The 47,808-nt window shown below is 74.0% G+C and carries 41 protein-coding genes; 15 read left to right on the forward strand and 26 right to left on the reverse strand.

Annotated features, from left to right (window positions below; all coding sequences use genetic code 11):
* A partial coding sequence (locus ACFU7Z_RS02410) for a hypothetical protein (RefSeq protein ID WP_380775438.1) occupies positions 1-189 on the reverse strand: 189 nt, incomplete at its 3' end.
* A gap of 263 nt (positions 190-452) precedes the next feature.
* Between ACFU7Z_RS02410 and ACFU7Z_RS02415 the strand changes: the two genes are divergently transcribed.
* On the forward strand, positions 453-1,685 hold the full coding sequence (locus ACFU7Z_RS02415; RefSeq protein ID WP_380775440.1) for an alpha/beta hydrolase family protein: 1,233 nt from the start codon (positions 453-455) through the stop codon (positions 1,683-1,685).
* 320 nt (positions 1,686-2,005) lie between these two features.
* Here the strand turns inward: ACFU7Z_RS02415 and ACFU7Z_RS02420 are convergent, their stop codons facing one another.
* Positions 2,006-2,476: a DUF3291 domain-containing protein gene (locus ACFU7Z_RS02420; RefSeq protein WP_380775442.1), complete on the reverse strand. Its 471-nt coding sequence runs from the start codon at positions 2,474-2,476 to the stop codon at positions 2,006-2,008.
* Positions 2,477-2,508: 32 nt separating this feature from the next.
* The gene (locus tag ACFU7Z_RS02425) at positions 2,509-3,162 is read right to left on the reverse strand and encodes a helix-turn-helix transcriptional regulator (protein ID WP_380739912.1); all 654 of its coding nucleotides are present in this window, start codon (positions 3,160-3,162) and stop codon (positions 2,509-2,511) included.
* Between the two features lie 401 nt (positions 3,163-3,563).
* Between ACFU7Z_RS02425 and ACFU7Z_RS02430 the strand changes: the two genes are divergently transcribed.
* From ACFU7Z_RS02430 to ACFU7Z_RS02450, 5 genes are all read left to right on the forward strand, one after another.
* The gene (locus ACFU7Z_RS02430; protein WP_380775444.1) at positions 3,564-3,983 is read left to right on the forward strand and encodes a DoxX family protein; all 420 of its coding nucleotides are present in this window, start codon (positions 3,564-3,566) and stop codon (positions 3,981-3,983) included.
* A gap of 1,414 nt (positions 3,984-5,397) precedes the next feature.
* Positions 5,398-5,829, forward strand: coding sequence for a hypothetical protein (locus ACFU7Z_RS02435; protein WP_380775446.1), 432 nt, complete (start codon positions 5,398-5,400; stop codon positions 5,827-5,829).
* A gap of 128 nt (positions 5,830-5,957) precedes the next feature.
* Positions 5,958-6,596, forward strand: a complete 639-nt coding sequence (locus ACFU7Z_RS02440) for an ATP-dependent Clp protease proteolytic subunit (RefSeq protein WP_049649240.1) — start codon at positions 5,958-5,960, stop codon at positions 6,594-6,596.
* Position 6,597: 1 nt separating this feature from the next.
* Positions 6,598-7,200, forward strand: coding sequence for a ClpP family protease (locus tag ACFU7Z_RS02445; RefSeq protein WP_375876111.1), 603 nt, complete (start codon positions 6,598-6,600; stop codon positions 7,198-7,200).
* Between the two features lie 383 nt (positions 7,201-7,583).
* Positions 7,584-7,793: a hypothetical protein gene (locus tag ACFU7Z_RS02450; protein WP_159028308.1), complete on the forward strand. Its 210-nt coding sequence runs from the start codon at positions 7,584-7,586 to the stop codon at positions 7,791-7,793.
* Positions 7,794-7,946: 153 nt separating this feature from the next.
* Here the strand turns inward: ACFU7Z_RS02450 and ACFU7Z_RS02455 are convergent, their stop codons facing one another.
* From ACFU7Z_RS02455 to ACFU7Z_RS02485, 7 genes are all read right to left on the reverse strand, one after another.
* Complete coding sequence (locus ACFU7Z_RS02455; protein WP_380775448.1) at positions 7,947-8,894, reverse strand: phosphotransferase family protein; 948 nt, start codon at positions 8,892-8,894, stop codon at positions 7,947-7,949.
* Positions 8,891-9,628: an HAD family hydrolase gene (locus ACFU7Z_RS02460; RefSeq protein WP_049649243.1), complete on the reverse strand. Its 738-nt coding sequence runs from the start codon at positions 9,626-9,628 to the stop codon at positions 8,891-8,893. The genes ACFU7Z_RS02455 and ACFU7Z_RS02460 overlap by 4 nt, the downstream gene beginning before the upstream one ends.
* Positions 9,625-10,743 (reverse strand): hypothetical protein, encoded by a 1,119-nt coding sequence (locus tag ACFU7Z_RS02465; protein ID WP_380775450.1) that lies wholly within the window; start codon positions 10,741-10,743, stop codon positions 9,625-9,627. The genes ACFU7Z_RS02460 and ACFU7Z_RS02465 overlap by 4 nt, the downstream gene beginning before the upstream one ends.
* A 21-nt stretch (positions 10,744-10,764) precedes the next feature.
* The gene (locus ACFU7Z_RS02470) at positions 10,765-12,102 is read right to left on the reverse strand and encodes an MFS transporter (protein ID WP_380775495.1); all 1,338 of its coding nucleotides are present in this window, start codon (positions 12,100-12,102) and stop codon (positions 10,765-10,767) included.
* Entirely contained in the window at positions 12,006-14,684 is a 2,679-nt protein-coding gene (locus tag ACFU7Z_RS02475; protein ID WP_049649246.1) for a lantibiotic dehydratase, read from the reverse strand. The genes ACFU7Z_RS02470 and ACFU7Z_RS02475 overlap by 97 nt, the downstream gene beginning before the upstream one ends.
* A gap of 167 nt (positions 14,685-14,851) precedes the next feature.
* Positions 14,852-17,392, reverse strand: a complete 2,541-nt coding sequence (locus tag ACFU7Z_RS02480) for a lantibiotic dehydratase (RefSeq protein WP_380775452.1) — start codon at positions 17,390-17,392, stop codon at positions 14,852-14,854.
* Between the two features lie 1,469 nt (positions 17,393-18,861).
* A complete protein-coding gene (locus tag ACFU7Z_RS02485; RefSeq protein WP_380775454.1) occupies positions 18,862-19,932 on the reverse strand; it encodes a terpene synthase in 1,071 nt (356 codons plus the stop codon).
* A 293-nt stretch (positions 19,933-20,225) separates the two neighbouring features.
* On the opposite strand from ACFU7Z_RS02485, the gene ACFU7Z_RS02490 reads away from it, so the two are divergent.
* Positions 20,226-20,519, forward strand: a complete 294-nt coding sequence (locus tag ACFU7Z_RS02490) for a hypothetical protein (RefSeq protein ID WP_380775456.1) — start codon at positions 20,226-20,228, stop codon at positions 20,517-20,519.
* A gap of 49 nt (positions 20,520-20,568) precedes the next feature.
* Here ACFU7Z_RS02490 and ACFU7Z_RS02495 read toward each other — a convergent pair whose 3' ends face one another.
* Together ACFU7Z_RS02495 and ACFU7Z_RS02500 are read right to left on the reverse strand one after the other, a co-directional pair.
* A complete protein-coding gene (locus ACFU7Z_RS02495) occupies positions 20,569-21,162 on the reverse strand; it encodes an RICIN domain-containing protein (protein ID WP_380775458.1) in 594 nt (197 codons plus the stop codon).
* A 32-nt stretch (positions 21,163-21,194) separates the two neighbouring features.
* The gene (locus ACFU7Z_RS02500) at positions 21,195-21,848 is read right to left on the reverse strand and encodes a hypothetical protein (protein ID WP_380775460.1); all 654 of its coding nucleotides are present in this window, start codon (positions 21,846-21,848) and stop codon (positions 21,195-21,197) included.
* A 323-nt stretch (positions 21,849-22,171) separates the two neighbouring features.
* Between ACFU7Z_RS02500 and ACFU7Z_RS02505 the strand changes: the two genes are divergently transcribed.
* Entirely contained in the window at positions 22,172-25,123 is a 2,952-nt protein-coding gene (locus ACFU7Z_RS02505) for a BTAD domain-containing putative transcriptional regulator (protein ID WP_380775461.1), read from the forward strand.
* A gap of 73 nt (positions 25,124-25,196) precedes the next feature.
* On the opposite strand, the gene ACFU7Z_RS02510 is transcribed toward ACFU7Z_RS02505, so the two are convergent.
* The 4 genes from ACFU7Z_RS02510 to ACFU7Z_RS02525 form a co-directional block, all read right to left on the reverse strand.
* Positions 25,197-25,646, reverse strand: coding sequence for a hypothetical protein (locus ACFU7Z_RS02510; RefSeq protein WP_380775463.1), 450 nt, complete (start codon positions 25,644-25,646; stop codon positions 25,197-25,199).
* A gap of 230 nt (positions 25,647-25,876) precedes the next feature.
* Positions 25,877-26,386 (reverse strand): hypothetical protein, encoded by a 510-nt coding sequence (locus tag ACFU7Z_RS02515; protein WP_049649255.1) that lies wholly within the window; start codon positions 26,384-26,386, stop codon positions 25,877-25,879.
* 394 nt (positions 26,387-26,780) lie between these two features.
* Positions 26,781-27,644, reverse strand: coding sequence for a serine hydrolase (locus tag ACFU7Z_RS02520; RefSeq protein WP_380775497.1), 864 nt, complete (start codon positions 27,642-27,644; stop codon positions 26,781-26,783).
* Positions 27,645-27,778: 134 nt separating this feature from the next.
* Positions 27,779-28,729 (reverse strand): LysR family transcriptional regulator, encoded by a 951-nt coding sequence (locus ACFU7Z_RS02525; protein ID WP_380775465.1) that lies wholly within the window; start codon positions 28,727-28,729, stop codon positions 27,779-27,781.
* 165 nt (positions 28,730-28,894) lie between these two features.
* Between ACFU7Z_RS02525 and bla the strand changes: the two genes are divergently transcribed.
* From bla to ACFU7Z_RS02540, 3 genes are all read left to right on the forward strand, one after another.
* Complete coding sequence (bla, locus tag ACFU7Z_RS02530; RefSeq protein ID WP_380775467.1) at positions 28,895-29,860, forward strand: class A beta-lactamase; 966 nt, start codon at positions 28,895-28,897, stop codon at positions 29,858-29,860.
* 82 nt (positions 29,861-29,942) lie between these two features.
* Positions 29,943-31,010 (forward strand): MBL fold metallo-hydrolase, encoded by a 1,068-nt coding sequence (locus tag ACFU7Z_RS02535; RefSeq protein WP_380775469.1) that lies wholly within the window; start codon positions 29,943-29,945, stop codon positions 31,008-31,010.
* 182 nt (positions 31,011-31,192) lie between these two features.
* Positions 31,193-31,687, forward strand: a complete 495-nt coding sequence (locus ACFU7Z_RS02540) for an HAD domain-containing protein (protein WP_380775471.1) — start codon at positions 31,193-31,195, stop codon at positions 31,685-31,687.
* A gap of 224 nt (positions 31,688-31,911) precedes the next feature.
* Here ACFU7Z_RS02540 and ACFU7Z_RS02545 read toward each other — a convergent pair whose 3' ends face one another.
* From ACFU7Z_RS02545 to ACFU7Z_RS02555, 3 genes are all read right to left on the reverse strand, one after another.
* Positions 31,912-32,400: a protease inhibitor I42 family protein gene (locus tag ACFU7Z_RS02545; protein ID WP_380775473.1), complete on the reverse strand. Its 489-nt coding sequence runs from the start codon at positions 32,398-32,400 to the stop codon at positions 31,912-31,914.
* Positions 32,397-32,681, reverse strand: coding sequence for a hypothetical protein (locus ACFU7Z_RS02550; protein ID WP_380775475.1), 285 nt, complete (start codon positions 32,679-32,681; stop codon positions 32,397-32,399). Before ACFU7Z_RS02550 ends, ACFU7Z_RS02545 begins: the two co-directional genes overlap by 4 nt.
* A gap of 206 nt (positions 32,682-32,887) precedes the next feature.
* The gene (locus ACFU7Z_RS02555; RefSeq protein ID WP_380775477.1) at positions 32,888-34,042 is read right to left on the reverse strand and encodes a DUF6183 family protein; all 1,155 of its coding nucleotides are present in this window, start codon (positions 34,040-34,042) and stop codon (positions 32,888-32,890) included.
* Positions 34,043-34,372: 330 nt separating this feature from the next.
* Between ACFU7Z_RS02555 and ACFU7Z_RS02560 the strand changes: the two genes are divergently transcribed.
* The 4 genes from ACFU7Z_RS02560 to ACFU7Z_RS02575 are packed head-to-tail and all read left to right on the forward strand — an operon-like array spanning position 34,373 to position 40,212.
* Positions 34,373-35,356 (forward strand): ABC transporter permease, encoded by a 984-nt coding sequence (locus ACFU7Z_RS02560; protein ID WP_049649271.1) that lies wholly within the window; start codon positions 34,373-34,375, stop codon positions 35,354-35,356.
* A gap of 1 nt (position 35,357) precedes the next feature.
* Positions 35,358-36,323 (forward strand): ABC transporter permease, encoded by a 966-nt coding sequence (locus ACFU7Z_RS02565; RefSeq protein WP_380775479.1) that lies wholly within the window; start codon positions 35,358-35,360, stop codon positions 36,321-36,323.
* Complete coding sequence (locus ACFU7Z_RS02570; protein WP_380775481.1) at positions 36,320-38,464, forward strand: dipeptide ABC transporter ATP-binding protein; 2,145 nt, start codon at positions 36,320-36,322, stop codon at positions 38,462-38,464. The genes ACFU7Z_RS02565 and ACFU7Z_RS02570 overlap by 4 nt, the downstream gene beginning before the upstream one ends.
* Before the next feature lie 50 nt (positions 38,465-38,514).
* On the forward strand, positions 38,515-40,212 hold the full coding sequence (locus tag ACFU7Z_RS02575) for an ABC transporter family substrate-binding protein (RefSeq protein ID WP_380775483.1): 1,698 nt from the start codon (positions 38,515-38,517) through the stop codon (positions 40,210-40,212).
* Between the two features lie 93 nt (positions 40,213-40,305).
* Here the strand turns inward: ACFU7Z_RS02575 and ACFU7Z_RS02580 are convergent, their stop codons facing one another.
* From ACFU7Z_RS02580 to ACFU7Z_RS02610, 7 genes are all read right to left on the reverse strand, one after another.
* The gene (locus ACFU7Z_RS02580) at positions 40,306-42,639 is read right to left on the reverse strand and encodes a Helicase associated domain protein (protein WP_380775485.1); all 2,334 of its coding nucleotides are present in this window, start codon (positions 42,637-42,639) and stop codon (positions 40,306-40,308) included.
* A gap of 45 nt (positions 42,640-42,684) precedes the next feature.
* The gene (locus ACFU7Z_RS02585) at positions 42,685-42,981 is read right to left on the reverse strand and encodes a hypothetical protein (RefSeq protein WP_049649263.1); all 297 of its coding nucleotides are present in this window, start codon (positions 42,979-42,981) and stop codon (positions 42,685-42,687) included.
* Positions 42,978-43,685: a helix-turn-helix domain containing protein gene (locus ACFU7Z_RS02590; RefSeq protein ID WP_380775487.1), complete on the reverse strand. Its 708-nt coding sequence runs from the start codon at positions 43,683-43,685 to the stop codon at positions 42,978-42,980. The genes ACFU7Z_RS02585 and ACFU7Z_RS02590 overlap by 4 nt, the downstream gene beginning before the upstream one ends.
* Positions 43,682-45,841, reverse strand: coding sequence for a hypothetical protein (locus tag ACFU7Z_RS02595; protein ID WP_380775489.1), 2,160 nt, complete (start codon positions 45,839-45,841; stop codon positions 43,682-43,684). The genes ACFU7Z_RS02590 and ACFU7Z_RS02595 overlap by 4 nt, the downstream gene beginning before the upstream one ends.
* The gene (locus ACFU7Z_RS02600) at positions 45,841-46,317 is read right to left on the reverse strand and encodes a hypothetical protein (protein ID WP_074005426.1); all 477 of its coding nucleotides are present in this window, start codon (positions 46,315-46,317) and stop codon (positions 45,841-45,843) included. The genes ACFU7Z_RS02595 and ACFU7Z_RS02600 overlap by 1 nt, the downstream gene beginning before the upstream one ends.
* Before the next feature lie 208 nt (positions 46,318-46,525).
* Positions 46,526-47,125, reverse strand: coding sequence for a hypothetical protein (locus tag ACFU7Z_RS02605; RefSeq protein ID WP_380775491.1), 600 nt, complete (start codon positions 47,123-47,125; stop codon positions 46,526-46,528).
* 314 nt (positions 47,126-47,439) lie between these two features.
* Positions 47,440-47,808, reverse strand: a 369-nt coding sequence (locus ACFU7Z_RS02610) for a hypothetical protein (protein ID WP_380775493.1), incomplete at its 5' end; no start/stop codon positions are given.

Here is a 47,808-nt window from a genome sequence, read left to right on the forward strand (position 1 = left end):
CCACACCAACGGCAGCACCAGGGCGGTCTGCAGCGCGAAGTCCGTACCGTTCGCCACCCGCCCCGGCCCGAGTGTCACCAGGAACAGGGCCGCCGCGAGCGCGGCGTCCGCCACCAGGGGCGGCACCCGCCCCGGCAGCCGGGCGAGGGCTCCCGGCGGGCCCGTCCGTACCGCGCCGGTCTCGGTCATCGTGTCCGTCCTCGCGTCCGCGTCGTCCGGCGTCCTCGCCGGAGCCCCACGGTAGGGCCCTCGCACCCGCGAAGGCGTCCGCCCGCCGGCGGACACCGAGGGAGACCCCGGGACACCGGGGGCTCCTCCGCGCGGAGGAGCGAACGCGCGCCGGGGCGACCCGTGCCCACCGGCGGGATCGTCCCCCGGCAGGGCGCCCCGCACCCCCGGCGGCGGAACCCTGGTGACGACCCCGCAGCCGCACCGCCCGAGGAGTACGCGCCATGCCCCCGACCATGCCCCCGACCCGCCGCGCCCTGCTCGGCACGCTCGGCGTCGCCGCGCTCGCCACCGTGGCCGCCGCCCCGGCCGGGGGACACGGCCCCGCCGCCCCCGTCCCGCTGCGCCTGCCCGCGCCCACCGGGCCCTGGCCCGTCGGCACCGTCGCGCTGCACCTGGTCGACGACAGCCGCCCCGACCCCCTCCTCCCCGCCAAGCCCTACCGGGAGCTCATGGCCGGCCTCTGGTACCCGGCGGAACCCGGCGCCGGGCACCCGACGGCCCCCTGGCTGCCCCCGGCCGCGGCGGCCGACTGGGACGCGCACTCCGCACCGGCCCTCGGTGTCCCCGCCGGCGCCGCCGACTGGCGGGGGCTCAGGACCCACGCCCGCACCGGGGCGCCCGTCGCCCGCCGCGCCGGCCGGCTGCCCGTGGTGCTGTTCTCCCCCGGCGACGGCGGCTCGCGCGCCCTCGGCACCACCCTGGTCGAGGAGTTGGCGAGCCGCGGCCACCTCGTCGTCACCCTCGACTCCACGTACGAGGCCGAACAGGTCGAGTTCCCCGGCGGCCGTGTCGAACGAGCCCTCCCGCTCCCCGACGACCTCACCCCGGAGGTCATCGCCGCCCTCCTCGCCGGGCACTCCCGGGCCCGCCTCGCCGACGCCCGCTTCGTCCTCGGCGCACTCGACCGCCTCGCCCGCGGGGACCGCCCCGACACCGGCACCGACCCGCTCCCGGACGGGCTCGCCGAAGCCGCCGACCCGGCCAGGACCGGCGTGCTCGGGCAGTCCCTCGGCGGCTCCGTCGCCGCCCAGCTCGCCCACGACGAGCCCCGCGTCCGCGCGGCGGCCGACCTCGACGGTGCCCTCCTCGGACCCGTCGCCGACAGCGGCCTCGCCAAGCCCTTCCTGCTGATGGCCTCCGGTACGAAGACCCTGCGCACCGAACCGAGCTGGGCCTCGTGCTGGGCGGCGTCCACCGGCCCCCGGCATGCCCTGCGGCTGCGCAACGCCGCCCACGGCTCGTACACCGACCTCCAGGTCCTCCTGCCCCAGCTCGTCCGCCGCCTCCCGGTCCCCGACGCGGCCGGACTCATCGGCACCGTCGACCCCCGGCGCTCCCTGGCCGCCCAGCGCACCGCCGTCGCCGCCTTCTTCGCGCGGTACCTGACGGGGCGGCCCACCGGCTTCCTCGATCGGCCCGGCGACGACTGGCCGGAGCTGGAGGTGCTGCGCTGAACCGGCCCGCCCGGCATCCCTTCTGGCGCCGGGCGGGCACGAGCGCGAGCACCTGCTCGACGCTGCTCGACGTCGGCCGGATCCACGCCGCCTTCGTCGCCGGCGCCCGCGCCCGCGGCGAGGCCTGCGGCCCGCTCGGCCTCGTCCCCGCCCCGGAGCTGCCCGCCGGCCAGGCTGGGGTGTACCGGCCCGCCGCCGAGCCCGCGTACACCGCGGGCTCGGCGAGGAGCAGCGCTGGCGTTCGTTCCCGCGGCTGCTGGTGGTCCTGGCCAGCACGGCGGACGCCGGGTCCGCTCGGCGGTGGCGGAGGAGCGGCCCGCTCACGCGCCCGGGTGTGGTGCGGCTCCGTCCGGAGTACGGGGGGAGTTGAAGGCGAAGGCGCGCGGGGAGGGGCCGTTCGCGCGCAGGTCGGCCAGTCGCTCCAGGGCCTCGTCGACGTCCGGCAGGTGCCCGGCCGGGACCCACCACAGGACCAGGTGCGCCTCGACGTTCCGCTCGAACCACTCACGCCGCCGCCGCATCGCCTCCAGGTGCCCGCTGCGGTAGGTGAACTCCCACAGCGCCTCCCGGCTCTCCCACACCGACATGTTGACGATGACGTCCTCGCCCGCCGGGCGCAGGGCGGTCGCGTCGTCCTTCCCGTCCGCGGCGAGCCGCCAGACGAAGCCGGGGGCGGTGTCGGCGGCGGCATTGACCGGGGAGACCAGGTCGACGAACGGCGCGATGCGCGGGTCGTCGACGGGGTGGCGGAGCGTGGCGACGTTGAACTGGGCGAGGTGGTGGGAGGTCATGGCGCCATCCCAGCACGGGCCTTCTTTCTATGTCAATCAATATTGTTTTTAGAAGGCTCGACCACCACGCAGCACTCCCCGGGCCGGGCGTCCATCCGGGCACGGAGGGCGCCGTCCGCGCCGAGAAGTCCCTCCAGGAGGGCGAGGTTCATGCCGCAGACGAGGGGTGGGAAGCGCTCGGCGACGGAGTGGAAGGGGCAGTTGCGCATGCGAATGGCCCCCTCCTCCAGGCGGGGTTCGTACCCGCGGGCGGCCAGCAGCGCGACGGCCTCGTCGAGCCCCCCGCAGGGCGCGGCCGCTCCGCGCTCGGCCTCCCCCCGCCGCCGCGCGGCCGCGCGCAGCCCGTCGTCCAGCCCGGCCCGCTCGGCGGCCTCGGCGAGCAGTTCGGCGGCCGTCCGGTAGTCGCGCGCGGGCAGCGAGACCACCCGCTCGGCGCGCGTCCGCGTGTACACCTTCGCCGGCCGCCCCGCCCCCGGCCCCGACCGCCCGGTGAGCCTGCGGCTGCCGCTCTCCAGCAGCCCGGCCTCGACCAGCTTCTCCAGGTGGTGCGCCGCCAGTGTCCGCGCCACCCCGACGGCCTCCGCCGCCTCGTTCCGGCCCACCTCGCGGCCCTGGGCCGCCACGTACGCGTAGAGGCGGCGGCGCACGGGGTCGTGCAGGGCGGCGATCGCTTCGATGTGCTCCATGCGGCCATTCTAGGAACAATGGTCATTGGAGATAGAGGGGTGGGCCGCAGGGGTCGGCGGGCCGGCTCGACCTCATCCGGCTGGTCGTTCCGGGGAACGTACGGGCCCTGGACCCGGAGCTCCTGGTCGTGCACGCGGCTGGCGCCCCCGCGCGCTGCCGGGTGCCCGCCACCGGGGGGAGGCGCCGTTCTCGACGCAGGAGTCGAAGACGCGGTGGCCGGTGTGGCCGGGCAGGGCGTGGTAGCGGTGGGCACGCGGGCCGGGGTGGCGCGGGTCAGCGGCGAGCCGCCGGCACTGGAGGTGGGGCTGCCGGAAGACTTTTCCTCCCGAGAGCGATGAGTTCAGGCGGTAGCGGCGGTCAAACCCGAGAAAGCAACGACAGCCGACCAGGGAGACCTGAAATGTCCAGCACCGCCACCACGACCACCGCCACCGCCACGAAGTCCCGCACGGCCGTGGTCCGGGTGGTCTGGACGCTGCGAATCCTGCTCGCGCTCTTCTTCGCCCTGGCCAGCGCGCTGCCCAAGCTGCTCGCGCTCCCCGCCGCCACGACCGTTTTCGACGCCATCGGGGCAGGGCACTGGTTCATGTACCTGACCGGACTGGTGGAACTGGCCGGAGCGGTCGGCCTGCTGGTCCGTCGGCTGGCCGGGCCGGCCGCGACGGCACTGATCGTCTTCCTGGCGTTCGCGTTCGTCACCCAGCTCACCGCGATGCACGGCGAGAACGCGGGGACCCCGTTCATCTTCATGGTGCCGCTGGCCGTCATCGCCTGGAACCGACGGGCCGAGACGGCCGAGCTGCTCAGCCGCTCGCGCTGACCTGGTACTCGAAAGGGTCCGTCAGCAGAGGCCTGTGCCGCGGCACGGGCGCCGGAGCGGCGCCGCGCGAGCGTGGCGGCGGCAACAGCGAGGGCCGATGAGCAGCACGGTGAGCACCGCATCGTCCCCTGGCCGTCGTGCTCGGGGCGGCCAGCGCCGGTGCCCGGGCCCCAGGCCCAGGTTCAGGTCCAGTGGATCCGCCAGGCGCCGGCGTCGAACGGCACCGCCCCGGGGTCGGCACCGAGGAAACCGCGGCGCAGCCGGCGGCCTGCGCCCGACTGTGGGAGCGATCGGGTCCGGACGGCCGGGGCCGGGCGTGGGAGCGGCGCCGGCGCTCCTTCCCGTGGCTGCTGGTGGTCCTGGTCGGCATGGCGGCCCCCGGGGTGCGCTCGGCGGTGGCGGACCCGCGGCTGGCCGCCGAGGAGAACCCGGCCGTCGCCGAGATGCCGGCCGCTGTCCCGGCCGTCGCCGCCCGGATCGAGGACCCGGTCCAGCGCGGACCGTCCGCACCCATCTGGCATCCGCTCGGCAGCCGCGGGCGGGTGTGCGGGTGGACGGAGCTGTCGGCGGCGAGTGGGAGCCGCCGAGTGGCCTGCCGCCGGCCGTCCCGGCCACCCTCAAGGCCTGCCGCAGGCGCGGAGAACCCTCGGCGGCTGTACGTCCTGCCTCCTGCAACCATCGTGTGGGTGCACTCGTTACCCCGAGGCGAACGGAGATGATCTCGCTGGAGGGAGACCCGGTATGACATGTGATGCCCCATGGATTGAGAAGCGGCGTTACGAGTACGCCGGCGGCCGCTACGTGGGCTGCGGAAACTGCGGCGGGGACCTGTGCACTGTCTGCAGGTCCAACCATCTACAGCCGAGCGACATGCACTTTTGAGTTCAACGACGACAACATCTGCCCGGGCTGCAGTCCAGAGCGCTGATAGAGCCACGGAACCGTGCGGTCCGCGGCAGGACTCAGTGTGCCGATATACGTGACACCTGCGCGTAGCCGACGGGGTCGGCCCGCTCGCCTGGCCACCAGGCAAGCCGACCTCGCGGTTCAGAACGGGGGTCCGTCGTGCCAGCGGCCGTTGGTTTCCTGATCGGCCCAGCCGACTTCGGCCCGACCTGCCGGTGGCAGGCCGCCGTACCGGACTCCCCCTTCACCCGCTCGATGTCCTGCACACTGCTCACCGCGGACGGCGGCCGGGTCGCGCTCAGCGGCCGGCGGGCACACCGAGCGGAGCCTCGCCGCGTACCGCGGCGGCGTCGGGATCGCCCTGGAGCGACTCCCGAGCCTGCCGGGCCGAGGGGCGGCGCGCGCCGGGTTGCCGGTGCCGGTGCACCGGCCGGAAACCCCGGTGCCTTCGGGGTAGAGCGCCGGTAGCCTTCGGGCTGCTGACCGCAGGCCGGGACCGAAGGGCACCATGAACGACACCTCCGAGTTGGACCGCCCCGTCGGCGACCACGCCGTCCGCGAACTGGCCGACGCCATCCAGGTGTTCTCCTACGCGATGGATCACCACTGTTCCTACCGCGGGCTGGACGATCCGGATCCGCGGGAGATCGCGGCCGTGCTGCGCGACAGTCTGGCCAGGCTGGCCGAGGCGCTGGAAGCCGGTGCGGAACTGGTGGCGGGACCGGACGGACTGCCGGGAGGCGGGGACGCCGAGCCCTGGTGGGAAGGCCGGGACCTCCTGCTCAAGGCGCGCGACGCGATGGCCCGCGCGGTGCCCGAGGGCTTCGACGAGGACGGAGCTGAGGACGGAGCCGAGGACGGATCGGACGACTGGCCGGGCGATCCGGTCGCCCGGTGGTACCGCCTGCGCAAGGCGAGGTTCCGCACCTACCCGCGCTGACGCGGGCCGGGGCCCGGCTCCCGGCTCTGCCCGTGGCGAATCTGCGGCGGGCAGAAGGACGGCATCGGGGAGCGCTCGCGGGTCGACAGTGGAGTGGACGGCAACTCCGCCCCGACCAGGGAGAGCAGATGGCTCCACTCACCACGCCCCCGCCCCGCGCGGGGGAGGGCGACACCCCGCCCAGCCCTTTCGACGACCACCTCGCGGCGCAGCTGCTCGCCCAGCGGATCGTCCTCCTCGGCACCCAGGTCGACGACGTGTCGGCGAACCGGGTGTGCGCACAGCTGTTGCTGCTGTCGGCGGAGGACCCGCGTTCCGACATCGGCCTGTACATCAACAGCCCCGGCGGGTCGGTCAGCGCGGGGCTCGCCGTCTACGACACCATGCGGCTCATCCCGAACGACGTCTCCACGCTGGCGATGGGGTTCGCCGCCAGCATGGGCCAGTTCCTGCTCGCCGTGGGCTCGCCCGGCAAGCGGTTCGCGCTGCCGAACGCGCGGATCATGATGCACCAGCCTTCGGCCGGCATCGGCGGCACCGCCGCGGACATCGAGATCCAGGCGGAGAACCTCCAGTTCACCAAGCGGGCCATCGAGCGGATCACCGCCGAGCACACCGGGCAGAGCGAGGAGACGATCGCGCGCGACGGCGACCGGGACCGCTGGTTCACCGCCGAACAGGCCAGGGAGTACGGGATCGTGGACCGGGTGGTGGAGTCGGTCGCCGACATCCGTCCGGCCTCCTCCCGCCGACGGATGGGGCTGTGACATGGGCTCGTACACGGTTCCCTACGTCGTCCAGCGCACCGCGCAGGGCGAGCGGTCCTACGACGTCTTCAGCCGGCTGCTGAACGAGCGGATCGTCTTCCTCGGCACCGAGATCGACGACGGCGTCGCCAACGTGGTCATCGCGCAGCTCCTGCACCTGGAGTCGGAGAACCCGGAGCGCGAGATCTCGATCTACCTCAACTCGCCTGGCGGATCGTTCACTTCACTGATGGCGATCTACGACACCATGACGTTCGTGCAGACGCCGGTCTCCACGTTCTGCGTCGGCCAGGCGGCCTCGACGGCGGCGGTGCTGCTGGCCGGCGGGGACCCGGGACGGCGCTTCGTGCTCCAGCACGCGCGGGTCCTGCTCGGTCAGCCGGCCAGCGGCGGCCGGCAGGGGACGGTGTCCGACCTCAGCCTCGCGGCCAAGGAGATGGTCCGGATCCGCTCGCAGGTGGAGGAGGTCCTGGCCCGGCACACCCGCCACGAGGTGGCGACGCTGCGCGCGGACATGGACCGGGACAAGGTGCTCACCGCCGAGGAGGCCGTCGCCTACGGGATCGCCGACGAGGTGCTGAGCCGGCGGCAGCTGTTCGGCTGAACCCGCTGTGGGTACTGGCGGGTACGGCGGCGGTCGTGCGCACCGCCGCCGTACTTCAGCGGAGGCCAGGCCACCAGGCGGAGCCCGCCGTACCGGCGGCTGCGGCTCCGACCGGATGCCGTGAACCGGCGGACAGCGCCAACGCCGCTGTTGGCGACGCCCGACGGCGTACGAGCAGCACCACCGCAGTGCATGGTGACGGCAAGACTCGCAGGCCGCCGCAGTGACACCTGCCCGCAGCAGTCGCATCGCCCGACACGCGCGTCTGCCTCGGCTGCGCGCGCGACGATCCGACGGGGGCACCCGGACTTGGACGATCGCGGTCACCGGCACCGCCCACGATCCGTGGCGGGAAGGCCGTCCTCGACCGCAACGCACCGGTCGTGCTGGTCCTCAGCCCGCTGACCGCCATGTACAGCCGTGCCACGAACCAGAAGGGCTTGGCCATCACCATTGGCACCAGCGCCAACGAATCCGGCATCCCCCGGGACCTCACGTCCGCGCGGTACCTCGCCGCCGACGGTGGGGCGACGGCGCGTTCCACGGGCCGCTCACGGCCGAATCGGCCGAACCGGCTGAAACCGGAAGGGTGACCGTGGCATCCGGCCACGGTCACCCCACCACTCTTGATCCGGAGTTACGGTCAGGCCTGTACGGCGATGAGCTGGAACTTCTCGTTCGGGTCGCCGGTGCAGTCCCACAGGATGATCAAGGTGTCCGGTGTCGGACGCCGGCCGTGTGGCGGTTCAGCCTCGGAGGCGCTCCAGCAGGTGGCGGGCGCGGGCGGTCAGATCGGCCGCGCGGGCCGGGTCGGGGGCCACCGAGTGGAAGACCAGCGCCAGCATCACGACGGTGTCGAGCCGGTGCAGGAGGGCGGCCCTGGAGTACAGGTCGGGCAGCTCGGCCGAGTCCGCGTAGCCGGCCAGGATGCCGTCCGCGTCGATGCCGTTGTCCGCCAGCCTGGCGTACTCGGCGACCCTGGCCAGCTCCATCAGGACCGGGCCGACCAGGGCGTTGGACCAGTCGACGACGGCGGTGAGCCGCCCCCCGCTGCCGAGCAGGTTCTGCCGACGGACGTCCAGGTGCAGCAGGCGCGGCTCGCCCTCCTCGGCTTCGAGCACCGCGCGCATCCCGTCGGGATGGGGCAGCTCGGGCAGGTCGGGGGCGAACCCGCGCAGGGTCGCGTGACGGGTCACCAGCCGCGTGGTGAGGAAGGACGGGAAGTCCCCGGGCTCCTGGTAGGCGAGTTCGATCGACGGTGGCTCCACCCGGTGGAGGGCCGCCAGGAACGCACCGACCTCCTTCGGGGAAACCGTCAGCCCGTCGTGCCGCACGTAGCCCGCGAGGGAGACGACGAGGCCGTCCGCCATGGTGATCAGTTCGAGCGCGGGGGCGGTGGGCAGGCCCTGGCGGGCGAGGAGCCCGGCGATCTCGTGCTCCTGGCGGACGAGGTCACCGGCCTCCACCCGCCCGTAGGGCGCGGAGTAGACCCGGTGCCGGGGAACGCGCAGGGCGACCTCGCCGTGGGTGGCGCAGTGGGCGCGGTAGACGGCGAAGTCCACGCCCTCCCCGGCGAGGCCGCGCAGTTCGATCCCGCGTTCCCGGGCCACCCGGACGGCCACCTCGTGGGTGTCCAGCTCGTGGGTGTCCAGCTCGTGGGTGTCCGGCTCGCCGTGTCGGGGGTCTGTCGTCACTGGGCGGTCCTTCCGGCGGGGATCGGGAGATGGGTGGCCAGGGCCGCGAAGCCGTCCAGGGTGGTGACGCGGGGGCCCGTGAAGCCGGGGAAGCGAGCGTAGCGGTCGAGCAGGACTGGATGCAGACCCGCCCTCTGGGCTCCCTCGACGTCGATGACGACCGAGTCGCCGACGAAGACGCACTCCCCCGGTGGACGGCCGAGCCGTTCGCAGGCAAGGACGAAGATCTCCGGTCCGGGCTTCTCCAACCCGACCTCGCTGCTGATGACGACGGTGTCGAAGAGCCCCGTGAGGCCGGTGCCGTCGAGGATGTCGCGCAGCCACCGGTCGAAGTTGGAGACCAGGGCGAGCGGGTGGCCGGCCGCGCGCAGGGCCCGCAGGCACGGTACGGCGTCGGGGTAGGCACGGTACCGGGCCGGGTCGAGGATGTGCCGGGCCGCGCGCTCGGCCGCCTCGGCCGAGGCGTTGCCCCCGGCCCTGCGCAGCGCCTCGCGGCAGAACCGGCTCCACATGGCGAGTCGTCGCTCGGGGTCGGGTTCGTCGTCGGGCCAGTCGCCTTCGGAGCCGATGGCCCACAGCGCCTGGCGGACGGCGGTGGTGTCGGGGGCCCCGTCCCGGCCGAGCCAGGCGGTGGAGAGCAGCTCGGGTATCGCGGGCACGAGCTCGACGAGGGTGTCGGCGGCGTCGAAGAGGACGGCGGGCAGGGCGGGGCCGGGGGTCGGCGCGGAGGTCATCGCAGTTCCTCGTCGGTGATGAGCATGGTGCACAGGCCGCCTCGGGTGGCCTCGGCGGCGTGATGGGCGGCCTCGGCGTCGGGCCGGTTCAGGACGAGGGTGTTCTCCGAGCCGGAGAAGTAGTCGCTCATCAGCACGGCGGTGGCCGGACGTCCGCTCAGCCGGGCGGCGCGCAGGGCGAGTTCGACGTCGCCCTTGTACATCTCGACCAGCACGCAGGTGATTCCGGCGGCGAGGTAGCAGGTGAGCTCGCCGAGGAACTGCTCGGCGGGGAGCTTGTGCCGACTGTGCAGGCCCGAGAAGTAGGCGAAGGAGCGCGCGAACGGGTCGGTGCGGAAGCGATCCGCGTTGTGGGAGGCGGCGAGCAGGCCGATCGGCACACCGGGGGTGACCCTGATCTCCCGGTTGGTGACGGGAAGGCCGTCCAGGACGTCGTAGGTGTCCGGATTCCCCTCGATGAGCAGGCCGACCCGGTCGACCCCCTTCTCGTGGAGGCCGCGCAACGCGTCGTCGACGTGGTGGATGTTGGCGTCGAAGTCGCCGAACTCGTACGGCAGGACGTGTGCGGTCAGCCGGTCGTGGTCGGGCAGCAGCGGGAAGGTGTTGGCGTGCGTCCAGTCCGACATGACGATGTCCTCGACGCCTTCGAGCGCCCGGACGGCCTCTGCGGGGTCTGCGACGGTCCAGGGGCCTACCCCGACCGCGTGGACGGTCTGGACGGCACCCCGCGGCTTCGTGCGACATCGTTCCAGCCGACGCTCGATGGCCGACTTCCTGCGGGCGAGGAACGCGTCGGGCATCACGAAGGACACTCCCGTCCGGGCGGCCCCGGACGGCGCCTCCAGCAGGGCGGACTCGGTGGCCGCGGCGGCGAACCCTGCCAGCCCCCACTGGTCCCCGACGAAGGCCACCGGGCGCCCCCAGCCGAGGGCACCGAGCGACGCGGTCAGGTCCTGCTCGAATCCGCGCGGACGCAGTGCGACGAACCCGCCCGACACCGGCGAGACCGGGTGGCGCTCCCCGCCCGCGGTGACGACGGTCCGGTTGCGCACCTCGGCGGCGGCACGGAACACCGCCATGCCGACCAGGGCGGCCTCATTCTCTACAGCAATCACGACTGTCCCTTCATCGCAGGGCTATGACTTCGGTTGGTCGACGGCGGGCACGGCCGGATCGGCCCTGGCGAGCCGGGCCTCGGACAGCAGGGCGGGGACGACCAGCAGCAGGGCCGCCACCGCCAGGAGGCTGCCGGCGAGGAACGCGGCGCGCGTGCCCCAGAGGTCGGCGAGCAGACCGTAGAGGGCGGCGCCGAGCGGCATCGTGCCCCAGGCGAAGAGCCGGTAGACGCCGATGGAGCGCCCCAACATCTGCTCGGGCACCAGGGATTGGCGTACGGAGACGGCCACGACGTTCCAGACCATGATGGCGGCGCCGGAGGCGAGGTTGGCGGCGCCGACGACCCATGGGCTGGTGGTGGCGGCGATGACGGGGCCGCAGGCGGCGACCAGCGCGAGGGCGGCGGCGAGCGCGCGGGCGCGTCCCAGCCGACGGGTGACCCGGTCCGCGACCGCGCCGCCCAGCACCCCTCCGAGCGCGGAGGCGGCGACGAACAGGCCGTAGCTGGACGCGGGGACGTGCAAGGTCTCCCGGATCAGCAGGACGAAGATCGCGATCTGCCCGAGGTAGACGGCGTTGACGAGTCCCGCCGCGAGCGTGAGCGCCCGCATCAGGCGGTCGCGGGCGACGAAGGCGATGCCTTCGGCGATCTCCTGGAGCAGCTTGCGGGGGGTGTCGGGACGGCTCGACCGGCTGGCCGGCAGAGCGCTGAGGAAGCCGGCCGACAGCAGGAACGAGACGGTGTTCACCAACAGCGGCACGAACTGGCCGATCCCGAAGAGCCAGCCGCCGAGGACGTGCCCGACCATGTCGCGGCTCAGCGTCTGGGAGGTGAACAACCGCCCGTTCGCGGAGGGCAGGCGCTCGGCCGTCACCAGTGCGGGCAGCACGGCGAACGAGGCGCAGTCGAAGAGGACCTCACCGATGCCGAGCACCGACGCGACGGCCACCAGGGACCACAGGTGCAGTGCGTCGTTCAGCAGCAGGACCACGGCGATGGCGAGCGCGCCGGCCCGCAGGAGGTCGGCGGCGACCATCAGCGCACGCCGGTCGCACCGGTCCGCCAGGGCGCCGATCGGGAGGCTGAGCAACAGCCAGGGCAGGGTGGAGGAGGCGGTGACCAGGCTGACCGCGAAAGGGGAGTCGAGCAGGGCCGCGGCCAACAGCGGCAGGGCCGAGAACCGGACGCCGTCGCCCAGCGCGGAGATGGTCGAGGCCGTGAGCAGCCTGCGGTAGGCGGTCTCGGAACCCGCGGTCCGGGTCATGCCGGCTGTCCGTCGGCTGCTCCGCCGTCGTTCGGGGCGAACACGGCGTAGCGCAGCTCGCTCGTGTACGACGCTCCGTTCACCCGCAGCCAGCGCTGCTCGGTGGACGGCAGCAGCTCGGAGATCACGACCGTTCCCTCGACCCCGCGCACCAGCCGGAAGAACTGCCGGACGATCAGAGGGGCGTCCCAGTCCACGTAGACGGGCTTGGGCTGGCCGGGCAGCTTCGCGAACACTCGGCGCGGCCACCCGTACCGGGCGCGCAGCCGGCAGGCGGTGAGGTACTCGGCCGCGTCGTCGGCCTTCACCGGACTGCCGGTGGGCGACCACCCGCGCAGCTCCGAGGCGGGGATCCGCCAGAGTTCGCGCTGCAGGACGGTACGCCGGTGGCGGATGCGCGGAACGTGCGGGAGCTCGCCGAGGTCGAGGCCGTTGCCGCCGTGCAGACGCGGGAACGCGAAGGGCGCCAGCGGGTCGTCCATGAGGGTGTAGCCGCCGGCGGGGGGTGCGAGCAGCCGGATCCTTTCCGGTCGCCCTTGGGTGCGTAGCTCCAGCCGGGGGCCGTTCAGGAGCAGGTGGAGGTCCGAGGGGTGCAGGACATCGGCGCGGTCCTTCGGCGAGCGGCCCAGGATCTCCAGGTCCGGTCCCGGGAAGGATTGCTGGCAGGCGGTCTTGTCCTGATGGCCGCGCAGCACGTCCACGAGGATCTCGTCCTCGGCCAGGAGGGTCCGGTACCGCGCTTCGATCTCCTCGGTCAGTCGGGGCGCGCGCTCGACGGCTTGGACCGAGAGGCTGCTGTGGGTCAGCAGGTCCCGGCCCGCGTGCAGTTCTCCGACGACGACCTGGAACTCTCCTGCGGCCAGGGCCTGCGGCCCGCTCGCGGCGAGCAGCACGTCCGGGTTGCAGAAGGCGGCGGGCCCCTGGGGGAGACCGGCCCTGAGTTCATCGATCCGCTCGTCGGGCACGACGATCTCGCGGGCCGCCGGGTCGGCCGTGCCGAGCAGCTGCCGGGCCACGGTGGCCCGCAGCCGGTCCACCTCCGTCGTCACGTCGGAGCAGCGCAGGGCGAGTTGCTCGCGGTCCTCGACGAACGCACGGTAGAAGTCGGCCAGCGGAACGGGGCGGTCCGGGCCGAAACGGTCGCGGAACCAGCGGGTGAGGATGTCGGTCTCCAGGCGCAGCCGCAGGCGGGGGGCCGCGAGCGCGATCTCGTAGACGAACGCCAGCTCCTCGCTGAGGACCTCGGCGAGTTCCGAGCCGATCCGCAGGTCGTCGAGCTCGCCGTGGGCCTCCTCCCACACCACGCTGCGGTCGGCGTAGTGGTGGCCTCCGAAGCGGTTCGCCGGGCCGGCCGTGAGCTCCTCGAAGCGGGCTTTCAGAGCGGCGAGCGCGGTCGGCCGTTCGGGGTACGGGGCCTGGGCGAAGGCGGCGACGGCGGCTTCCAGCTCAGCCGTCCACGCCATCGCGGGGTGGTCTCCGGCGTCGGCGGCGACGAGCTGCGCGCGCAGTGCGGCGAGCGGCCGGGGATCCCCGACGGGTACCTCCGGCCAGGCGGTGGCCAGGCCGCGGTCGGCGAGGTCGGCGAGCGCCTCGTCGAACCCGGGGCCGTCGTCGCCGTCGCCGTCGGCGGAGGCCCCGAACCTGCCGTACCACTCGGCGGACAGTTCCTCCAGCGTCCGGACGCCGTCGAGTCGGCGCAGCAGCCAGTCCTGGGCCGGACCGACGGCGACGCGTCCGATCCGGTCGAAGCGCCAGTCGACACCCGGGGCCGACTCCACGCCGCACGAGTAGAGGTCGACGCCTGTGTGAGCGCCGTCGCCCTGGTCGAGGAAGGCGAACGGCAGCCGGCGGGGCCGGACGAGCGTGCGCAGGGCGGGGTCCTCGCCGAGCTTCCTGGCCAGCCGGGCCGCCGCCCAGTGGCTGACGTAGGCGCGGCGCAGGACGGCGGATCCGTCGGTCCAGTCGAGTGTCCCCCCGCCTGCGACCCGGGCGACGTTCAGAGGTCCGAAGTGCGAGTGGGTCTCGTTCTTCGTGGTGACTCGCTGGAGGTACATCGTGAGCAGGTCGGTCATCTTCTGTGCGTGGGCGCGCCGACGACCGGTCACCGTCGGGTCGAAGGCGTCCAGCCAGGCCAGGAACTGGGGTGCGGCGGCGTCGTTCGACAGCAGCAGGACGTCCCGGAGCCGTTCGTCGGCGAAGACCTCGGCGACGGCCAGTCGCCCCTCCCACATCCGCTGCGCGTGACTCTCGGCGAACTCCCGGCAGGCCCGCCGCAGTTCCGTGACCTGGTTCTGGAAACCGGCCAACGGACCGCTCCGTGGGCCCAGTTCACGCGTGGCCGCGGCCAGGTCCGGCTCGGTCAGCGGCCGCAGCATGCCGATCGCGTTGCCGATCGCGTCGCCGACGGCCCTGCTGAGGGCCTCGTCGGCGGCCACCGGGGGCCGCTTCAGCTCCTCCTTCGCCGCGGCCGCGGCCTCCAGCAGTGCGGCGTACCGGTCGAACAGGGCGCGTGCCTCGGCGTCGGCGCCCTCGTCGACCAGACCGGAGAGCAGTTCGAGCGGGAAGCCGGCCTGGCGGACGAGCGCGGTGGGCGCCAGTGACCACCGGGGTCGGCCCGACGCGAGGGGGGAACGGGAGTACCGGGCCGGCGGGCTCGGGCTGTCCGTGGTCGCCATCAAGAGAACCTCTCGGCTCGTGGGAGGGTGGGAGCCCGTACGGGCTGGGCACCGCGGCCTGCCGAGGGCCCTGCCGACAGGCGGGCGAGGGCAGGCGCGGGCGCGCGTGGAGGGGGTGGAGGGGCGGGCCGGCGGGCGCGTCAGCCCGCGCTCGGGGAACGGCCGGGCTACGCGGGCGCGTCCGTCCGGGAGAAGACCGTGCAGCGCAGCTCGCTGGTGTGGCGGCGGCCGTCCACCTCCAGCCAGAGCCCGTCGGGCCCGGGCAGCATCTCGCTGAATTCCAGCGCCCCCTCGGCGCCCTTGACGAGCCGGACGAGCTGGCGCACCAGCAGGGGCGCCTCCCAGTCCAGGAAGACCGGCTTGGGCTCGCCGGGGATCTTCACGAAGCAGTACCGGGGCAGCCCGAGCCGCTCGCGCAGCCGTACGGCCCCCAGGTGCGCCGCCGTGTCCGCGGCCACCGCGTGGCCGCCGGGCGACCACGGGCGCAGGTCGGAGACGGGCACCCGCCAGCTCTCACGCCTCAGGATCACCCGGCCGCAGCGAATGCGGGGAACGTGCGCCAGGTCGTCGGTGCGGATGCCGATTCCACCGAAGTGGCGGGGGAAGGCGAACACCGAAAGCGGATCGTGGCGGATGCCCGGACCACCGGCGAAGGGGGACTTGAGCCGCAGCCGGCCGGACACCCCCCGGGCTCGCAGCTCGAGGTGCTCGGGCGCCACCGTCACCGACAGTTGTGCGGGCTGGACGACCTGGTCGCGCGGTTTGCCGGACCGCCCGTGCACCTCGACGTCCGGGCAGGGGTAGGTCAGTTGGGCACCGGTCTTGTCGAGGTGGGCACGCGCCAGGTCGACGATGATCTCGTCGGGATCCAGCAGTTCCTCGTACCGCTGCTGGGCCTCGGCCACGATGCCGTCGGCGCGGGCGGCCAGCAACGGGGCGAGACTGGAGTGGGTGAGCGGGTCACGCAGGGCGTGGCAGTCCCCGACCACAGCCGTGAAGTCCCCGTCGGCCAGGGCCCGGACGTCCCGGGCGGCGAGCATCACGTCGGGGCTGCACAGGGCCGGCACATCGCCCGAGTGCCGGGCGATCAGCTCCTCGAGGCGCGTTCGGTCGACCTGCACCTCGCGCCGGTCCGCGCCCTCGCCCGTGTCCGGGAGCAGGACCTTCCTGAGCTCGCGCTCCACGGCGGCGATCTCGTCGTCCACCTCGGCGCAGGCGGCTTCCAGCTCCGGACGGTCGGCGAAGAACGCCTGGTAGAAGTGGTGCAACGGGACGTCCGCACCGATACCGAAGCGGTCCTGTGCCCACCGCGTCAGGATCGCGCGCTCCCGCCGCATCCGCAGACGCGGGGCGAGCAGGACGAGCCCGTACACGGGCGTCAGCTCGCCGGTGACGAAGTCGGTGAGGCCCGGGCCGACGACCAGGTCACGCTGGGGTCCGTGCGCCTCCTCGTAGAAGAGGGACCGGTCCGCGTAGTGGGTGCCGCCGGGGCGCTCGGCGGCCCCACCGGTCAGCGCCTCGAAGTCGGACTTGAGCGAGGCGAGGAGCGCGGCCCGATCAGCCGCCGCGGCGAGCGGGAACTCCGCGAGGAAGCGGTCGAAGCGTTCCAGGGCCGCGTGGAGGTCACCGGCGTCGCCGTCCGCCTCTGCCACCAGCTCACTGAGCGTGTCGAGCGGCCTGACGGCGCCGATCGGGATCTCCGCCGCCGTCACCAGCCAACCGTCCGCCTCGGCCCGGCTCAGCGCCTCGTCCAGTTCGGCGCCCGGGCGTCCGGTGCCCGCCGCCCATTCCCGGTGGAGTTCGTCGACGGTGCGCCGGGCGTCGCAGTGGCACCACAGCCAGTCGGCCGCCTCGTCCACGGCGGAGCTGCCCACCACCACGAATCGCCAGTCGCCGGGCATGCCGGTCCGGGTGCGGAAGGCGAACAGGTCGATCCGGTCGCCGTCCCGGAAGGCCAGCGGTCGCAGGCGGGGCCGGACCCGGCCGCGCAGCCGCGGGTCGGCGCTGAAGGTCTCCGCGAGGCGCTCCGCCGCCCAGTGGCTGAAGAAGGCGACGCGCTCGATCGGGCCATCCGTCCAGGTGAGACCGTCCGCCGTGTCCCGATCGCCCGCTTCGAGCGTGAGGGAGCCCACACTCACCGGCCCGAAGTGGGAGGTGGTCTCGTTCTTCGAAGCGACCCGCTGCAGGTACATCGTGAGCAGGTCGGTCATCCGGCGGCCGGTCCGGTCGGACAGCGCGCCGTCCCGGTCCAGCCAGGACGCGAAACGCGGGTAGTGGGCCTCGTTGGAGAGCAGAAGCACCTGCCGAAGCGCGGTGTCCTCGCGGAACAGCCGGGCGACGTACCGCCGGGACCCCTCCAGCGCTGCCGCGTACCGCTGCTCTAGTGCGGAAACACTGTTCTTCAGGCCCCGCAGCGCATCCTGATATCCCGTCAGTGGCTCGGCGAACTCGGCCGGCAGCCCGGCGGCGTCCTCTTCGGCGAGGTCGCGTAACAGCCCGAGCCGGGACAACGCTCGCTGCCGGCCGTCGACGTCACCCTGGCGGATCATCTTCGCCAGTTGGTCGGCCAGTTCGGCCGCATGGTCCGTCGCGGCTCGCGCCGCCGACAGCTCGGCGCTGAGGTCGTGCGCCAACGGATCCAGTGTGTCCAGTGCGAAGCCGGCCTGCCGGAGAAGCCCATGGCTCATCGCGGTCCAGGTTTCAGCCATGACTCATCCCCCATTACGCACGGCGTGCCAACCGGACCTCTGGTCGCCGCCGGTCAGGACGTGGCACCCGTGCTTCGGGCACACTGCCACCTGTCCCGGCAGAAGAACCTCGAGCCGATAGCTCCGTGTAGTCCCCCGGATTCGTACTCGGCGGATCGTACCCGGCTTGACGGTGTCCTTCCAAGATTATTTCGCGCATGATCGCCGCCGGGGCTCGAGGCCCCGGGCGGGCGCCCTGGAGCGCGCCGATGGCCGCGAACATCTCGTCCGCTTCGTGGACGGGTTGCGTGGCGGCGTCGGTGAGCTCCAGCAGCGAACGCGGCAGTCGCCGACGCGGGTTCGCCCTGCTCGCCGTTCCGCTGACGCTGTTCCGGGCCGCGCCCGACCGTGCGACGGTGCTCGCCCGGCCGCGGACCGTGAGTCTGCGGCCCCCGGCCGAGGACAGCCGTCGGCTGCCCCGCCTGCCGCCAGGCCCGAACGCCGCCGGCGCCGCCTCGAGGAGTCCCTGCCCGCCCTACGGGACGATGCCCGCGCCGGACCCGCCGGTCGCTGCCGGGGGTGCGGTGACATCAACTGCCGCGCATCGTTCGGCCCTTCCGTGGACGGGGCGGACAGCTCGGCGAGGAGCGCGGGATCGGGCCCGTCGTGGCGGGCCGGGCCCTCGTCGATCCCGTCGTGGAAGTCGCACACCAACCGCCCGGCGTGCTCCAGCGTGCGCGCCGACTCGGGTGCGGTGACGTCGAGTTCTCCGGGACGGGCGAGCAGGGGCGGGAACGTGGGCGGGGTCGGGGCCGGCGTGCGGTGTCGGGGGACGGTGCGGTCGTTCGTCCGGGTTCCTGCGGAGGTGCTGCTGCCTGCTCGTGGCCGACGGCTGCTCGCGGGGACGGGGCGGGCGCGGGTGGGTGTTCGGATACCCGGGTCACGGGCGTACGTCGTGGGCGTACGGGGACGACCGGCGGTTCAGCAGGGGGTGGGCGCGTCGAGCGGGGAGGGGACGGAGTGGGACTGCGGTTCGGCCGCCCGGAGGCCGACCTGGTCGCACAGGGCGCCGATACGCGCGGCCGCGGCGGGGGCGACCGGGCCGGTCAGGGCCGCGGCGAGGTCGTCGCAGAGGGCCAGGACGGCGGCCTCGGCCTCGCAGCCCCACAGGGGTCCGAACCGGGCCGGTGGCAGCGCGTGGTGGAAACATGCTTGTACCTCCCTGGAAGTGGTCCGGTGCGCGTTCGACCGGACAGCCGGCGAAGGGGGCACGCCTTTGCGACGGCCTTCACGGATGTGGCCCCCGTCCTGCCCTGAGGATCACCAACGACCTTGTCGATCACGGGTCACGGCCTCGACCCGACGCGCGTCCGAAGGGTCGTGTGGTCTTCCCGCCCTCTTGCCGGGCGCTCGCGAGCTCCTGGGCCCGCGGGCGCCCGGCAAGACGGCGACGGTGCCGGCGGGACAGCAGGACCACCGGTAGGCGAGGACTACGGGATCGCGGCCGGCGACGACGGCGACGTCGACCGGGGCCCGGCCGAGGACGCGGGCCGGAAGGCGTAGGCCGCCGAGGTGCCCAGCCCGCGGGGCTTCGCGAGGGCTCCGAAGGCCGTTCGGCCGAAGCGGCCGGTCAGCTCGTGCCACCGGTAGGAACCGGCCAGTGCCTCCTGCAGGGCTCCGACGAATTCCACCGCGTCGGGGGGTACGGTCCCGGGGGCCCCCGCGAGGGTGTGCACCCTGGCGGTCAGCAGGGCGTTGACGATGTCTTCGGCGCCGCGCCGGTCGGTTCCGAGGACCTTGCGGGTCACCTCCACACCGTTGTTGCCGACCGTGCCCTCGGCGGCCTCCCGGTCGTAGGACACGATGTCGTTGTGCAGGCTGACGCCGTCCACGAACGCGTCCAGGGCGGTGCGGAACTCGCGGCGGCCGTGGACGTGCCGCGGGAGCTCGCCGACCGCGTGTTCCATCAGCACGGCGGTGAACTGCAGGCCGCCGAAGTCGCGGCGGGCCCCGAGGTACTCGATCAGGTCGGTCACGGCGTGGTCGACGTGGTCGAGTTCCCACAGCACTCCGTCCAGGAAGCGCCGCACGCTGCCGACGAACCGGTCGCGCCAGAGCAGGGTCATGGTCGCGGCCGTGCCGGACCACAGGTCGGCGAAGGCCCGCTCCACCGGATTGTCCGGGACGAGCGGCCGTGGGAGGCCGTCCAGCGGCAGGAACCGCATCAGCCGTTCCGCCCGGGCCTCGGCCGACGCCCGGTCGTGGTCGCGCCGGACGAGCGGCAGGAACAGATCGTCGACGAACCACAAGGCGACGTGCCAGTCCGTGACGAGCTCCAACTCGTGGGCGCCGGCGTCCGGGTGGGTCAGGGCGACGAACAGCGGGAAGTCCGCCCGGCCGAACGCGTCCTCGCTCCACCGCTCCGGCCACTCCAGGTACTCCTCGTCGAACATGCCCATCCGCCCGGCCCACTCCCTGGCGTGTGCGCGGGCCTGATCGACGTGCGGGTTGAGCCGGGACCGGAACGGCATGTGGAACCGCGGCCGTGCAAGGAACCCCATGGTCGGCAGTCTCCCGTCCCGGCACCCGCTCCGGGCCCCGATCATGCCGGAGCCACCCCTACGGGTCGGGTTGCGCGCCGCGCCGTGACCGCCGTGGACGTCCGGCTGTCGAGGTCGTTCCGGCGCCTTCCCCGAAACGGACGGCTCGTCCGGAATGACGTCCGGGCCGACTGTAGGCGCTTCGCCCGTACCGGCGGCACTCGTCCGGCATTCGGCCCAGCGGGCCCGCCCTCCAGGGGCGACGCCTGTCCGTCCCGGCCACGGCACCGGCCCGAACTGGATATGCGCAGGGTATGAGAATCACCTGCCGCGCCGTCCTCGGCGTCCCGTTGATGGCCGCTGCCGCCCTGGTCCTGCCCGTCGGCCCGGCCGCCGCGGCCACCGGAAACCTCTACCTCAACAACGCGGAGGTCTACACGGACCCCTCCGGCTGCTACCCCCTGGAGGACTCCAGCATCGTCGACAACAACACCGACACGGCCGTGACCCTCTACTCGGGGCCGGACTGCGACGGAGAGGAGCTCGGCCGCATCAGCGCCGGTGACGACGAGAGCGCCACCGGCGCCCGGAGCCTCTACGTCCCCTGACTCCCCCGTGGCCGCCCGCCGGCCGGGGGCCGGGCCGGCGGGCGGGGGGTCACGGGTTCAGCTGCTGCAGGGTGAAGGCCGTCGCCCGGTAGGAGTACTGGGCCACGATGGAGTTGGCGTTGGCGGCCTCCGCGACCGCGAGCCAGTTGCCGGAGTGCTGCAGCTTGAGGACGAAGGCGCCGGAGGCCGGGTCCACGGTCTTCCAGAACTTCTGATTGGGGCCGATGTCGCCCGAGCAGTCGAACACGCTGATCCAGGAGGCGTCCACGCTCCCGCCGTCGTAGCTGCCGATGCAGTCGCCGTTCTGCCGGTTGCGCAGCACGTAGCTGCTGGTGTCCTCGGGGGCGCCCGGCCACCGGCACAGGCCCCACTGCTGGTTGCGCTGGCCGTTCCAGGGGTACTGGATGAGCGCTCCGTCGAAGAAGGTGCCGCCCTGGCTCATGTCGAGGACCTGCCCGGCCGGGGTGTTGATCCGGTAGTACCCCGAGCAGCTCCAGCCGTTCCAGTCGGACCAGCCGAACTTCGGCGGGGTGTCGGCGGACGCGGGAGCGGCGAGCAGCGTGCCGCCGACCAGCGCGGCCAGGATGCCGGCGCCGAGCGTGCGCAGGGCGCCCGTCGTCCGGCGCCGCAGCGGGTTCGTCATGGGTTCCTCCGTCGTGGTGTGGGGTGGGCGGGTCAGCAGGAGAGCCGGATCTGGGCGGTGCGGCGCAGGGTGCCGGCCGGTTCGGTCTGGGCGCAGTTGACGCTGCCGATCTCCGGCAGCTCGTAGGTGGTGAAGCTCCCCCCGCCGCCGTCCGGGAAGGCGTTGATCCACACGCCGGTGGTCGGGCCGGTCTGGGCGCAGACGAACTTGGCGTACTCGCCCTGGACCCGGCGGGTGCCGCGGTAGAGGCCGTAGTAGCCGGGCTGGTTGAGGTTCCAGGTGGTCGAGACGGTGGTGCTGGTGGTGGTCGAGGTGGTCTTCTGGACGGAGAAGCCGACCTTGGCCTCGATCTTGACGAAGAGCACGTTCGCCGAGGCGCTGATCTCGGTGCTGCGGTTGACGACGGTGGTGACCGAGTCCACCCGGCTCAGGGTCTCGGTGCGCTGGCCGGTGGTTCCCGGGGCGACGTAGACGGCGAGGAAGTCGGTGACGACGGGGTCGACCTGGAGGGACGTCACGTCCAGCCAGGTCTGGTCCACGGCGGGGTTGCAGTTCGTCGTCGGCGGGCGGGTGCCGGCGTGGGCGGTGCCGGCCCCGATGCCCCCGATCTCCAGCAGGGTCATGATGATCGTGGCGGCGGCCGCGGCCGTCGCCGTCCGTCGGCGAGGCCGGTGGACGAGGGTCATCTGTTCTCCTCCGTGCTCTGGTGGATGGGCCGCACCCCTGCGGCCGGAACCGTGCCGGTGCTGGTGCGGGCGGGGAACGGTGGGGCGGTGGGGCGGTCCGTCGTGGGGGATGCCGTCCGGCCCGGTGACGATCCTGCGCAAGGCCGTCATGAATTCCTCACGACCCCATCACGCCGCGGGAGGGCGCCCCGGAGCGCGGCGCCGCGTCCAGGGCGCCATGGACACGCCGCCGCGCCCGGGCGAGGATGGCCCTGCCGCACCCGTCACGGGGGCTCGGGGCGCAGGACGACGCACGGCACCGTTCGATCGCCGGAGGCCATGGGGTGGAGTTCAGGATCCTGGGAGCACTGGAGGTGCGGGCCCGGGACTGCGGCCCGCTCGCCGTCGGCGGCCGGCTCCAACAGGCGCTCCTGGCCGTGCTGGTGGCCCACGTCGGCCGGACGGTGTCCGTGCCCCGGATCGTCGACGCGGTGTGGGACGAGTGCCCGCCCGCCACCGCCGACCGCCAGGTCCGGAACATGGTCGGGCTGCTGCGCCGCGCGCTCTCGCCCGGCCCGCGGCGGCCCTCACCGATCCGCACCGACGGGCCGGGCTACCTCCTCGCCGCGGACGGGGTCCGCGTCGACGCGCGGGAGTTCACCGCCCGGGTCGACGCCGCCGCCCGTGCGGGCGCCGACGGCGCGCCCCTGCTGCGCGAGGCCCTGGACCTGTGGCGCGGCCCCGCCCTGGACGGCCTGCCGGGCCGCGCCCTCGCCACCATCGCCGCGGGCCTGGAGGAGCAGCGGATGGCCGCCCTGGAGCGGCTCTTCGAGCTGGAACTGGCGGCCGGCCGGCACGAGCGGATCGTCCCTGAGCTCATCGGCCTGGTCGGGGCCACTCCCCTGCGCGACGGCCTGGTGCGGCACCTGCTGACGGCCCTGCTCCGCAGCGGGCGCCGGGCGGAGGGCCTGGCCGCGTACCGGCGGTACGCGGCCGACCTCGCGCGGGAGCTGGGCCTCGACCCTTCGCCCGAACTCCGCTGCCTCCAGCAGGAGTTGCTGGGCTCCGGCGCGCCGAACCCGGCCCCGCCCCGCGAGCCCGCCGCATCGAGGCGGCCGGCCGCCGCGGTGCAGCGGACCCTGCCGCGTCCCGCCCAACTCCCCTGGGAGTCACCCGCCTTCGTCGGCCGCGAGGCGCAGCTTCGCGCCCTCGGACGCCACCTGGTCGGCCCCGGGGGGCCGGGCGGCCGGGCCCCGGCCCCCGGGGCCATCGCGCTCGTCACCGGTGCCCCCGGGGCCGGCAAGTCGGCCCTGGCACTGCGCTGGGCCCACCGGACCCGGGACCGCTTCCCCGACGGCCAGCTCTTCACCGACCTGCACGGCTGGTCGTCCACCGGCCCGCAGCACCCCCACGCCGTCCTGGGCTCCTTCCTGCGCGCCCTGGGCGTGCCGGCCGAGGACGTCCCCGCCCGGCTCGACGAGACGGCGGCGCTCTACCGGTCCACGCTGGCTGGCCGGCGGGTCCTGATCGTCCTGGACAACGCCCTGGACGCCGCGCAGGTCCGTCCGCTGCTGCCCGGCGCCGGGGGCTGCGCGGTCCTCGTGACCAGCCGTGAGCGGCTCACCGGCCTCGTCGTACGGGAGGGCGCCCAGCGGATCGAGCTGGCGGAGTTCAGCCCGGACGAGGGCCGCGCCCTGGTGCGCCGGGTGCTCGGGGCCGAACGCGTCGAGGCCCGGGAGCAGGCCGTCGCCCGGCTGCTCGACGCCTGCGGCCACCTCCCGCTGGCCGTCGCGCTCGCCGCCGCCCGGCTGCGCGACCGCCCGCACCACGACCTCACGGACTTCGCCGCCGAACTCGCCGGCAACCGGCTCGACGTCCTCAGCGCGGACGGCGACGACCGGTCCGCCTGCCTGCGCACGGCCTTCTCCTTCTCCTACCGCGCGCTCGACGGGCCCGCCCGGCGCCTGCTGGGGCTGCTCGCGGCGAGCCCCGCCGTCGACCTGTCGGCGCCGGTCGCCGAGGTGCTCGGCGGCCTGGAGCGCGGGAGCGGCGCGCGGATCCTGCGCCGGCTGGCCGACGTCCACCTCCTCACCGAGCACTCCGCCGACACCTACCGCTTCCACGACCTGCTGCGCCTGTTCGCCGCCGAGCAGGGCACGCGGCAGGAGAGCCGACGCTCCCGCCGCCTCTGCCTGGAGCGCTGGTACGCGTGGTGCCTCCACCACGCCTGTGCCGCCACCCGGACGCTGGTGCCGGGGCGGCCCCACGTGGCGCTGCCACCGCCGCCCCGGGGCCTGGGCACCGTCACCTTCGCCGACCCCGCCCAGGCGCTGCGGTGGTGCGACGAGCAGCGGGCCAACCTCCTGGCCACCGCCGCCCACGCCTTCGAGCACGGGGACGACGACGTCGCCTGGAAGCTCCCCTCGCTGCTGTGGCCCTACCTGCACCGGACCGGGCCGCACGCGGAACGACTGGCCGTGAGCCGGACCGCGGTGGCCGCCGCCCGCCGGCTCGACGACCCGCTCGCCCTGGGCCTCAGCCTGAACGACCAGGGGCACGCCTGGGGCTCCGCGGGCGACCTGCCGCAGGCCCGCCGGCACTACGAGCAGGCCCTGGAACTCGTCCGCGCGGCCGGCGACCGGGCCGTCGAGGCACTGGTGCTGGCCAGCCTGGGGGTCTCGCACTTCAACTGCGCGGACTACGCCGGGGCGGCCGACCACTTCGAACGCGCCCTGCGCCTGCTGGCCGCGGACGGTCCGGGCGCCGCCCGGTGGACGGTCCTGCTGTGCGAGACCAACCTCGCCAGCAGCCTCCTGATGCTCGGCCGGTCCGAGGAGGCGCAGGCCCTGGCCGAGCGGCTGCTCGCACCGGAGATCCGCCGGCTCGGCGGCGTCCCGGAGTGCAGCCTCCTGAACGTCGTCGGCATGGCCCGCTATGCCGCCGGCCGCCCCGAGGAGGCGCTGGTCCACCTGGAGCGCTCGCTGGCCGTCGGCCGGACCATCACCGGGTACGTCGACCAGCGCGCCAACTCCCTGACCGCCCTGGCCGCCGCCCAGCAGGCGCTCGGCCGCGGCGCCGACGCCCTGCGCTCCTGGGAGGAGGCCCTCGCCATCTACCGCGAACTGCCCGCCCACTACCGCGACGCGGCGGTCGGCCTGCTGACCTCCCTCGGCTTCACCCCGCCGACACCGCCGTCCCCGGGGCACGAGCACGCCGCTCGCCGCCCGGCCCCGGACTCGGCAGCCGGCCCGGGCGGCGCGAACGGCGACGGCACCACCGACCCCGCGCGGCCGTGACCGGCGTCGGGACTGTCGGGAGGCCTTGCCGGGAGATGTCGGTGCCGCGTGCCGCCGGTGGAAGCGACCGGCGTCAGGACGCGGCCGCGCGCGCCGCCTCGAGTTCGGCCACCAGCCGTTTGACCCGCTTGTTGGTCCGGCCCGAGCTGTGGCCCGCCAGCATGTACAGCGGGTCCGTCCCGCCGGAGGCCAGCACCAGCTCCGGGACGTCGGACGTGTAGACCCTGCCCTCCAGGACGGCCACCCGTACCTCCCGGATGTCCGCCCACGCGTAGGAGCGCGCTCCGAGCAGCCCGGAGTACTTCACCCCGGCCGGCCCGTAGGAGACGCCGAACACCGGCGCGCGGAACGTCAGCACCGCACCCGGGATGCCGAGGATCAGGACCGGGACCAGGGGTCCCAGCCCGCGCGCGGCCCCCGTCGTCACCAGGCCCGTCGCCATCACCACGGCGATCAGCAGGCACGCCCCGCCCAGCAGGAAGTAGGTGAGCGACCAGGCCGTACGCCTCGTCCGCTTCCGCATGCCCGCGCCCCTTTCCGCTGTCCGCGGCGCGCGGCGCCGTCCGGGGTTCGGGGGTGCCGCCACCGCCCGTACGCAAGCATACGAACGTGTGGCCGCGCCGCCGGGGGCAGGGCATCAGCGCGCTTCCTGACCCCTCGTCGTCCTGCTCCGGCCCTCCCCCGGCACCGGCGGGCGCCCGGGCGCGGCGGACTCGACCGGCCCGGCGGCCCGGCGCTGCCGGAGCGGCGGCGTCAGGCCCGCCCGCCGGGGACGGGGGCGAGGCGGCCGAGCATCGCGATCACGGTGATCCGCGTCCTGCTGTCGTTCGTCGCCGCGCAGTGGGCGTCGACGCCCCGCTCGTCCGGTGCCTCGTTCGGCTCGGCCAGGCCCAGCCGGATCAGGTCGACGGTGTACTCGTGGCACCGGGAGTAGTCCGCGGCGGCGCTCACCGCTTCGGCGTGGTCGATGCGGCCGGGATCCGCGGCGCGCAGCAGCGCCGGGGTGGGCGGCGGGCCCAGCGTCTCCCCGATCCACCCCGAGACGGCCTCCCGGGGGCAGCCGCGCTCCAGCTTCGAGGTGGTCGCGGCGGAGAGCGCCAGGTGGATGAGGAGCGTCCCGAACCAGGCGGTGACCTCGGCCGGGGGCGTGTCCGTGCCCGCCGGCGGCATCACGGCCTGGTACAGCGCGGCCGGGTCGTCGGCGTGCGCGGCGGCGACGACCGCCTTCATCGCGCTGTCGAGGGCGGCCCTGTCGATGGTCATGTCAGCGGTTCTCCCCATGGTCGGCGGCCGTCAACGTAGCGCTCCGGCGCGGTGCGTGGCCGGTGAAGGGGCGGATTTTCCCCGGTACGCGTGAGGAGGGGGTCGACCGGATTGACGGCTGTCGGCTGCCGGCGGTCACGCGATTCCCCGTGGGCCGCGGTTTTGTGGCGGCGTGGTTCCCGACCCTGGTGGTCACGAGTCCCCCGGGGGACGGTGACCGGCGCCAGGCGCACGCGGTGGCGGCACCCGTGGCTGTGGGCCGCCTTCGTCCTGCCCGTCGTGCCGTTGGCGGCGCGGCCCTCGGGCCCGGGTCGGGACGCCCTTCGGCGTACGGGCCGTCAGGCGACCGCCGACGGGTGCGCGATGGCGGAGGCCGGGACGCGGTGGGCGCCGGTCAGCGCGCCCGGCCGGCTGCCGCCTGGGCCCGGAGGGCGTCGACGGCGAGGCGGGCGGCGGTGCCGATGGCGGCGTCGGCGGCGGGCAGGGTGATGGTGGCGGCGGCGGCGCGGGTGAAGACGGCGAGGGCGTAGCGGCCGCCGTCGGGGTATTCGACGACGCCGACCTCGTGGCGCAGCGTGGGGAGGGTGCCGGTCTTGCCGTGGACGCGGACGTCGTCGTAGGGGAAGCCGGAGGCCAGGCGGTGGGGCCAGACCTGGAGGCCGAGGAGGCGTCGCAGGGCGGTGCCGTGGTCGCCGGGGCAGGCGTCGCCGTGCCAGAGGGCGGCGAGCAGGGTGGTCATGTCGCGGGGGGTGCTGTGGTTGGTGAAGGCGGGGTCGAGGACTCTGAGGCGGGCGACGACGGCGGGGTCGACCGGGGAGTCGGGGCCGGTGTCCTCGGCGAGGGCGGCGATGAGGTCGCGGAGCTTGTGGACGGCGACGGTGCGGGTGAGGCCGAGGTCGGCCATGGTGCGGTTGACGGTGTCGAGGCCGATCCGGTCCCACAGGGTGTCGGCGGCGGTGTTGTCGCTGACGGCGGCGGTGAGGTAGGCGAGGTCGCGCAGGGAGAGGCGGGCGTCGTCGAGCATGGCGCCGAGGCCGGTGGACCCGGGGGTGCGGCCGGCGGCGGGGACGTCGACCTGCCGGGTGAGGTCGACGCGTCCGGCGGCGGCCTCGCGGTAGAGCGTCACGAGCAGGCAGAGCTTGTGGACGCTGGCGGTGGAGACGGCGGTGTCGGCGCCGAGGCCGATCTCGGCGCCGGTGTCGAGGTCGCGTGCGTGGAGTCGGCCGGTGACGCCGGCGTCGGCGAAGGCCGCGGCGATGCGGGTGCGTGCGGCGCGGCCGTGCGGGGTCCGGTCGGCGGCCGTGGTGCGGTCGGCTGTCGGGTGGTCGGCCTTGGTGCGGTCGGCGGCCGGGCGGTCAGGAGCCGGGCGGTCGGCTGTGGTGCGGTCGCTGGTCACAGCGGGAACTCCATTGCGGGCCGGGGGTAGAGCGGGGGGCGGTGGGGCGACTGGGGCAGCAGGCCGCCGGGTCCGGTCAGCGCCTCGTGGGCGGCCTGGGCGAACAGCCGGACGGCGGGCCCGCCCCGCCCGGTCGGCCAGGCCGTGGAGGTCCGCCAGGCCAGCGGGGTGCCGGTGAGCGGACGCCAGACTGTACCCGGTGGGGGTGTGGTGCGCGGCACCAGGGCGATGGCGCTGCCGGTGAGCACGAGCGCGCCCGCGACGTCCGGTCCCGGCGGGTCGACGACGGCTTCAGGGGTGCAGCCGTGCCTGGTCAGCGTGGTGAGGACCTCGTCGTACAGGGCCGGGGCGGTGGCGCGCGGGAAGAGGACCAGGCGCAGGCCGGTCAGGTCGGCCACCGCGAGCTCGGGGCGGTCGGCGTGCGGGCCGCCGGCGGCGAGCAGGGCGCCGAGCGGCTGGTGCAGGACGGGGCCGAAGGCCAGTCCGTCGGCCGGGCAGGGGTGGCGGACGACGGCGACGTCGACGGTGTGCTGGGCGAGTTCGCGCACCACGGCCGCGACGGGCAGTTCCCGCAGTTCGAGCCGGGTGCCCGGGGAGGCGGTCTCGAAGCCGGTGAGCAGCGCGGCGAGGGTGGCCGGCCCGAGTTCGGGCGGGACGGCCGCGCGCAGGGTGCCGGCCCGTCCGCTGCGCAGGTCGGCGGCGGTGGCGAGGAGGCGGGCGGCGCTGTCCAGGGTCTCCTCGGCCTCGGCGAGCAGCAGCCGGCCCGCCGGGGTGAGGTCGACGCCGCGCGGGCCGCGGTCGAACAGGGTCACGCCGAGTTCGCGTTCGAGGCGCTGGATCCGCTGGGAGAGCGAGGGCTGGGCGATCCGCAGGCGCTCGGCGGCGCGGCCGAAGTGCCGTTCCTCGGCGACGGCGCGGAAGTGGCGGAGGTGCCCCAGCAGGTCCATGGCCAGCAATCATAGGCGTTTTCTTATCGCTCACTTCACGATTGCGGTCTTGGACTGGGAGGTCCGCGGCCTGTTTAGCTGAGCGTGATCGCGCGGATCGCGGCGGTGTGGACCACCACCGCGGGGCGCGACCGTGATGACACGAACCACCTGGGGAGACCACTGATGACGCCCGACCTCCGCCGTACCGGCACCCGCACCCGTACCCGCATCGCGCTGCCCGCGGTGGCCCTGCTCGTGGCCGCGCTGGTCGGCGGGTGCGGCCCGTCGGGTAGCACCTCGACGGCGGAGGCCTCCGGCGCGACTGCGACTGCGGCGACGGCGGGCGCGGGGGCGGCCTCCGCCGCCGCGGCGGACGCGGCCTTCGCGGAACTCGAGCAGCGGTTCGGCGCCCGGCTCGGCGTGTACGCGGTGGACACCGGCAGCGGCCGGGAGGTCGTCCACCGGACCGACGAGCGGTTCGCGTTCGCGTCCACGATCAAGTCGCTCGCCGCCGGGGCCCTGCTGCGCAAGGCCTCCGACGCGGACCTGGACAAGGTCGTCCCCTACCGCCAGGAGGACGTGCTGGCGTGGGCACCGATCACCTCGCAGCACGTGGCGACCGGCATGAAGCTGCGCGACCTGGCCGCCGCCTCCATCCAGTACAGCGACAACACCGCGGCCAACCTCGTCTTCGCCGAACTCGGCGGCCCGGCGGCCGTCCAGCAGTCCCTGCGCGACCTCGGCGACTCGACCACCAGCGTCGACCGCACCGAACCCACCCTCAACGAGGCGACCCCGGGCGACACCCGCGACACCAGCACGCCGCGCGTCCTCGCCGCCGACCTGCGCCGCTACGTGCTCGGCGACGTCCTCCCGGAAGGCCGGCGCGGGCTGCTGACGGACTGGCTGGTCGGCAACACGACCGGCGGCCCGTACATCCGCGCGGGGGTGCCCGCCGACTGGCGGATCGGCGACAAGACCGGCAACGCGGGCTACGGCACCCGCAACGACGTCGCCGTGGCGTGGCCGTCGGGCGGGCGCGCCCCGATCGTGATCGTCGTCCTGACCGACCGCGGCAAGGCGGACGCCACCTCCGACGACGCCCTGATCGCCCAGGCGACGAAGACGGTCGTCAGCGCCCTCGGCTGACGTCCGTATCCGCATCCGTCCCGAAGGAGCATCCCCTCCCGAAGGATCGCCCCTTCCCGACCGACCAGGAGCCCCGACCGCGATGATCCGACCCACCCGCCGGGCCGCCACGGACGCCGACTTCACCCGGCGCCGTCTCGCCCAGCTCGCCGTCCTCGGCCTCGCCGCCGGGGCCGCGCCGGCCGCCCTTCCGGGCACGGCCTCGGCCGCCGTCCCCTCCTCGGCGACGGCACCGCCCGCCGGTCGCGCGCACTACGACCGCGCCCGCCGCCTCGCCATCGACGACCCCGTGCTGCGGGCCCTGGTGACGGCGCTGACGCCCGGCTCCGTCCTTCCCCCGCTGCCCGCGCCCGCGCCCGTCAAGCTGTTCGACAACCTGGTGCTGCTGAGCGCGGGCTGGGTCTCGGCGATGGCGGTGCTGACGGACGACGGCATCGTGCTGATCGACGCGCTCACCTCACCCGCCGATGCCGAGGGCGTCGTCGTCCCCGGGCTGCGGGCGGTCGGCGCCGACCCGGCGGCGATCCGGCACATCGTCGTGACCCACGGCCACCCGGACCACTTCGGCGGCGCCCAGACCCTCGCCGACCGCTACGGCGCCCGCGTGCACATGTCCCCGGCCGACTGGGACCTCCTCGCCCGCACCCGCCCCGCCGACGCCCCCGTCCGCGACCTCGACATCGCGGACGGCGCACAGCTCACCCTGGGCGGCACGACGATCGAGCTGCACCACACCCCGGGCCACACCCCCGGCACCGTGTCCCCGGTCATCCCGGTCCGGGCGGGCGGCCGGTACCACAGCGCGATGCTGTGGGGCGGCCTCAACCCGCCCTCGACGGTGGCGGAACTGCGCACCCTCCTCGCCTCCGTCCACTCCTTCCGGGCCGTCATGCGCCGGACGAACGTGGAGGTCGAGCTCTCCAACCACCCGAACGACCACGGCCTCGAACGAGCCGAACAGCTGCGGCGCCAACCGCCCGGCGCCGCGAACCCCTTCCTCCTCGGCGGCCCCCGCACGCAGCGGTACATGGCGGTCATGGACGCGATGGTGCGCGGCCGCATCGCCGACGCGGAGGCCGCGGAGGAGGCGGGGGCGGAGGCGGGAACCGGGGCGCGTGGAGCCCGGACCGTGGCGGCGCCGCACGCCTGACGCGGGATTCGGGCATGAAGCCGGAGCTTGTCGTCTGCGTGGTGTCCGAGGCAGGCGCCGCTCCTCCAGGTCAGGTGGACAAGGCCGCACCACCCCGCACATGTACAGGTGGATCGTTTCCCGCGTTCGCGGCGGTCGCTTCCCGTTGTGGCGGGGGTCCTACGGCGGCAGGATGAGTCGTCGTGACTGCCGACCTGCCGTTGTTGCTTCTGGACGTCGACGGGGTGCTGAACCCGTTCGCCGCGGCGGTGTGCCCGGCGGATTACCAGGAGTACGGGTTCTTCCCCGATGAGGAGCCGGTGCGTCTGAACCGGGTCCACGGGCGGTGGCTGAACGGACTTGCCGAGCACTTCGAGATCGTCTGGGCGACGGGTTGGGAAGAGGAAGCGAACGAGATCCTCGCGCCGTTCCTGGGGCTGGAACGGTTGCCGGTCGTCTTCTTCCCACCCAAGCCGTTCGAACCGTGTGAGAAGGTGCCGGCGGTGGCGGCCTTCGTCGGAGAACGGGCAGCGGCCTGGGTGGACGATGCGCTGACACCGCAGGCCCGGGCCTGGGCCGACGGCCGCGCGGCCGCGACCTTGCTGGTCGACACCGATCCGTGCGTGGGCCTGACCTGGAGTGCGGTCGAGCAGTTGTCGCGGTGGTCGATGGACCTGAGGCGGCCGAAGGCTGAGTGACCGTCGGTGCCCGAGACCGCGAGGCGCTCCGATGCCGCTCCGCCGACCGGGACGTCACCCTGATCAAGCGGGCCACCGCCCCGGCCACCTCCGAGGCCCTACGGCAGTACACCGACCGGCATCGAGGGCCTGCCGGACCAGCGCGTCACCGGCTACCTGCTGGTCAACCCCACCGCCGCCGACCAGGCCGAGGCCCGGGCCACCGGCCTCCTCGGAACGGGGGTTCAGCGGGGGGCGTCGGAGCTGACATCGACGGTGAACTGGCGCTTGATCTGGTCCGGCCCTCCGGGCCAGTCCCCACCGAGCTCGTCGCGGTAGGCGATGTGCACGGTCATGGTGGTACGGCCGGGGTTCTGGGCGCGGAAGGTGAAGTAGTAGCGGCCGCCCGAGCCGGTGTTTCCGATTTCGCCGAAGTCGAACAGGTCCCTGACGTCGAAGTTGTGGACGTACTCGTCACCGGCGGCCTTCGCGACGGCCGGGTCGGGGGCTGGAGCGGCCATGCTCCAGACGTCGCCTGCCAACCGGTAGGCGGGCACCTCCACGGAGAACAACTCGCCGGGCTTGACGGTGATCTGTCCCGAGGTCTGGGTGAACACCGTGCCGTGATCGAGTCTGCCGGTGGTCTTCCGGTGGACGGTCACCGCGCGCATGGTGGCCGGGACAGCCAGCGCCACGACGACCATCAGCAGGACGAGGCGCCACCTGCGCTTCACGGGGTCGCTTCCCGGTGGGTGACGCGCAACGCCAGGACGGCGGCGGCGTCGAGCCGGCGGGCAACCAGTTGGTCCCCCGCCGGGTCCTGTACGACCATGGCGGCTGCTTCCAGCCAGCCGCGGGCCGCGGCGGCGGCCGGTCCGGGCAGCGGTTCGGGCAGGGCGGCCGCGAAGCGGGTGCCGCCGGCGCGGACGGTCTCGCCGAGGAAGGTCAGGGCCCGTGGCAGCGTGCCGAGCCGGTCGACGGTGATCGCGGCGGCCACCGCACCGTCGCTGCCCATATTCCCCCCATGTTGTTCGACACGCTCCGCAGAGCGTCGAACAGCATAACGTCAGCCGGCGGCACGCCGGTGGACGTCGGGTCGCAGGGCCTGATCGAGGGCGGTGCCGCCGCTGCCGGCGCCGACGTTCGTCCGGTGAATTCCCGAACTCGGCCAGGGGGAGGACGGGTTGCGGTCGCGGGGCTGGCGGCCGGGGTGGTGCGTGGTCAGTCGGTGTCGGTGGCGGCCAGGACTGCGAGGTGTCGGCCGTCGGGGTGCAGGGCGGCGAGGGCGAGGTCCCAGGCGACGTTGTGGAACCAGGGGGCGGACGCGGTGCCGAGGCGGAGCCAGGTCGTCTGCCGCACGCGGTCGGCGGTCCGGGTGATCGGCGCGTCGGCGGGGGTGCCGGTCAGGGCGGCCAGGGAGCGCCAGGCGGCGAGTCTGCCGTAGGCGCCGTAGTTGCCGTGGCCGTAGGCCGGTGCGCGCAGGGCGGCGGTGAGCAGGGTCCGTAGGGCGAGGTCGGGGTCGGAGGGGTGGAGCCGGGCCGGGGTCTGGCCGGGCGGCCAGGGGGTGAGCGGCAGGAGCGCGAGGAGTGCCGGGAGGTCTTCGGGGGCGACCGGGTCGGGTAGCCAGAACTCCTGGGCGGCGAGCTTGCCGTTGGACTGGGCGAGCCAGTGGGCGACGGCCGCGCCCATGGCCTCCGTCGTGGCGGGCAGGCTGGTCTCGGTCGGTTCGGCCGCGGCCGCCCGCTGCCGCGTCGCCGGCGTGGTCTCCAGCGCGTCGCCCGGCTCCGGCCACACGGCCGGGACCGTCCAGGTCCAGTCGTCGGCGGCCCCCGCGGGGCGCCGCAGCCCGTGCTCCTCGGGCAGCAGGGCCAGCGGCAGTACGGCGAGCGGGTGGCCCTCGGCCAGGAGGGTGTCGGCGAAGGCGCGCAGCGCGGGGTAGCCGTTGACCGCGTCCGAGACGAGCACCGTCTCGTGGAGCAGGCAGGCCGCGAACTCGCGCGCGTCCGCGGTCTCGGGCGCCCGGTCGAAGACCTCGTCGGCGATGTCCTCGATGCGGTGCCCGTGGGCGACGACCGCGGCCAGGTAGCGCGGGGAGACGCCGGGGTGCGGCGAGTCCAGCACGCGCACCAGGGCGCGCAGGCTCTGCGGCCCCGGGCGGGCGGCCAGGGCGTTCAGTGTCCAGTACAGGGCCGCGGCGCAGTGCCCCTGGCGGTCCCGGCCGGCGGCGGTGCGGGCGGCGAGTTCCGCCGCGAGGCCGCCGGCCCAGTCGAACTCGCCGGTGGCGACCCGCGATTCGACCTCGGCGCGCAGCACGGAGACGTCCGCGTCGTCGGCCTCGCACAGGGCGTCCACCGTGCGGGTGATGTCCTTGTCCATGGCGTGATTGTTTCCCGGCGGCGGGTGGTCCGCCGCCGGCGGCGCGCCCGCCGACGCTCGGCGACGGCGCGGACCGGTGGCCGCCGCGGCCCCTGCGACCTGCGGATTCGGCGAATTGTGACGCGAACGCGTCCATGTGCTGCGGGCGCGTTTCGTGTTCGTGTCCACTTGCCCTGGTCCCTGGTGCCGGGTGTCGCTCGCACACAGACTGGCCTCTGCACGGTCGTGCAACCACCCCTTGGATCGAGGAAGTTCCACCCGCATGCCCAACTCCCCCAGACCCGGCGCTCCCCGGCCGTACCCGTCGCATCCGGTGGGGAGGTGGCGTCCGTGCTCCGGTACGTGACCCGCAGGGCGGCGGGCTGGTTCCTGGTGATCGCCGTGGCCACCAACGCCACCTACTTCCTGGCCAGTTGGTTCCTCGATCCGCGTTCGAACTTCAAGGAGCTGCGCCCGGTCCGCACCGAGGAGCAGATCTCCCGGGCCCTGGCCCCCTACAACCTGGACCCGCACGAGCCGCTGCTGCACCGCTGGTGGGACTGGCTGACCGGGGTGGTCCTGCGCTTCGACTGGGGCCGTTCCCCGGTCGGGGTGCGGGTGAACGGGGAGATCGGCTACCGCTCCCTGGTCAGCGCCGAGCTGGTGACCGGTGCGACGGTCCTGTCCGTCGTCGTCGGTGTCGCGCTCGCGGTGCACACCGCCTCGCGCCAGTACGGCTGGCGGGACCGGGCCGCCCAGGCCCTGTCCATGGCGCTGTTCAACGTCCCGGTGTCGATCGCCGCCCTCGCGCTGGTGCTGCTGGCCATCCGGCTGAACGAGCAGGCGGGTTGGCACTTCCTGTACGTCGCGGGCGAGAACTCGCCCGGCGTGGAGGGGTTCTGGGCGACGGTCGGCGACCGGCTGCTGCACCTGGTGCTGCCGACGCTCACCCTGACCCTGACGGGGTACGTGGGCTACCACCTCACCCAGCGCTCGCTGCTGCTGGACGTCATCGGCTCCGATTTCGTGCGCACCGCCCGGGCCACCGGGCTGACCCGCGCCCAGGCGATCCGCCGGCACGCCCTGCGCACCGCGCTGATCCCCACCGCCCAGTCCGTGGCCTTCGGCATCCCGGCGGTGTTCACCGGTGCGGTGCTCACGGAGACGATCTTCGGTTGGAACGGCATGGGCCAGTACTTCATCCAGACCATCAGCAAGAACGACGTGCACGGCACCGTGGCGACCGCCGCGTTCGCCGCCGCCCTGACGGCGGTCGGCGCGATCCTCGCGGACATCGCCACCGTCCTCCTCGACCCGAGGGTGCGGGTGAGCTGAGATGAGCACTCCTGTGACCCCTGTGGGTCCCGACGCGGCCGCCGAAGGTGTCCTGGCCGCCGAGCATGACAAGCACGACGGGCACGACAAGCACGACGGCCGCTACCTGGGCCGGCGCCGCCTCTACCTGCGCCGCTTCCTGCGCAACCGGACCGCCGTCGCCGGCGTGGTGATCTTCCTGCTGCTCGTGCTGTTCAGCGCGCTCGGCGGCCTGTTCACCCCGTACGGCTACGCGGACACCGACTTCTCCGCCCTCACCCAGGCCCCGAGCGCCGAGCACTGGTTCGGCACCAACCAGGGCGGCAACGACGTCTACGCCGCCGCCGTGCACGGCCTCCAGCGCTCGCTGGTGATCGCGGTGACCGTCTCCCTGCTGACCGTCGCCCTCGCCGCGGTCGTGGGCGCGGGCGCCGCCTACGTCGGGGGCCGGGTGGAGAAGGCGACCCTCGCCCTCATCCACTTCCTGCTGGTCGTGCCGTCCTTCCTCGTCCTCGCCCTGGTCTCGCACCGGCTGGCGGGCGACTGGCGGGTCCTCATCCTCGTCCTGACGGTGTTCGGCTGGATGTCCACCGCCCGCGTGGTCTGGTCGGTGTCGACGTCCCTGCGCGAGCGCGACTACGTGCGCGCCGCGGAGTACATGGGCGTGCGCCCCCTGCGCATCGTGCTGCGCCACATCATCCCCAACCTGGGCTCCCTGCTCATCGTCAACCTCACCCTGGGCGTGGTCTCCACCGTGCTCAGCGAGACCGCCCTGTCCTTCCTCGGCTTCGGCGTCCAGACCCCCGACGTGTCGCTGGGCACGATGCTCGCCGACGGCGCGGGCACCATCACCAGCGCCCCCTGGCTCTTCGCCTTCCCCGCCGGGCTGACCGTCCTGCTCACCGTCTCGATGACCTTCGTCGGCGACGGCCTGCGCGACGCCCTCGACCCCACGTCCACCACCGGCGCGGCAGGAGCCCGACGATGACCCTCGCACCCGCCCCCCGCACCGGGCCCGCGACCGCTCCCACCGGGTCCACCGACCCCGCCGGGCCCGCACCCGTCCTGTCCGTACGCGGCCTGAGCGTCTCCTTCCCCTCCGAGGCCGGGCCGGTGGAGGCCGTGCGCGGCGTCGACTTCGACCTGCTGCCCGGGCGCACCCTGGGCATCGTCGGCGAGTCCGGCTCCGGCAAGTCCGCCACCGCCCTCGCCGTCATGGGCCTGCTGCCGCCCACCGCGCGGATCGGCGGCCGGATCCTGCTGGGCGGCCGCGACCTGGCGGCGATGGACGACAAGGAGCTCTCCCGGGTCCGCGGCAAGGACATCGGCATGGTCTTCCAGGACCCGATGTCCGCGCTCACACCCATCTTCACCGTCGGCCGGCTGCTCTCCGAGGCCCTGCGCGTGCACCGGGAGCTGTCCCGGAAGGACGCCTGGGAACAGGCGGTGGAACTGCTCGACCTGGTCGGCATCCCCGACCCGCGCGAACGCGCCAAGTCCTTCCCGCACGAGTTCTCCGGCGGCATGCGCCAACGCGTCGTCATCGCCCTGGCCATCGCCAACAAGCCCTCGGTGCTCGTCGCCGACGAGCCCACCACGGCGCTGGACGTCACCGTCCAGGCGCAGATCCTCGACGTGCTGCGCCTGGCCCAGCGCGAGACCGGCGCCGGCCTCGTCCTGATCACCCACGACCTGGGCGTGGTGGCCGGCCACGCCGACGACGTCGCCGTCATGTACGCCGGGCGGATCGTCGAGCACGCGGGCGTCGACGAGCTCTTCCGCCGTCCCACGATGCCCTACACCGCCCGCCTGCTGGCCAGCGTCCCGACCGTGGACAGCGGCGTCCCGCGGCCCCTGGTCCCGGTCGGCGGGGAGCCGCCGTCCCTGGTCGCCCTGCCCGGCGGCTGCCCCTTCGCGCCCCGCTGCGCGGTGGCCGTGGACGTGTGCCGGACCACCGAACCAGGCCTGGCCGCAACGGACTTGACCTCAGCGGACCTGAACGCACCGGCGCCGGCCGGGCGGCCCGGCCGCGCCGCCTGCCACCGCGCCCGGGAGATCGCCGACGGCAGCCTCGACCCGGTCGGGGCGGCCCCGCCCGTGCCGACGGCCGGCCCCGCCGAGCGGACCGCCGGCGAGGTGGTCCTGCGCGTCGAGGACCTGGTCAAGACGTTCCCCGTCACCAAGGGCGCCCTGCTCAAGCGCCGGGTGGGCACCCTGCACGCGGTCAGCCGCGTCGGCTTCGAACTGCGCGCGGGCGAAACCCTGGCCCTGGTCGGGGAGTCCGGCAGCGGCAAGACCACCACGCTGCGCGAGGTGCTGCGGCTGCGCGCCCCCGAGGGCGGCCGCATCGAGGTGGCCGGCACCGACGTCGCCACGCTGCGCTCGGCCGCCGAGGTGCGCGAGCTGCGGCGCCACGTGCAGATCGTCCTCCAGGACCCGACGGACGCCCTGGACCCCCGGCTGACCGTCTTCGACCTGCTGGCCGAACCGCTCCAGGCCGCCGGCGCCGACCGCACCGCCGTCCGCTCCCGGGTCACCGAACTCCTGGACCTGGTGGGCCTGGACCGCGCCATGGGCGACCGCTTCCCCGCCGCCCTGTCCGGCGGCCAGCGCCAGCGCGTCGGCATCGCCCGCGCCCTGGCCCGCGAGCCGAGGCTGCTGGTCCTGGACGAGCCGCTGTCCGCCCTGGACGTCTCCGTGCAGGCCGAGATCATCAACCTGCTCGCCCGGCTGAAGCGCGAACTGGGCCTGGCCTACCTCGTGGTGGCGCACGACCTGGCCGTGGTGCGCTACTTCTCCGACCGCGTCGCGGTGATGTACCTCGGACACGTCGTCGAGTCCGGCGCCACCGAGGAGATCTTCGCCCGGCCCCGGCACCCGTACACCCGGGCCCTGCTGTCGGCCGTCCCGGTCCCCGACCCGGAGCGCGAGCGCCACCGCGAGCGCATCGTCCTCGCGGGCGAGCAGCCCAGCGCCGCCCGGCTGCCGCAGGGCTGCGTGTTCGTCGACCGCTGCCCGCTCCACCGGGAGGCCGACGAGGCCGTACGCACGCGCTGCCGCACCGAGCGGCCGGCGACCGTCGCCGCCCCGGACGGCTCCGACCACCGGTACGCCTGCCACGCGGTCTGACACCGCCCCCCGCTCTTCCCCGTCTCACCGAATCCCACCAAGGACACCCCATGCGTCGGAAGCTCGCCCTGCCCCTCGCGCTCGCCGCGGCCGTCTCGGTCGCCGCCACCGCCTGCTCCTCCTCGTCCCCCTCCGGCGGCTCCACCGGCGCCTCCCCCGGGCAGGACGCCAAGAACGCCGCCAAGGTCGCGTCCTCCGTCACCGACTACAACCCCCAGCCGTACGAGAACATCAAGGACGGCGGCACCTACACCTCCGCGGGGACCTTCGACGAGCAGGGCAACCCGTTCAACGTCAACGGCACCCTGAACGCGCTGCGGGTCTGGTCCTGGTACAACGCCGACGCCATCACCTACTCGCCCACCGGCGAGGTCCAGTACAACCCGGACTACTACAGCGACGTGAAGGTCTCCGTCGAGGGCGGCGACCAGAAGGTCGTCATCACCCTCAACCCCAAGGCCGTGTTCAACGACGGCACCCCGATCGACTGGCGGGCCATCGAGGCCACCTGGAAGGCCAACAACGGCTCCGACAAGGAGTACGCGGCCTCCTCCACCGACGGCTACGACCGCATCACCTCCGTCACCCGGGGCGCGGACGACAAGCAGGCGGTCATCGCCTTCAAGGGCGTCAACGCCTCCTGGTCCGCGCTGTTCACCACCTTCCTGCACCCCCAGGCCGCCACCGTCGACAACTTCAACAAGGCGTACGTCAAGACCGCCCACCCCGAGTGGGGCACCGGGCCGTACACCGTGGGCACCTGGGACGACCACTCCGGCAACATCACCTTCGTGCGCAACCCCACCTGGTGGGGCCGGCCGGGCAAGCTCGACAAGCGCGTCTACGTCAACCTGGAGAGCGCCGCCTCGATCAACGCCTTCAAGAACGGCGAACTCGACTACGCCCCCGTCGGGACGGCGGAGAACCTCAAGCAGGTGAAGACGGTCAAGGACGCCGAGATCCGCAGCGGCGGCAGCCCCTTCGAGTACTCGCTGTACCTCAACACCAAGTCCCCGCTGCTCGGCGACGTCCAGGTCCGCAAGGCCGTGCAGGAGAGCATCGACCGCGCCCAGATAGCGAAGATCCGGTTCCAGGGCCTCGACTACACCGAGCCGCTGCCCGGTTCGTCGGTGCTCTACAGCTTCCAGCAGGGCTACCGCGACAACGTCTCCTCCGTGCTGAAGTACGACCCGGAGCAGGCGCGCAGGACCCTGGACGCGGCCGGCTGGCTGCCCGGGGCCGACGGCATCCGCGCCAAGGACGGCAAGCAGCTCGCGATCGGCTACACCCTGCTCGGCGACGGCCCCATCGAGAAGGCCACCGCCAGTGCGTTCACCGCGATGCTCAAGGCCGTCGGCGTGAAGGTGGACGTCAACAAGGTCTCCGAGAACGACTTCTCCAAGGTCCTCAGCGACCGCCGCTTCGACCTGTTCATCTCCGGCAACCGCTCGACGGACCCCTTCGGCGCCCGGTACCTGTGCGACTTCTACTGCTCCGACCGCGACTCCAACATCACCGGAGCCGGCACCCCCGAACTGGACAAGGAGATCCGCGCCACCGGAGAGATCGCCGACCTCGGCCAGCAGATCGCGGCCGTCAACGAGGTCGAGCAGAAGGCCCTCCAGCAGTACTCCCTGCTGCCGCTCTACAGCGGCCCCTCCACCTACGGCATCCGCAAGGGCCTCGCCAACGTCGGTGCCGCCATCTTCTACAGCCCGCTGCCCGAGACCGTCGGCTGGCAGAAGTAGCAGCACCGCCGGCGCCCGGGGCTGTCGACTCCCCGGACCGTCGGACGTGCGCTCGCCGAAGGGCGGCTCCGCGGGCCGCCCTTCGGCGGAGCATCACCCGGCCCGGCCGCCGGTGGCGGTCCCGGTGTGCCGGTGGAGGGCCTCCAGGAGCGTGATCTGACGATTCGTCAGTTTGCCGTCGGTGCGGGCCTTGTCCTGTTTGCGCAGCCAGGTGCCGGGGCGGAAGGCCGGGTCGGCCTCGCCGCCGGTGCGGTTCACCGGGCCGGCGAGGGCTCCGCCGGCGGCGAGGTAGGCGAGCAGGCGGCGGTAGGAGCGGTTCCAGTCCGGCTCCAGGCGCCACAGCTCGTCCAGCGCGTCCAGCTTCGCCGCCTGGTCGCCGGTGAGGTTGTCGGCCTTGCGCTGGCGGCGCATCCACGCGCCCACCGCGTAGTCGTCCAGCTTCGCGGTGGCGGGGATGGCGAGGTGGCCGTGCCGGCGGTGGAACGCGGCGGCGTACGCGGCGCCGCGTTCCCAGGCGTTGGCGTTCTTCGACCAGATCATGCCGAGCGCGTCCAGCTCACTGACCCGGGCGGCATCGAGCAGGCCCTGACCGTGGAGGTGGCGCTGGCGGGCGAGCCAGGAGACCAGCTCGGCGTGCTTCGCCTTGTCGACGGGGTCGAGGTGACCGTGCTCGATGTGGAACCCGGCGGCGACGGCGTGCATCCGCTGCCACTCGGCCGCGCGCGGGTTGAACGCGCGCAGCTTGACGGTCTGGAGGATGCGCGCGGCGTGCCGGCGGGCGTCGACCTTCAGCCACTCGACCGGCGCCACCGGCTGCTGATCGCCGTGCCCGCCCTCTGGGGTCTTGGCCGCGGTGGTGTGCGCGGTGCCCTGCGAGCGGTGGGCGCGCAGCTCGGTGATCCGGCCGACCACCCGGGCGTCGTGCGCCGCGAGAGCGCGCAGGACCCGCCAGATCGTACGGAAGCTGGAGGCCTCGATCTCGGTGTCGGCCTCCGCCTTCACGGCCTCGTCGGCGTCGTGGACCTCGGACGGGTGCGCGGTGGCGGTGTCGTCGCCGACCTGAGGCGTCGGCAGGTAGACCGGGATGACGATCCACGAGACCTTGCCCTGCCGGTAGGACTGGCGCAGGGCGCGGCCCACGGCCTGGACGATGTCGATGACCGAGCTCTTGGGGTCGGCGAAGCAGACGGCGTCCACCGCGGCGACGTCGATGCCCTCGGTCAGCAGCCGACTGTTGCAGAGGATGCCGCACTCCTCGCCGTCCTCGCCGGTGTGGGCCTTGAAGTCGGCGAACGCGGCCCGGCGGTCGCGGAGGCGGTCCGTGCCGGCCACCGCCTTCGCCCAGATCCGCTCCGGGCGCTCCGCGTCCTCCAGCAGCCGGGAGGCGTCCGGCAGGGTGTCCGCGAACTCCCGCGCCGCGCTGACCCGGGAATGGAAGGTGATGACGCGGCGCAGGTCCAGGTCGGCGACGGCGCGCAGCACGGCGATCTGCAGGGCCAGGCGCAGCAGTTCCTCGTTGGAGCGCTGGGTGCGCAGGTCGGCGACGGCGGGGAGGCGGAGCAGTTCGCGCAGGTCCTCGTCGGTGACGACGGGGACCAGGACGCGGTAGTCGGCGAGGTAGCCGTGCTCGATGCCCTGGCCGAGGGTCCAGGTGAAGACGGTTGTGCCGTAGATGCTCTCGTCGTCCATGGAGCAGAGCGCGGGCAGTTTCTCCGCGCCCTCGTTGTCGGCGTCGGCGAGGTCGGCCAGGCCGTCCTTCGCGCGCCGGTCGTCGGCGATGCGCGGGGTCGCGGTGAAGTAGAGCCGCCGGGCGGCGGGGACCTGGGCGTCGTCGTGGACGGCCGCCCACGCCTTGCTCTCGGCGCCGGCGGTCCGGTGCGCCTCGTCGATGACGACCAGGTCCCAGGCGGGCAGGCCGAACTCGCGGTGGGCCTGGACGATCCGCTCCAGCGAGGCGTAGGTCGCGTACACGGTGACCGGCTGGTCGTCGGGGGCGCCGTCGACTAGGTCGGCGATCCGCGGGGCCTGGGTGGTCACCCGGGCGTGGACGCGGCCGCCGGCCTCCGCGCTCTCCAGCGCCTCCTCCCGTGAACAGGCCGCCACCGCCAGGCCGCGGCGTCCGCCTCGCAGGGACCAGGCCTCGGCGGTCTGCTCCAGCAGCTCGATCGTCGGCACCAGCACCAGGACCCGGCCCCTCGCCGCCAGGCGCCGGGCGCAGCCGGCGGCGATCAGCGTCTTCCCGGAGCCGGTCGCCGCGACGACCGTCGCGCGGCCGCCGTCCCTCACCTCGCGCACCGCTGCGGCCACCGCGTCCTTCTGGAACCCGTGCAGCGGCAGCGGGTTCGCCACGGCGATACCGAGCGGCCGCGCCGGGAGCGGCGGCCCGGTCGGCGCGTCCTGCTCGGCGGTGGCGGTGGTGCTCTCCACGACGCGGGTGTCTCCTTCGCATACTGGGTGCCGGGTGCTGGGGGGTCAGTGCTCGTCGGGGTAGGCGTAGCGGTGGAGGGCGTCGATCAGGCCTTCGACCAGGTCGCCGAACGGCGTGGTCCGCCAGTCGCCGTCGAAGCCGCCCTCGGCCAGGAGGATGTCGGCGAGTCGGTCGGTCAGCTCCTGGGCGTCCTCCTCGCTCGGCGGGGTGGCCGGGTCGAGGGCCACGCCGCGGGCCTCGGCGGCGCGGCGCAGCACGGTGAGCTTCTCGTCGGAGCCGGCGAACCATGCGGGGCGGTCGGGGTCCGGTGCGGTGTGCCGGTCCGGATGTCCTGCGCTCACCGGTTCTCCCCGGGGATCCAGCCGCGGACTTCGAGGTACTGGATGTCGGCGTCGGCGATGGCGCGGCCGGTCTCCACCAGCCACGTCTTCATGGCCTCGGTGACGTCGCCGTGGTGGTCGGCGACGCGCCGGGACCACTCGGCGGCGTCGAAGCCCCCGGTGCCGGCGGAGCCGTAGGTGCGCTCCTCGGTGCCGTCCGCGCGGGGGACGAACCCGCGCCGGATGCCGCCGGAGTCCTGCTCCGAGCCCGCGCTGTAGACGTACTGGTCGGCCTTCATCCGGACGGTGAAGGCGAGACGGCCGCCGGCCCGGCCGGTCTCGTGCACCACGGGCGCGAGGTGGCCGGCGCCGGACCTGATGGCCTGTCTCCCGGCCCGGCCGGCCATCGACCCGCCGGCCTCGCCGACCGTGTCCTTGCCCCGGACCCGGGCCTTCTGCCCGGTCCTGGTGCGGCGGCGGCTGGTGTTCGCCTCCGCGATCCCGGACAGCGTCTCCTCGTCGCGCTCGCCGCCGCGGACCGCCCGGACCAGCTGGCGCAGCGCTCCCACCATGCTCGCGCCCTTGCCCTTGGTGAAGAACTGGGAGACGAGCGAGGCGTCGCGGCCGAGCATCCCGGCGACCTGGCGCTTGGTGTAGCCGTGGTCGATGAGCTGCTGGGTCAGCCGCGCGGCCTCGTTGGGCTGGTTCGGGTCGGCCGGGCTCACCGGGTCTCCTCCGCGGCGAGTTCGGCGCGGCCCAGGCCGCGCAGCTTCAGGTACTGCTCCTGGCTGGTGGGGTGCTCGACGGGGCCGGTGAGGTGGCCCTTGAGGAGGTAGTCGCCGGGCTCGCCGCGGTAGGGCCAGGGCTGGCGCTCGGTCAGGGCGATGCCGTCGGTGCCGAAGTAGACGACGGTGCCGGGCTTCGCGTGCAGGGCGCCGGCGTGGCCGATGACCTCCTTGCCCTGGCGGTACCTCATGTCCAGCAGCGCCGCCCGGGCCCCCGACCACACGTAGGCGGCCCACTCGGGGTGGGCGTACGGGTCGCGGGAGAAGCCGGCCTGCCGCTGCCAGGTCACCACCTGGTCGTCCCGGCCGAGGATCTCGACCCCGGCGGGCAGGGTCTCGCCGATGGGGGTGGTGCCGGAGACCAGGCGCGGGCGCTGGGCGAAGCCGCCGAGGCCGAACAGCAGCACCGCGCGGACGGCGCGGGAGGCGAGGTAGGCGGCGGTGCGCTGGCGGTCGTCGCCGTGCATGCGGGAGAGGTTGGTCAGGTCCGCCCACGCCGACTTGAGTCGCTTGCCCCACTCGTCGAGCGGCTTGCCGTCCTCCCAGAGCAGGCCGCCGAGGACCTCGATCCGCCACGGTGCGAGGTGGTTGGCCAGGGCGAGGTGGACCTCGGCGCCGCCCGCCCAGGTGGTGAAGGTCTCGCCGGGCGCCGAGGGGTAGGTCCAGGCGCGGTCGCCGGTGACCGGGGCGGGCAGCAGGCCGACGTGGTTCCAGCCCTGCGGGACGGTCACCTTGACGTTCCAGTGCGAGCAGGACATCAGGGCCTTGGTCTGCTCGGCCTCCGTCATCGCGGCGAACGCGGCGGCGGTGATGCGGCGCGGGGTGCCGACCGGGGACTTCCACAGGTGCTTGGCGTAGGCGAAGGTGCGGTCGTACTCCACCAGGGCGGGCAGCTGCTGCGGGACGCGCGGGGGCAGGACCAGCTCGGTGCGGCCCTGCCCGCCGGTCGCGTGCAGCAGGCCGCGCAGCTCCTCGGACAGGACCGGGTAGCCGCCGGCCCACTTGCCGGTGCTCGGGACGGTGCGCGACCACAGGTCCCGGCCGGTCTGCGACGGGGAGCCCATGAGGACCGCGTCGTCCCAGTGGCGGCGCAGCGCCTGCCACAGCAGGGTGAACGCCTGACGGCAGGTGACGACGTCGGCGCCGTCCGGGTCGAACCACTCCCCCATGGAGCGGATCTCGGTGGTGCCGCTGTCCGGGGCCGCGGTGGGGGCGTAGCGGCCGACGGGCTGGCGCTGGTGGACGAAGTGGCCGGCGAGCTTGTCGCGGCCGGAGCCGACGGCGGTGGTCCACCGCTCGGACGGGGTGTTCAGCCAGGCGGCGACGGCGTCCTTGAGGGTGGAGTAGCGCTCGGCGCCGTCGTGCCAGGGGGCGCCGGCGGTGATGTAGACGCGCTCGGTGCCGGGCGCGGTCGCCAGGACGGCGTCCAGGATCTCCCCGGGGGTGCGGGCACCGAGGTCGACCCGGACGACCTGGTCGCGGACCGCGAGCATCCCGGCGGCCGCGTCCAGGAACACCGTGGAGCGGGCCTGCTGCGTGAAGTTCGGGCGCTTGGAGAGCAGGCCGGTCGTCACGGCCTCGAACCGGGCGCCTGCCGGGCCTTCGGGGAGGGTGGGCAGCTCGCGCGGGCCGGCCTCGACCGCCGGATACACCGGGGCAGCGACCGAGGCCGCCGGAACGGTCGGGGTGGCGACGGGCGAGGGGGCCGACTGTTCGACCACGGCGGCGGGGCGGGTCAGCGCCGGGGCGACAGCGGCGGGTGGCTCGGCAACCGGCGCCGGATCTGCCGCTTCCTCCGCTTCCGCCACTTCCGCGACGGGCACCGGGGCGGGCGCGGCGGCGCGGACGGCGGCCGGGGTCGGGTCCAGCAGCGGGGCGATCCGCACGACGTCGCCGACCGACAGGCCCGCCGCCTTCGCAATGGCGTCGGCCTTCGCGCCCTCGTACCCCGCCAGCCCGGCCACCCGTCGCGAACGCTGGGCGGCGAGCCTGTCCAACTCCTTCCGCGCGGCCGCGACCTGCTTCTCGGCGGCCGTGATCCCGGCGCGCAGCTCGCGCAGACCGGCGAGCTCGGCGGTGTACGTCTTGCGGTCCATCAGGCACCGCCTTCCGCGGTGACGGTCGCGGTGGCGAGCTCCGCCGTCTCCCGGTCGATGCGGGCCAGGGCGGCCTTGAAGACGGGGACCAGGTCCTCGTTCATGACGTAGCCCGTCGTACGCTGGTAGGAGGGGTTCTCGGGGTCGTACTGGGCCTCGACGGGCTGCGGCATCCCGACGGGCCAACGCTTCTTGGCGGCACCCCGGTTGACGGCCTTGGTGATCGCACCGGACCGACCGCGCAGGGACTCCGACCCGTCGGGGCCGCGCAGGTGGCCGGAGGCGACCCAGCCCTCGCCCTCGGCGGCGAGGCGGATGATCTGCACGGCGGTGGCCGGCAGGTCCCGCAGGAGTTGCGCGGCCCTGGTGACGGTCCACTGCGCGTCCTGGAGCACCGGCGCCGCCCCGTGCCTGCCCAGCAGCGCGAAGAGCTCACGCGCCAGGTCCTCGGACACGTCCTCCAGGACGAGTCTCATGTGAACCCCCTCATAGTCCCATGGTGTCGGCTAACTCCACATAGGGTAGCGCTGGGGCGCTTCCCGGCAGCGGGCGACCGGGCAGGTGGCCGCCGGCGAGCCGGGCCGGCCCGGCGAGGGCAGGGGCGAGCGGCGCAGCGGCGCAGCGGCGCAGCGGCGCAGCGGCCGACTCGGCTGCTGCGCATCCCCTGCGGGCGTGGTTGCCGTGCTACTCCGCCGGCTCGCGCCAGGCGGCGACGAGATCGTGGAAGCGCGGGAAGCGGGGGCCCGGGACGGTCTCGCCGCTGACCGTCCCGCCGTTGAGCCAGCAGATGTCGAAGACGTCGGTCTCGGTGTCGAGCAGGCAGCACACACCACCGGTGGCGGCGGTGAGGTCGGTGAACACCTTCCTGACGCTCGCGGACCGCGCGAACATCCGGCTCATGCCGGAGGTGGCCGCGGTGAACTGCAGCGACGCGAAGTCCGGGTGCCACGCGGGCGAGAACCTGACGGACAGGTAGACGTACCCGACCGACACCCGTCCCCGCTCGTCGACCCGGTCGAAATCGTCGAGGAAGAACTCGCGCACCGCGTCGTCGACACCGATGGCGATCGAGGTGTCCAGTTCGAGCGTGCCGCCTGCCGAGCAGTCGACGGGTTCGCTCCTGAACTTCGAGGTGAACGGCACGGTCAGCTGCTCGCCGCCCGGCAGGGTCACCGGAAGCGGTGGTGTGTCGCGGCCTTGGGGTGCGAGCTCGGCCAGCCGGTTCAGTGCCCTTGCGACGTTCCGAGGGGGCGTGAAGATCTCGTAGCTGTAGTCCAGCCCCATGACGCCCCGTCTCCCCTGTCCTGAACCGGCATCCTTTCACGGCACGGACCGGTCGCCCAGGCGATTCCTGGGGCGGCCGGCTTCGTGGCCAACCGACACGATGCGCCGACCAGTGGATTGTCCGTTCCGGTTACAGCCTGGTTCCCGCTCCGTCGTAGATCGTTTCCCAGCCGGATGGTCCATGGTGTTCCTGTGCGTGGTGTTCGAGGACTGATGGCCCGCACCTCAACAAGGGGGGCGGGCCGTCATGCGGACCGGAGCGCTCACGTCCTTGCGAGCCACCTGGCGGCGCACCCGGCGTCCACTGCCGGTTCTCAGGGGCGCCTGGAATCCTGGCACTTGAGCACGGCGGGCGGGGTGGCGCCGTCGTCGAGGCAGATCCTGACGGTGGAGGCACCGCCGGCAACATCCGCGGGGATTGCGGCGTTGTAGTTCTCGCTTGCGCCGCAGACGACGCCGGTGTGAATGCTGCCCAGTTCGCCGCCGGAGGCGGAGTAGCTCGTCGCCGTGGTGTCCCGGCAGTCGGCCGAGTCCTCGGACTTGCCTTGCCCGCTCAGGCCGACCGAGCGGTTGTACCAGGTCAGGGTGCCCTTCGTGGAGGTGTTTCCGTAGATGATGTCGAAGTCGGTGGTCGGGAAGGCGGCAGGAGGCGCGGCGGCGGGCGACGACCGGCGGGCCTCGTC

The organism is Kitasatospora sp. NPDC057518 (assembly GCF_042802075.1).
Taxonomy (GTDB): domain Bacteria; phylum Actinomycetota; class Actinomycetes; order Streptomycetales; family Streptomycetaceae; genus Kitasatospora.

What these genes read in the sequence shown, in the direction of transcription:
- ACFU7Z_RS02475 (WP_049649246.1), bottom strand. Translation starts at nt 14,684, where the DNA reads ATGGCGACCACGGACAGCCCGAGCCCGCCGGCCCGGTACTCCCGTTCC.
- ACFU7Z_RS02555 (WP_380775477.1), bottom strand. Translation starts at nt 34,042, where the DNA reads ATGGACAAGGACATCACCCGCACGGTGGACGCCCTGTGCGAGGCCGAC.
- ACFU7Z_RS02600 (WP_074005426.1), bottom strand. Translation starts at nt 46,317, where the DNA reads ATGAGACTCGTCCTGGAGGACGTGTCCGAGGACCTGGCGCGTGAGCTC.
- ACFU7Z_RS02460 (WP_049649243.1), bottom strand. Translation starts at nt 9,628, where the DNA reads ATGACCTCCGCGCCGACCCCCGGCCCCGCCCTGCCCGCCGTCCTCTTC.
- ACFU7Z_RS02500 (WP_380775460.1), bottom strand. Translation starts at nt 21,848, where the DNA reads ATGACCCTCGTCCACCGGCCTCGCCGACGGACGGCGACGGCCGCGGCC.
- ACFU7Z_RS02435 (WP_380775446.1), top strand. Translation starts at nt 5,398, where the DNA reads ATGAACGACACCTCCGAGTTGGACCGCCCCGTCGGCGACCACGCCGTC.
- ACFU7Z_RS02420 (WP_380775442.1), bottom strand. Translation starts at nt 2,476, where the DNA reads ATGACCTCCCACCACCTCGCCCAGTTCAACGTCGCCACGCTCCGCCAC.
- ACFU7Z_RS02570 (WP_380775481.1), top strand. Translation starts at nt 36,320, where the DNA reads ATGACCCTCGCACCCGCCCCCCGCACCGGGCCCGCGACCGCTCCCACC.
- ACFU7Z_RS02425 (WP_380739912.1), bottom strand. Translation starts at nt 3,162, where the DNA reads ATGGAGCACATCGAAGCGATCGCCGCCCTGCACGACCCCGTGCGCCGC.
- ACFU7Z_RS02595 (WP_380775489.1), bottom strand. Translation starts at nt 45,841, where the DNA reads ATGGACCGCAAGACGTACACCGCCGAGCTCGCCGGTCTGCGCGAGCTG.
- ACFU7Z_RS02440 (WP_049649240.1), top strand. Translation starts at nt 5,958, where the DNA reads ATGGCTCCACTCACCACGCCCCCGCCCCGCGCGGGGGAGGGCGACACC.
- bla (WP_380775467.1), top strand. Translation starts at nt 28,895, where the DNA reads ATGACGCCCGACCTCCGCCGTACCGGCACCCGCACCCGTACCCGCATC.
- ACFU7Z_RS02525 (WP_380775465.1), bottom strand. Translation starts at nt 28,729, where the DNA reads ATGGACCTGCTGGGGCACCTCCGCCACTTCCGCGCCGTCGCCGAGGAA.
- ACFU7Z_RS02515 (WP_049649255.1), bottom strand. Translation starts at nt 26,386, where the DNA reads ATGACCATCGACAGGGCCGCCCTCGACAGCGCGATGAAGGCGGTCGTC.
- ACFU7Z_RS02565 (WP_380775479.1), top strand. Translation starts at nt 35,358, where the DNA reads ATGAGCACTCCTGTGACCCCTGTGGGTCCCGACGCGGCCGCCGAAGGT.
- ACFU7Z_RS02415 (WP_380775440.1), top strand. Translation starts at nt 453, where the DNA reads ATGCCCCCGACCATGCCCCCGACCCGCCGCGCCCTGCTCGGCACGCTC.
- ACFU7Z_RS02535 (WP_380775469.1), top strand. Translation starts at nt 29,943, where the DNA reads ATGATCCGACCCACCCGCCGGGCCGCCACGGACGCCGACTTCACCCGG.
- ACFU7Z_RS02510 (WP_380775463.1), bottom strand. Translation starts at nt 25,646, where the DNA reads ATGCGGAAGCGGACGAGGCGTACGGCCTGGTCGCTCACCTACTTCCTG.
- ACFU7Z_RS02575 (WP_380775483.1), top strand. Translation starts at nt 38,515, where the DNA reads ATGCGTCGGAAGCTCGCCCTGCCCCTCGCGCTCGCCGCGGCCGTCTCG.
- ACFU7Z_RS02445 (WP_375876111.1), top strand. Translation starts at nt 6,598, where the DNA reads ATGGGCTCGTACACGGTTCCCTACGTCGTCCAGCGCACCGCGCAGGGC.
- ACFU7Z_RS02490 (WP_380775456.1), top strand. Translation starts at nt 20,226, where the DNA reads ATGAGAATCACCTGCCGCGCCGTCCTCGGCGTCCCGTTGATGGCCGCT.
- ACFU7Z_RS02430 (WP_380775444.1), top strand. Translation starts at nt 3,564, where the DNA reads ATGTCCAGCACCGCCACCACGACCACCGCCACCGCCACGAAGTCCCGC.
- ACFU7Z_RS02550 (WP_380775475.1), bottom strand. Translation starts at nt 32,681, where the DNA reads ATGGGCAGCGACGGTGCGGTGGCCGCCGCGATCACCGTCGACCGGCTC.
- ACFU7Z_RS02605 (WP_380775491.1), bottom strand. Translation starts at nt 47,125, where the DNA reads ATGGGGCTGGACTACAGCTACGAGATCTTCACGCCCCCTCGGAACGTC.
- ACFU7Z_RS02480 (WP_380775452.1), bottom strand. Translation starts at nt 17,392, where the DNA reads ATGGCTGAAACCTGGACCGCGATGAGCCATGGGCTTCTCCGGCAGGCC.
- ACFU7Z_RS02495 (WP_380775458.1), bottom strand. Translation starts at nt 21,162, where the DNA reads ATGACGAACCCGCTGCGGCGCCGGACGACGGGCGCCCTGCGCACGCTC.
- ACFU7Z_RS02485 (WP_380775454.1), bottom strand. Translation starts at nt 19,932, where the DNA reads ATGGGGTTCCTTGCACGGCCGCGGTTCCACATGCCGTTCCGGTCCCGG.